This is a genomic window from Ralstonia sp. ASV6, assembly GCF_016429285.1.
Taxonomy (GTDB): Bacteria; Pseudomonadota; Gammaproteobacteria; order Burkholderiales; family Burkholderiaceae; genus Ralstonia; species Ralstonia flaminis.
Window position 1 is genome coordinate 1 of sequence record NZ_JAELUI010000012.1, and the last position, 56,217, is coordinate 56,217.

The following is a 56,217-nucleotide window of genomic DNA, read 5'->3' on the forward strand; positions in this document are numbered from 1 at the left end:
TACGCGCTCCTGGCATTGGCGCTCGTACTGGTGTTTTCGGTCACGCGCGTGATCTTCATCCCGCAGGGGGAGTTCGTCGCCTATGGCGCGCTCACGCTGGCGGCCATTCAGGCAAACAAGGCGCCGCTGTCTGCGTCGATGCTCGTTGTCCTCGGTGTGCTGACCTTTCTCGTCGAGATGGGCCGCACGCTGTTGCAACCCGAACTACGCCTGCATGCGTTGCGCACGGGTGCGATCTACGCGGGCAAGTACTTGGTCTTTCCGCTGGCGGTGTACGCCGCAGCCAGCATGCTTGCGCCAATGACGTTGCCGATGGCCGTGCAGGTGGCGCTCGCGCTGCTCATCGTCATTCCGATGGGGCCCATGATCTACCGCCTAGCCTACGAGCCGTTGGCCGAAGCGAGCACCCTGGTGCTGCTGATCGTCTCGGTGGGGGTGCACTTTGCGATGGTGGGGCTGGGTCTCGTGATGTTCGGCGCGGAAGGCTCGCGTACCGATGCCTTCTCGGATGCGCGCTTCGATCTGGGCGCGCTCTCGGTGTCAGGCCAGAGCCTGTGGGTGGTGGCGGTGTCGCTGCTGATGATTGTGGGGCTGTACTTCTACTTTGGACGTACGGTGTCGGGCAAGGCGTTGCGTGCCACGGCCGTGAACCGGTTGGGGGCGCGGCTGGTTGGCATCGGCACCACGCAAGCCGGCCGCTTGGCCTTTACGCTGGCCGCGGCACTGGGCGCGCTGTGCGGCGTTCTGATCGCGCCGCTCACCACGGTCTACTACGAGTCTGGTTTCCTGATCGGCCTGAAGGGGTTCGTGGGTGCCATCGTGGGCGGGCTGGTCAGCTATCCGGTGGCTGCTCTGGGCGCGCTGCTGGTGGGATTGCTGGAGTCGTACTCATCGTTCTGGGCATCGGCGTTCAAGGAGGTGATTGTGTTCACGCTGATCATCCCCGTGCTGCTGTGGCGGTCGCTCACCACCAAGCACGTCGAAGAAGAGGAATAAGCCGATGACCACGCTCACCAAATCTTCCGACCAGGCTGGCCAGCGCGGCTGGCTCTCGCGCAACCGCGTGCTGACCGCCGTGTTTGTGGTTGTGTTGGCGCTGATCCCCGTGGTGCCCACGCCCGAGTTCTGGATCACGCTGTTGAATTACATCGGGCTCTATAGCCTTGTCGCGCTGGGTCTTGTGCTGCTCACGGGGGTCGGCGGGCTGACCTCGTTTGGGCAGGCAGCGTTTGTTGGCCTGGGTGCGTACAGCACGGCATATCTGACGACGCAGTACGGGTTGTCTCCGTGGCTTGGCTTACTCGCGGGGCTGGTCATCACGATGGTTTGCGCCTATGTGATCGGGCTCATCACGATGCGCATGTCGGGTCACTACCTGCCGCTGGCGACGATTGCCTGGGGGTTGTCGTTGTTTTTCCTGTTCGGCAATCTGGAGTTTCTGGGCAAGTACGACGGGCTGAACGGCATTCCCGTGCTGAACTTGCTTGGCAAGCCATTGCAGACCGGGCGCGAGATGTTCTACCTGATCTGGGCGGTCGTGGTGGTGGCGGTGCTGGCGGTGCAGAACCTGCTGAACTCGCGCCCGGGCCGTGCCATTCGCGCGCTCAAGGGGGGCGGCACGATGGCCGAGGCGATGGGCGTGAACACGGCGTGGATGAAGGTGGTGATCTTCGTGTTTGCGGCAGTGCTGGCGTGCATCTCAGGCTTTCTTTATGCACACCTGCAGCGCGCGGTGAACCCGACGCCGTTTGGCCTGAACTATGGCATCGAATACCTGTTCATGGCGGTGGTCGGTGGTGTTGGCCACGTGTGGGGTGCGGTGCTCGGTGCGGGTTTGCTGACCATCCTCAAGGACAGCCTGCAGAGCATTCTGCCGCGTCTGCTGGGCTCCAACGGCAACTTCGAGATCATCGTGTTCGGCGTGCTGCTGGTGTTGCTGCTGCAGTACGCGCGTGACGGTGTGTGGCCGTTCATCCGCAAACTGTTTCCCTCTGCGCCGACAGCTCGCGCGCCGGACGAGGCACCGGAGCTGCCGCTGCGCGAGAAGCCGAAAGCGGGTGAGTTGATTCTCGACGTACGTGCCGCGCGCAAGGAGTTCGGTGGCCTCGTTGCCGTGAACGATGTCAGCTTCCAGGTCAGGGCCGGCGAGATCATCGGCCTGATCGGCCCGAACGGCGCCGGCAAGTCGACTACCTTCAACCTTGTTACCGGCGTCCTGCCCGTCACGCGCGGCGAGGTGCTTTACCGAGGCGAACAGATCAGTGGCAAGCCCTCGCGCGAGATCGTCAAGCGCGGCATCGGCCGTACCTTCCAGCATGTGCAGCTGCTGTCTGGCATGACGGTGCTCGAGAACGTGGCGCTCGGCGCCCACCTGCGTGGTGATTTCGCGGCGCAGGGTGGGGTGCTTGCTAGCGTGGTGCGCATGAACCAGGCTGAAGAGCAGAAGCTGCTGTTCGAAGCGCGCCGCCAGCTGGAGCGTGTGGGCTTGGCTGATTGCATGTATCAGGAAGCCGGCAGCCTGGCACTTGGCCAGCAACGGATTCTGGAGATCGCCCGCGCGCTGTGCTGCGACCCGGCACTGCTGCTGCTTGACGAACCCGCAGCCGGCCTGCGTTACAAGGAGAAGCAGGCCCTGGCCGCACTGCTCACCAAGTTGAAGGCGGAGGGCATGAGCGTGCTGCTGGTCGAGCACGACATGGACTTTGTCATGAACCTGACCGATCGGCTTGTCGTGATGGAGTTCGGCACCAAGATCGCCGAAGGGCTGCCGCAGGAAGTGCAGCAAAACCCGGCAGTACTTGAAGCCTATCTGGGCGGCGTGGAATAAGGAGAACGCGCATGTCGATCATTCTCGAAGTGAAGGACCTGCACGTCCGCTACGGCAAGGTGGAAGCGCTGCACGGCGCGAACCTGAAGGTGGAAGCGGGGCAGATCGTCACCGTCATTGGCCCGAACGGCGCGGGCAAATCGACCATGCTGGGCGCCATCATGGGCGCGCTGCCGACCACGGGGTCGGCCAACGGCGTGGTTTCGTATCTCGGTCATAACCTGACCGGGCTACCGGTGGAGAAGCGCGTGGCGCGCGGCATGTGCCTCGTGCCGGAAAAGCGCGAACTGTTTGCCACCATGAGCGTGGAAGACAACCTTGTGCTCGGCGCCTACCGTCGCAAGCGCGCGGGTGAACGTAACTATCTCGACCAGATGGACGTGGTCTACGACCTCTTCCCGCGCCTGAAGGAGCGCCGTGTGCAGGAAGCTGGCACGCTCTCCGGCGGCGAGCGCCAGATGCTGGCCGTGGGGCGTGCGCTGATGGCCAAGCCGCAGTTGCTGATGCTGGACGAGCCGAGCCTTGGCCTTGCGCCGCTCATCGTGAAAGAGATCTTCCACATCATCAGCGACCTGCGCAAAACCGGCGTGGCGACGCTGCTGATCGAACAGAACGCGCGCGCTGCCCTGCAGGTGGCCGACTACGGCTATGTGCTGGAAACCGGGGGCATGACGCTCGAAGGCCCAGCGCAGGAACTGGCCGTCAACCCGCGCGTGATCGAGACCTACCTGGGACTGGCAAAGAAGGCGGCTTGATCGCCGCCGAGAGCGAAATCAATCGTCGTCGTGATAGCGATGGTGCTTGCGCCATTCGCGCTCACGCCAGCGCTGCTCGCGCCACTGCTGTTCCTGCCATGCGCGGGCACGCGGGTCTTCGTAGTAGCCGGGCGGCGCAACCACCACCGGCTGCGGTGCCACATAGACAGGTGGTGCGTAGTAAGCGGGCGGCGGAACCGGTGCGTAGACGGGGGCAGGCGCATAGACCGGCGCGGGTGCGACGTACACCGGCCCCGGCACGCCAATGCCGATATCGACATTGACTCGGGCCAGGACGGCCTGGGACGACAGCGCCGCAATAGCGGCCAGCGCATACAGCGCCAAGTTCTTATGCATGTGGGAATTCCTCAAGACGGCCGCACTGTATTCGAACCGAGCGCGAGCAGTCTTACAGAAGATATACGAGCGTTACGAATTGTAACGGAGTGACGAGGCGGGCGCTCAGGACAATGGGCGCTCCATCAACTCGGCGTCGTCGCCGTAGATGGTGCGCAATGCCGCCAGCTGTGTGCTGTCAATGTCGGCGGATTGGTAGCCGAGACGGCGCCAGAAGGCATCGGCGCCTTGCACTGCTACCAGGCGTGATTGGCGCAGGCCCTGTGCCTGGGCGCTGGTGCACGCGGTTGCGTACAGTCGCTCGCCGAGGCACTGGCCGCGGCCTGCCGGTGCAATCGCCATGTCATGCACAAACCAGAGTACGTCCGCTGCATCTGCCGCCGGCAGTGGTACGTGCAGTTTGGGCGGCGCCCATGCGTGCCATGCATGTGAGAGCAGGTAGCCGACCACCGCTGCGCCATCCAGCGCGACCAGGCACATGGCCGGGCTGCGCGCCCAGCGGCTGGCGAGGGCATCGCCAGGCTCCAGGAACCCATCCCCGTAACACGCCCGCTGCACGGCCAGAATGCCAGGCAGATCGGTATCGGCTACAGGTCGGATGATGAGGTCGGACATGGCGGGCGAGGGGGCGGGAAGCATCCGGAAAACCCGCAAGTTTACCGGACGCTTCTGGCGCCTCATGCCGTTTGCGCATAACCCGGGCGCAAAACGTTATTCGCGGTGTGGCCCACGTATGCTTTAGATTCCTTGGCAGGGCAGTCCCGCCCGCCTTGAATCTCTTCCTCCCAGCATGTCCCGAATCGTCTTCCTGAACGGCCAATATGTGCCCGCCGCCGAGGCTACCGTCTCCATCATGGACCGTGGTTTCACCTTTGCCGATGGCATTTACGAAGTGACCGCCGTCGCGCGCGGCAAGCTTGTCGACAGCGATGCGCACCTCGCGCGCCTGACGCGCTCGCTATCCGCGATCGACATCGAGAACCCATACACCGAGGCTGAATGGACACGCGTGTGCGAAGAGCTGGTGGCACGCAATGGTCTGGACGAGGGTGTCGTCTACATGCAGGTTACGCGCGGCGTGGCCGAGCGCGACTTTGGCATTCCCGCCAAGATCACGCCGACAGCCGTGGCTTTTACGCAAGTCAAAACCATTGTCGACAGCCCGCTCGCGCGCAAGGGTGCGACCGTGGTGACGGTGCCGGACTTGCGCTGGAAGCGCTGTGATATCAAGAGCGTCGGCCTGCTGCCGCAGGTGATGGCCAAGCAGATGGCCGCCGCCGCTGGCGCCCACGAAGCCTGGATGACCGATGGCGACCGCGTGACCGAAGGCGCGTCGTCCACGGCGTTCATCATCACCGCAGACAAGCGCCTGATCACGCGCCCGCTGTCGAATGCCGTTCTGCCGGGCATCACCCGCGTGTCAATCATGGCGCTGGCGCGTGAGCATGGCCTGACGCTGGAGGAGCGCACCTTCACCGTGCAGGAAGCCCAACAGGCGGCCGAGGCGTTCTACACCAGCGCATCGACGTTCGTGATGCCGGTGGCTTCCATTGATGGCGTCAAGATCGGTAACGGCCAGCCGGGCCCGCTGACGCAGGCGCTGCGCACGCTGTATCTGCGGTTTGCCGGTATTGACGCAGCCGAACCCGTCGACCAGATGTGACGAGAACGGTTGGGCCGACGCGGTAGAATCGCCCGCTCAGTTTTTGCAGCAAGGCGAGACCACCCATGAAGACAGGAGGCTGGCGCCCGCAACGCGCCATTGCAGCAACCCTATTGGTTGTTGCACAGTGGGCAGCAATGCCCGTGTTTGCTCAAACTGACTCCACGTCGGCGGCTGCGCCGGCCGTGTCCGCAAGCCCTGCCGCATCCGCAGCGCCCGAGCGCGCCAGCGACGATGATCGCTGGCGCCGCTTCGTAGGCGCCACTGGCGTGGTGTCATACGTCGACAAGCAATCGGTCAAGCCGCAGGTCGAGGCGCAAGCCGGCACGCCCACCGTCCATTTCAAGCTGTTGCGCAACGTCCTACCCGATTTCACGATCAAGACGTCAGACGGCCAGCCGATCCGTTCTTCGGTCAAGCAGGTGGTGCTCGACTGCGCGCAGCGCACCTACACGGTGATTGCGCAGACGCTCTACCGCACGCGTAATGCCGGTGGCAACCCTCTGTACCAGATCCGCTACGGTGAAGACGCGCAAAGCCGCTCGCTTCGCGAGGGCAGCGTGTTCGACTGGATTGCGGGACGTTTCTGCTCAGTGCAGTCGCACTGATATACGAAAGCGCACAGGCAGCGTTGATGCGCTGCCTCAGACCTGCACTTCTTCCTCGCGGCCCCGCGCGTAGGGCTGTCGCTCCTGCTCAAGCTCCGGATATCGGTTTGAGGCGAAGCCCATGGCGGCTTCGTACGATCCGAACTGATTCGATTCTTCGGCCACGCCGTCGTTGACCAGAATCGCGTACCACTTCCCGTAGAGCGGTCCGTAGACCACCACTTTGCTTTTCATCGTCTTGTCCCTGTCTTTTGTATCGATGACCGGGCGTCGCGGTTTGCGCGAAGCCGGCGGCTCGGGCTGTCCGGGCGCCAGGTCGTGGCGGGCCGTCAGCGATGTTATTGATGGACGATGATTGCAGCGAGATGCAGGCACGTCAACGTTTGCGTTGGGCGCAATCTTCTAATGCAAAACACGAAATCTGTGCTGTGGCAGTTAAATTTTGTGAAATTGACATCACCGATGTGTAGCTTCTAAGGTCCACGAGCGTGTTGTGCGCCGCACGGTGTGGCGCACCATGTGATGTCTGTTTGTTTGGTCAATCAGACAAGTCCGTAAGACCTTCCGGAGAGTCGCTGCCAATGGATTGGATTCACACCGTGTTCAAAAGCGTGCCGGAGACGGCGCTCTTTCTGTCGCTTGCCGTTGGCTACGCGGTCGGCAAGATCAATTTCGGCAAGTTTCAGATCGGCGGCGTGGGCGGATCGCTGCTTGCCGCGGTGCTGATCAGCCAGTTTGGCGTGACGATCGATTCTGGCGTGAAGAGCATCATGTTCGCGCTCTTCATTTACGCGGTCGGCTACGAAAGCGGGCCGCAGTTCTTTAGCTCCCTCAATCGCAGCACGCTGCGCGAGATCGCCATGGCGGTGTTTCTTGCGGTGAGCGGCCTGGTCACCATACTTGTCTGCGGCAAGTTGTTCGGCTTCGACAAGGGGCTGACTGCAGGCATTGCGGCGGGCGGCATGACTCAGTCGGCCGTCATCGGCACGGCGGGCGATGCCCTGTCACGCATGGGCTTGCCGGCCGATGAGGTGGCACACCTGCAGTCGAACGTGGCCATTGGCTATGCGGTGACATACGTGTTCGGCAGCCTGGGCGCCATCATCATGTGCGTGAACATTCTGCCGCGCCTGATGGGGCGTGAGCTGCGCGACGATGCCAAGAAAGCCGAGCTTGAAATGGCCGGCGGCAAGCGCCCGCTGGAGCAGGGCGAGGTGGCCTCGTTGCCGGCGCTGGTCGGGCGCGTGTACGACGTGACCACGGGCGCGGGCAAGACTGTGGCGGAAGTCGAAACCACGCTGGACGACGGCATCACCATCGAGCGCATCTTGCGCGACGGCGAGGAAATCGCCATCGAGCCGAAGTTGAAGCTGCAACACGCTGATCGCGTCTTGCTGATCGGCCGTCGCGAAGCCGCCGCCAGGGCCTGGACGCTGCTGGGCGACGAGTCCGCCATGTCTTCCGACATGGACCAGCCGCTGCAGGTGCGCGACGTCGTGTTCACGCGCAAGGGTGCGAGCCACAAGACGCTGGGCGAGTTGAAGGCACAGGCCACCCGTGACATGAAGCACGGCGTGTACATCGCGCGCATCACGCGCATGGGCAAGGCTGTACCGCTGCTGGACGGCACCATCATGCTGCACGGTGATGTCGTCACGCTGCACGGGGCGCCGTCCGACATCAAGCGCGCGTCTGCCGAAGTCGGCTATCCCGTGCCGCCCGGCGACAAGACGGACTTCGTTTATCTCGGTCTGGGCGTGCTGGTCGGCTTGCTGATCGGTACGCTGGTGGCGAAGGTAGGCGGTATTCCGCTCACGCTGGGCAGCGGCGGCGGGGCGCTGCTCTCGGGGCTGGTGTTTGGCTGGCTGCGCGGCAAGCACCCGACCTTCGGCCAGTTGCCGAATGCGGCATCGCAAATCCTCAAGGACATGGGCTTGGCCGCCTTTGTGGCGTGCGTGGGCCTGGGCTCCGGCGCGCAGGCGTGGGCGACGCTGCAGAAGAGCGGCGTGTCGATCTTCATTGCCGGCGTGATCGTCACGATGGTGCCGTTGATCCTGACCTACCTGTTTGGCCGTTATGTGCTCCGTTACGACAACGTTGCCGTGCTGGCGGGGGCACTGTCGGGCGCGCGTTCGGCCAACCCCGCCTTTGGTGGCGTGCTTGAGAAGGCCGAGAGCAGCGTGCCGACCATTCCCTTTGCCATTACCTACGCACTGGCGAACGTGCTGCTGACCTTGCTTGGTCCGCTTGTGATCGCCTTTGCCTGAGCCTCTCGTCTCTCATCGGCCTGCCCATGCGTGGCGGGCTGCCGCTTCGCCAACGCCGCATCCACTGGAACCTGCGATGACTACCAATCCGACGCAAAAATCCAAGGAGCTGGAAGCCCTTGGGCAACTGAGCCCGTTTGAACTGAAGGACGTCCTGATCCAGCTCGCGCAGAGCGATTCGCAACGCATCATGCTCAATGCCGGGCGCGGCAATCCGAATTTTCTGGCATTGGAGCCGCGCCATGGGTTCTTCCAGCTTGGCCTGTTCGCGCTGGAGGAGTCCGAGCGCTCGTTCTCGTACCTGGCCGAGAAGATTGGTGGAATCCCGACCAAGCAAGGTTTTGAGGCCCGCTTTGAAAGCTTTGCACGCCGCAACGCAGAGGTGCCCGGCGTGAAGTTTCTGCATCACGCGGTGTCGTACGTACGCGATCAGCTTGGCCTTTCCGCCGAGGATTTTCTGGCGGAGATGGTAAACGGCATTCTCGGCTGCAACTATCCGGTGCCCGATCGCATGCTGAAGGTCAGTGAGCAGATTGCCGCGCGGTACCTGAAGCAGGAAATGATCGGCAGTGCGCCGTTCGTCGGCCAGTTTGATTTGTTTGCGGTGGAGGGCGGCACGGCCGCGATGACCTACCTCTTCAGTACGCTCAAGGAAAACTTCCTGCTCAATGCCGGCGACAAGATTGCGCTGGGCATGCCGATCTTTACGCCGTACATCGAGATTCCGGAGCTCAATAGCTTTCAGCTTGTCGAGGTCAAGCTCAATGCCGATCCCTTCAATGGCTGGCAATACACCGACGAAGAACTCGACAAGCTGCGTGATCCGAGCGTGAAGGCGTTCTTCCTCGTCAACCCGAGCAACCCGCCGTCAGTCAAGATCTCCAAGGATGGCCTGAAGAAGCTCAAGGCCATCGTGGACGAGCGGCACAAGGCCGGCAACGACCTCATCATCCTCACCGACGACGTGTACGGCACGTTTGCGGACGACTTTGTGTCGCTGTTTGCGGTGGCCCCGTACAACACGATCCTCGTGTATTCGTACTCCAAGTACTTCGGCGCCACGGGCTGGCGGCTGGGTACCATCGCCACGCACGAGAAGAATGTGCTGGACGACAAGCTGGCCGCGCTGCCTGAAGACAAGCGCAAGATCCTGCACCAGCGCTATGCGTCCATCACGACCGAACCCGATCAGCTCAAGTTCATTGATCGCCTGGTGGCGGACAGCCGTACCGTGGCGTTGAACCACACGGCAGGCCTGTCGACGCCGCAACAGGTGCAGATGGCACTGTTCTCGCTGTATGCACTCATGGATCAGCCGGATGCTTACAAGGCCGCGGTCAAGCGCCTCGTGCGCGGGCGCAAGGCTGCCCTGTACCAGGCCATCGGCATCGAGTGCGATGCAGACGAGAATGACGTCGCGTACTACAACATCCTGGATGCCGAAGTGGTGGGCCGAAAGACCTACGGCGAGGCGTTCGTGCAATGGTTCAAGACCAAGACCAAACCGGCGGATGTGCTGTTCCGCCTGGCCAAGGAGAGCGGCGTGGTGCTGCTGCCCGGCAATGGATTTGGTGCACTCAACCCGTCGGTGCGCGTGTCGCTGGCCAACTTGAACGAGCCTGACTACATCCGCATCGGTGCTACGTTGCAGCGCTTGCTGGAGGAATATCACCAGCGCTGGCTGGATGAGGGCGGCAAGTAACGCGTTTGCAGGATCAGGCCGGCACCAACGTGCCGGCCACGCGTGCGCGCTGCAGTGCGGTGGTTTCGTTGCCCGATTCCGCGAAGTCGGCAAAACGACGAACGCAGTCCGCCACCCAGTCGGGCCGGCGTAGCGGCAGCCAGTGGCCGGCGTCGATCTCGTGCCGCCAGTAGTGTGATACCCAGGCCTCCACGGCGCGCGTGACGGCGGGGCTCACGTAGCGATCCCGCGTCGGCACGATCAACTGCACGGGGGCATGCGGCGCACGTGCCTGCGGGCGAGCCAGTCGCTCGCGAAAATTGGCGCGGTACATCCGAACACCATTGCACGCATCGCGCACCAGCGATGGCCGTTGCTCCGCACCGCGTATGCCTTCCGTCTTGCGCAGCCACCACGGCCACGCGCGCGCCATCCACAGTCGCCACGACCATTCCGGCACCAGCGGCAGGTGGAAAACCCCCACGTACCACGACTGCACCCGCTGCTTCCACACCGCGCGCTTTGCCGCCCAGGTGCCGGTGTCGAGCTGAGCCCGCATCCAGTGGCCGACGTGGTCCAGGCACGGTCCTGAGATCGACGTGTATGACGCGATGCGCCCGCGCAGGCGGTCGGTCGTCACCGATTCCCAGCTGTGGATGGAGCCCCAGTCATGCCCGACCAGGTGGAAGCGCTCGCCGGGCAGCAGCGCATTGGCGACGGCTGCGAGGTCATCGACGAACTGCGGGATGCGGTAGCCGGTGGTGTCGGCCGGCGCATCGGATAAGCCAGCGCCGCGCACATCGAAGGTGATGACGCGACTATGGCGCGCCAGTGCATCGCGCACGCCATCCCAGACGGAGCTGTCGTCCGGATACCCATGCACGAGAACGATGGCGGGGCGCTGCCGCGCGGCGTCATCCCGAGGCTGCGTCAGGCGTGCATGCAAGCGCACGTCGCCTGAGTGCACGACGTGGGACGACCGCCGAATGGATGGAGGAAGACCACGTGTCTGGGGCGAATCCGGATGCGCATCTGAGCGCGAGGGGGCGGCTGGCGTGGGCATCGGCGGGTCTCCATGTCGATCAAAGGGTGACATTGATCAATGGCATGGTGGGGCCCATATCGCGGTTTGACAATGCGCAACTTCACTGACGTTGCGTGTGCGCACCGCCACAAACGCCATAGATTTCCACGAAAAAGTCCCATAGAATGCGAACGCGAATTGTTCCTATTACCATTAATTGAGCGGCCTGCGTGAGCCGACAAGCCGCCGAGATCAGGGAAATGCAAGAAAAAAAAGAACATGGAGGAGACGGCGCGCGCGCCCGTCTGTTGGCGTGCGTCTCGTGGCGTGCAATGTGGATGGCAACCTGCGCTGCATTGGTGACGGCCTGCGGCGGTGGAGATGGCGGGAGCAGCACCTCAACCGGCACACCGGCAGCCAATGGCCTGTCGCCGATGGCGCAGGTAGGCAAGCAGATCTTTTTTGATCAGGCGCTCTCTGCCTCTGGCAAGCAGTCGTGCGCGTCGTGCCACGATCCGGCTCGCGGGTTTACTGACCCGAACAACCTGGCTGTTTCGTTTGGCGGCCCGAACCATGATCTGCCGGGCCTGCGCAATGCGCCGTCGCTGAACTACGCGTCGTACACGCCCAACTTCAAGATTGATGCGTCCGGTAAGGCGTCCGGCGGCTTTTTCCGCGATGGCCGTTCGCCGTCATTGGCGGACCAGGCGCAGCAGCCGTTCACCAACGAGTTCGAGATGGCCAACGCGTCGAATGACGACGTGGTCAAAATCCTGCTGACGCGCCCGTACATCGACCAGTTGACCGCGGTCTTCACCAAGGCTGGCATCCAGGACACCGCAACGGCCATGCAGAGCGTCGGCCGGGCGCTTGCGGCGTATCAATCGGAAGACCCGAGCTTCCATACGTTTGATAGCAAGTACGACGCGTACCTCGCTGGCAAGGCCACCCTGACGGATGCCGAGACGCGCGGCCTGCTGCTGTTCAACAACCCGACCAAGGGCAACTGCAACGCGTGCCACATCTCGTCGAGAACGGGGACGACGCCCGCGCTGTTCACTGACTTCACTTACGACAACGTCGGCATCCCGCGCAACTGGAGCATTGCCGCCAACCTGGAAGGCACCACGCTGCCTTACGTGCCAAAGAACGGCGCAGCGCTGGGTGACCCGAACTACAGCTACTACGACCTCGGCATCTGTGGCCCACTGCGCACGGACTTCCGCGTGGGTGGCTCGACCTGCGGCAAGTTCAAGGTACCCACGCTGCGCAACATCGCGCTGACCGGGCCGTACTTCCACAACGGCGTGTTCCAGACGCTGGACCAGGTGGTCGCCTGGTATGTCACGCGCGATACCGATCCCGGCCGCTGGTACGTCAAGGCTGACGGCACGCCCGACGTGCCCTACAACGATCTGCCGGTCGCCTTCGATGCCAACGTGAACGTGGCGGAAGTGCCATACAACCCGACTGTGGCGCCGTCGATGACGAACCAGGAGATGAGCGATCTCGTGCATTTCCTGTGCACGCTCACGGATGGGTTTGATCCGGCCAACCCATCTGCCTACAACGTGCCGGCACAATGCGGCTCTACCGCGGCAAGCGTGGGCGCGGCCCGTATCCAGACCGTTTCTGCCAGCGGAGCCACGCTGGTCAAGACGGCAATCCACAAATAAATCGATTCAAAGACCAGGGAGCGTCACAGCATGAAACGAACCGCGTTGTCGGCCGCCGCCGCCATTGCGCTGATGGGGGCTGGCGCAGCCAATGCCGCCACCACGGCGCAACTCGAACAGAAACTCGATGCGATGGCCGCGCAAATTGAAGCGCTCAAGGCCGAGCTGAAGGAAGTGAAAGCGCAGAACACGACGCTGGCCACGCAGCAGCAAACGCAGGCCAAGGCCCAGGCGCAGCAAACGGCTGCCCTGCAAGACGTGCAGCAGACCGTGCAGACGGCGCAGCTGGCTTCGACCAAGCCGTCACCGCTGGACAACCTCACGCTGTGGGGCTACGGCGAGGTCTACTACAACCGTCCGACCCGCCGCTCCCAAGACACCACGATGGACTTGGCCCGTGCAGTGTTTGGCATCGGCTACAAGTTCAACGACAAGACGCGCTTCAACTCCGAGTTCGAGGTTGAACATGGCGTCACATCGTCGTCGGACGTAGGCGAGTTCGAAGTCGAACAGTTCTATATCGACCACAAGCTGACCGACAAGATTGGCCTGAACGCCGGTCTGTTCCTGATCCCGGCGGGCTTCATCAACCGCAATCACGAGCCGACCAACTTCTACGGCGTGAACCGCAATTTTGTGGAAACGCTGATCATCCCGAGCACCTGGCGTGAAGGCGGTCTGGCGTTGTATGGCGATACCGACTTCGGCCTGAACTGGAACGTGGGCCTGACCACGGGTCTGGATCTGGCCAAGTGGAACTTCAACCCGGAGAACCCGCTGTTCACCTCTGCGCTGCAGATGCAGAACAACGCCATCGCCCCGATGCAGCAATCGCACCAGGAGCTGGGGCTGGCCAACGCGAAGAACCTGTCGCAGTACGTGGCGCTCAACTACAGCGGTATTCCGGGCGTGACGCTGGGCGGCTCGGTCTTCACCGGCAAGAGCAGCCGTTCGAGCCTCGAAGCCGCGCTGCCTGAGCAACGCGCCACGCTGTATGAAGCACATGCCCGTTGGACGCCGGGCAAGTGGGATCTGTCTGCTCTGTATGCTCGTGGTACGTTCAGCAACACGGCTGCCGCCAACCAGTTGAACCCGGGCGCAGCCAACCCGATGCCGGCGGCGTTCTACGGCTGGTATGCACAGGCGGCCTACAACGTGTGGCAGAAGGGCGACTACCGCTTTGCGCCGTTCGTCCGCTACGAGCGTTACAACATGGCGGAGAAGTACGAAGGCCTGGTGCCGGGCTTCACGATGCCTTCTGGCTGGCCGTCGCTATCCGACACGGTCTACACCGTGGGCGCGAACTTCTACCTGAACCCGAACGTGGTGTTCAAGATCGACTACCAGCGCTTTGCCAAGAACCGCGATTTCTCGCGCGTGGATCTGGGCCTGGGCGTGTCGTTCTAAGCGTCGATAGATCTGAACATCTGCAGAACCGAAGGAGGCGCAAGCCATGCGTTATCAGCCAGTGCCCATCGTTCTCGTGTGTGCCGCCGCCATCGGCGCGCCGGGCGTGGTCGTCACGAACGCCTTTGCCGCGGACTACATGACCGCGGCCGAGGCCCAGAAATCGATCTTTCCCGATGCCACCAGCTTTGAGCCGGTGGTGCTTGCGCTGTCTGCCGACCAACTTAAACAGTTGGCCGATCGCGCCGGCGGCCCGGCCAAGCCCGGTGTCTGGCGTGTGTGGCAAGCCAGGCAAGGTGATAAGGCGATCGGCTATGTCGTGACCGATGCGGTCATCGGCAAGTTCGAGCTGATCAACTACGCCGTGGGTTTGAATGCGGCGGGCGAGATCACCGGCGTCGAGATTCTCTCGTACCGCGAAAGCCATGGCTACGAAGTCCGTAACAAGCCGTGGCGCGCACAGTTCCTGGGCAAGTCGGCCAAGTCGGCGCTGCGCGTTGGGGATGACATCAACAACATCAGCGGGGCGACGCTGTCGTGCACGCACCTGACCGACGGCATCCGCCGCATTGCGGTGATGGCGCAGCTGGCGCTGGTCAAGGGCTGACGCACGCCATGGCGGCGGTTGTCTGCCGGCGCGCACGGCCATTGCTTGGCACGTTGGTGGATGTGCAGGCTGAAGGACCAGGCGCGCAGGCAGCCGTGGCGGCGGCATTCGATGAGATTGCCGCCGTGCATGCGTTGTTGAGCTTTCACGCGCCACACAGCGAGTTGCAGGTGATCAACCGTGGCGTGCCCGGTGCACGGCTGCTGGTCGATCATCGAACCCTTGCTGTACTGCGCCTTGCCGCCACGCTGTATGACGCGTCCGCGCACGCCTTCGACTGCCGTGTCGGCACACCTGAACAGTTGGCCGACATGCGCTTTCCTATCGCGGTCGACGGCGACGTGCTGTTCAAGCAGACGAAGGCATCGATGGACCTGGGCGGCATCGCCAAGGGCTATGCCGTGGATCGCGCCATCGAAGTGATGCAGGCGCATGAGATCGAACGCGCTGTCGTCAATGCCGGTGGTGACTTGCGCCACGATGGTGTGCGGCCGATGGTGGTACAGGTGCGTGACCCACGCAACGCGGCGCATGTTGCCATGATGGTGACACTCGATAACGCGGCGCTCGCCAGTTCCACTGCGGGTGGTTTGGGTGCGCATGCAGGCAGCGTGTCACGCATTCACGATGCCCATCGCGCCCATCTGCCTGCGCTTGCCGGAGCGACCGTGCAGGCGCCGACCTGCATGCTGGCCGATGCGCTGACCAAGATCGTGCTTGCCATGGGTGATGCTGCGCAGCCACTGCTGGATCGGTACAGCGCAACGGTGGCCCTATACTCGCCCATTTAGCTCGCCGGATTACCCGGTTGCCCAGTCCGTCATGTCCGCTTCTCCCCGTTTTTCTCATCATCTGCGCGAAAGCGCCTTCCGCCTCAGCCGCCGTCGGCGCTGGATGGTGTATGGCGTGTTTGCCGTGCTGCTGGTGACAGGGCTGGTCTGGCTGGCGCTGCATTTTTGGGATGACGGCAGCGAGGGCGGCATGCTGGCGTTGGCGTGGAGCATGAAGCTGCACGGCGCAGCCGCCATGGCGGGGTTGTATCTGCTCGGCATGCTGTGGGGGCCGCATATCCGCAATGCATGGGTGCGACGGCGCAATCGCGCGGCGGGCGCGGTGTTTGGAGCGCTCACTGCCGTGCTGGTGGTGACGGGCTATGCGCTGTACTACGTCAACGGCGAACTGCCGCGCCAGAGTGCAGAGATCCTGCACTGGGTGGCCGGCGTGGTGGTGTGCATCGCCTTGTGGGTACACATCGTGATCGGGCGGCGCAAGCGCCGTGCGTTGGCGACCTTCCAGATGTGAGGGTCAGGCGGGCAACCCCGGCCCGTCTTGCAACAGCGGGTTGGCCGCTGCGAATTCAGCCAGATGCTCCAGCAGTGCGCGCACCTTGCGCGGCAATTGTTGCTGTGGCCACACCGCATAGATGGTGCGCTGTGGCGTGCGCCATTCAGGCAGCACGCGTACCAGCCGGCCTGCTTCCAACGCAGCATGGCACAGCGTGCGCGGGCAATACAGCAGACCCTGTCCTGCCTCTGCCAGCGACGCCGCCAACTCGATATCGTTCACATCGCATTGCCCTTGCGGCTGCATCTCGATGGTCTCCTTGCCATCGGGCGAGGTGAAGCGCCAAGTGGAAATGGGGGACGCCACCAGCAGCCGATGCGCCTCCAGTTGGTGCGGATGCGCTGGCGCACCGTGCTCGGCCAGATACGTGGGCGAGGCCACCAGCACAATGCCGATCACCCCCAGCCGGCGTTGCCGCAGCTTGGGGTCGTCCTGTTGGCCCACGCGGATGGCAAGGTCCGCGCCATGCCGCCAGACATCTTCATTGCGGTTGCTCAGCGACAGCTCCAGGCGGATCTCCGGCCATGCCGCCATGAAGCTCGCATAAGCCGGCCCCAGCAGCCCGCGTGACAGATTCAGCGGCGCCAGTACGCGCAGGGTGCCTTTGACCTGGTTGAGGTCGTCGTCGAGCGTTGCCGTGGCTTGTGTGAGTGCGGTCAGCAATGGGCGGCACTGCTCGTAGTAGAGCAGGCCCTCCGGTGTGGGCTTCAGGCTGCGGGCGCTGCGCAGCAGGAGCTGGCAGCCGAGGGTGGCCTCCAGCTTCTGAAGGCGCCGCGTGAGGGTGGCCGCAGGCAGGTTGGCGTGGCGCGCCGCGGCTTGCAGGCTGCCGTGGTCCACGATGGAAACGAAGAGGGCCAGATCGTCAAACATGATTCCATTTCCGGAATTTAAGTTTTAATAAACGTCTATGGTTTCTTGAAATGCTGTTGTCTAGCATACCGTCAATCACATTTGATGGCTTTGCAAAGGAGAACCGCCATGTCGATGCCTACTCGCCTTCGTGTCACGTTTGCCTGGCTGATGTCCGGCCTCATGTCGCTCTTGATGACGGGCTGGATTGGTTGGATCAACGCCGGCTTCAGCGCAGACTTTCTCGCTCGCTGGGCGCATGCTTTCGTGCTGGCTTGGCCGGCGGCGTTCACCATCGTGCTGATCGCTGCGCCGACAGTGCAACGTCTGACGCAACGTCTGCTGATGCCGGAAGCGGTTCAGCCCTGAAAAGAAAAAGGCCCGCCAGGAGGGCCAGCGGGCCGGAAGGTTGACAGCAGGAAAGACCGATCAAAATCGGTGTGATACCAAGCTGGCGGCACGCGAAGCCCCGATCGTAATGCCGCCAACCCTATACGCAAGACAGCGCAGACACGGCAACCTTCGGTTGGGCCAGCGGCGCGGATTCCCCAATCACGCCAAGCGCCCACCCTTGCCGCGCGTTGCTGCCAGGCGCGTCTACCTGACACCCGACCGACTCCGCCTTATGCAGCAGCGGAAAGCATCGCCAAGCAGTGGCCGGACTGTAGGGCCTGCGCGCTTTCGCGAAACTTTCGAGGGCCCTTAGGACTTACCCGCATGGGTGCTGTTGCCGCGTGTCCGGGCACGCGCGAACCCTCAGGATCCGCTGGCAAAATGGCCGTCTCACCACACCGACGGCCTACCATGCCTGCACCCGCCGAGCTGCTGATCCGCCCCATCCGCCAGGAAGACTTTGCCGCGTGGAAGCCGCTCTGGGATGGCTACAACGCCTTCTACGGCCGCGCGGGCGACACCGCCTTGCCTGAGTTCGTTACGCAGACGACGTGGCAGCGTTTCTTTGACGAGCATGAACCCGTGTACGCCATGGTTGCCGAGCGCGATGGCGTGCTGCTGGGCATTGTGCATTTCCTCTTCCACCGCAGCACGACGCAGGTGCAGATGACGTGCTATCTGCAGGATCTGTTCACGGTGGAGGCAGCGCGCGGGCAGGGCGTGGGTCGTGCGCTGATCGAGGCGGTCTACCGCCGTGCAGCGGAGGCGGGTTTGCCGCGTGTTTATTGGCAGACCCATGAGACCAATGTGACCGCCATGCGGCTGTACGACACGATGGCAGAAAAGTCGGGCTTTGTTGTGTATCGAAAATTCCTGTAGCCCGAACAGAGTGAGAGGCGGGCACGCCAATCGTGCGTTCCCGCAAAGCACCGTGCGATCTTGGTATCGGTACGCACAGCAGGTCGGCAGACTGTGTTCACGCCGCGGCAGTGCCATGCCAGCGGCGCAATCGATCGCACAGGAGTGTCCAATGTCTGCCAACGAAGTCCGCCCACCCGTTCCGCCGTTCACGCTGGAGTCGGCTACCCAAAAAGTCCGCCTCGCCGAGGACGGCTGGAACAGCCGCAACCCCGAGAAGGTCGCACTGGCCTATACGCCGGACAGCCAATGGCGCAACCGTGCCGAGTTCGTCACCGGCCGCGAGCAGATCGTCGCCTTCCTCACGCGCAAGTGGCAGAAGGAACTCGACTACCGCCTGATCAAAGAGCTTTGGGCATTCGGCGGCAATCGCATCGGTGTCCGCTTTGCTTACGAATGGCACGACGATTCCGGCAATTGGTATCGCTCGTACGGCAACGAGAATTGGGAGTTTGATGCGCATGGCGTGATGCAGCGCCGCTACGCGTGCATCAACGATGCGCCGATCAGGGAGGCTGACCGCAAGTTCTTCTGGCCACTGGGCCGTCGGCCCGATGATCACGCGGGCTTGTCCGACCTTGGGTTGTAACTCCGTGGTCGACTAGCCGTGCATCCCGTCGAGCGCGCGGCGCCGCCAGATCGACGGGCTGTCACCAGCGAGCCGCTTGAATACGGTTGAGAAATGCGCCTGGCTCTGGAAGCCGACAGACAGCGCAATCTCCACGACGGCCGTCTCGGCCCGCATGAGCAGGACTTGGGCACGCGCAATGCGCCGCTGGAGCAGGTAGTCGTGGGGGCGCACACCCATTGCCGCTCTGAATTGTGCGGCGAAGTGCATGCGCGTGAGGCCCGCGGCGCGCGCGACATCTTCCAGTCGTATCGGCTCACTCAGGTTGGCTTCGATGTAAGTTGTTGCCAGCCTCAAGCGCCACAGCGGCAATGGCGACGGCGCCGGCCGAACACGCAGTGGCGGCGCGGTGCAGCAATCGGCAAGCGTGGCGGTTGATGTGGCGGTCACGAAGTTGGCATGAGACAGATCTGTCTACATGATTGGGTAGACAGGTCTGTCTGTCAACACCATACTGCGATCATCCCACCTGAAGGCACCGAGATGATCAAGGCTACCGAAACCCTCTCCGCTCGCGAGCGCGTCATGGAAACGGCCGAGCGCCTGTTTCTGCAGGAGGGCTTTCGTGCCACTGGTATTGACCGGATCATTGCCGAGTCTGGCGTGGCCAAGATGTCGTTGTACCGGCATTTCCCCTCCAAGAACGACTTGATTGCCGCATTCCTGGATGCGCGGCACGCACGCTGGATGGCGTGGTTCAGAGAAGAAACGGAGGCGCGCCTGGTCAAGCGCCCCGAGTTGGATGTGTTGGCCGACGTGCTGGCAAGCTGGTTCTCAGCCGACACCTATCGCGGCTGCGCCTTCATCAACCTGGTGGCGGAATCTGGTGCAGAGACTGGCGATGCGCAACTGGTGGAGAAGGCCGTGGCGCACAAGGCAGAACTTGGCGCTTATCTGACTGAACTGGCGCGCCGCCTGGACTATCCACGCCCGAAGGCGATCGCCGAAGAGGCGTTGCTGTGCGTGGAGGGGATGATCGTGCGCTATCAGATGACCGGCGACCGTGCGGTCGTCGATGCCGGGCGTCGGTTGCTGGCCCGACTCCGCTAAGGACGGACTCGGCTAAGACCCGCGCCGAGCGCGCCATCCGGCTGATCAGCCGGCTTCAGGCGCACAACTTTTTCACAAAAGCATAGGGTAATCCCGCATCTTCGATTTTGAAGACGCGGTCTATAGTTGCACCTGTGTTCCAGATATTAACAGACGTTTCATAGGTAAAACAACCGAAACGTGATGGAGTCGACAAAAATGCAGCCGCAATTCAACCCAGACCTCGCTCCGTGGGAGCCGATTTCTCCGAACAACGTCGCAGGCAAGGGCCGTGTCGAGCGCCCGGGCCACGTCGCCAATCTGGTGTGGCAGACGCGTGCTGCTGCGCCGACCGCCTATGAAAACCAGCTGGCCGATTCGCTGGAGGCGGCGTTCCTGGGTGGTGCGCAAACGCCGGCCGACATCGTCGCCGTGCTGAACGAGCGCGGCCCACGCAACGCTGCCGGTGGCGAAGTCTGGACGGAAGACGCGTTCCTGGCCGAAATGCGCCGCCTGGGCGCCTGATCTCCACACACGATTCGACGCCGTATTGCCCGCAGAGGCAGCCGGCGCAACCCCATCAAGCGAGGCAAGCAATGGAAAGCAACAAGGAAGCGCAGAAGGAAGCGCGCATCAACACGGGTCTGCGCAACTACTGGTATCCGGTGGCGGCATCGTGGAACGTGAAGAACGCGCCAGTGGGCATCACCCGCCTGAGCCAGAACATCGTGCTGTGGCGTGATACCGCCGGTCAGGTGCATGCACTGGAAGACCGCTGCCCGCACCGCGGCGCGCGCCTGTCGATGGGCTGGAACCTGGGCGACCACGTGGCCTGCTGGTACCACGGTGTCGAGGTGAACGGCCAGGGCACGGTCGCGAGCGTGCCGGCAGTCGATAGCTGCCCCATGGAGGGCAAGACCTGCGTGCGTAGCTACCCGGTGCAGGAACGTGCCGGTGCCATCTTCCTGTGGTTTGGCGACAAGGCTCCGTCGGAATATGACGACGCCGTCGGCACGTTGCGCCTGCCCGAAGAGCTGACCAATGAAGAGCACAGCCACTTCCTCTGCTTCGCGCACTGGAACGTCAACTACCGCTACGCCATCGACAACGTCATGGACCCGATGCACGGTGCCTACCTGCACGCGGTGTCGCATTCGATGGCCAGCGGCGAGAAAAAGGCCGTGATGGAAGTGCTGGAAACGGAGCACGGCATCATGTTCCAGAAGACCGGCCAGCGCGGCGTGAACTTCGATTGGACCGAGTTTGGCGAGACCGGCACGATGTGGCTGCGCCTGTCGATTCCGTATCAGCCGAAGGTTGGCCCGGGTGGCCCGTTCACCATCATCGGCATCACCACACCGGTGGATGAAGAGCATTGCATCGTCTATTTCTGGCGCACGCGCCACGTGCAAGGCTGGGAGCGCGATGTGTGGCGCTTCCTGTACCGCAACCGTCTGGAAGGCCTGCACTGGGACGTGCTCGAGCAGGACCGCGTGGTGCTTGAATCGATGGCACCTGAGGCGCGCGACCACGAGACGCTGTACCAGCACGACATCGGCATCACGCGTATCCGCCGTTTGCTGGCACGCCGCGCTGCCGCCGAACTGGCCGACGCGCCGGTCGCCATGCTCAAGCCCATCGCTTCGGAAGCCCAACATGCCTGAGCGCAATCCAGCCACCGGACTGCTGGCCGGCCGCAAGGTGCTCGTGACGGGCGCGGCACGCGGACTGGGTCTGGCGTTTGCCAAGTCCATCGCCGAAGCCGGTGGCGCGGTCGCGCTGGCTGACATTCTGGGTGAGCGTGTGCAAGAAGAGGCCGCAGCACTGCGTGCGGCTGGCTTCGAAGCTCATGGTTTTGCGCTCGACTTGGGTGACCCCGCTTCGATCCAGGCCTGCGCCGCCGCGGCTGCGCAGGCACTGGGTGGTCTTGACGGCCTCGTCAACAACGCGGCCATCACCAACTCGGGCGGGCGCGATGCCTCGTCCATTGACATCGACACCTGGGACCGCGTGATGAACGTCAACGTGCGCGGCACCTGGTTGATGACGACGGCCTGCCTGCCGGCGCTCAAGGCGTCGGGCCGTGGCGCCATCGTCAACCTGTCGTCGGACACGCCACTGTGGGGCGCCCCGAACCTGCTGGCCTATGTGGCCAGCAAGAGCGCCGTCATCGGCATGACCAAGTCATTGGCGCGCGAATGCGGCGCAGATGGCATCACCGTCAACGCCATCGCCCCGGGCCTGACGCTGGTGGAAGCCACCGAATACGTGCCGGCGCACCGGCATGCGCTGTACCGCGATCAGCGTGCCATCTCGCGCGATCAGGTGCCCGACGATGTCTGCGGCGCCGTGCTGTTCGCGCTGTCCGATCTCTCCCGATTCGTGACGGGCCAGACACTGGCCGTCAACGGCGGTTTTGTCATGCAGTAACGCAGTCACGTAACCAAACACCATTGAGAAGAGGTATTCGATGAGCGATCTCTCCGAACAACAGCAAGTGCAGCGCACGTGGGACCGCCCGGAAGGCGCGTCGTTTGAAGACTGGATGAACAGCCGCGTGGCGCGCTTCGCCACCCGCCGCTACGACTGGGACGCCCTCAAGTTCCAGGCCGACTACGACCCGAAATACCGCCGTGCGCAAATGCGCTACCTCGGCACGGGCGGCACGGGCGTCGCGGCCGACACAAACACGGTGCCGTCTGAACACTTCACGTTTTCGACCATGGTCATCCCGGCTGGCCACGAAGGCCCGCCGCACCTGCACATCGATGTGGAAGAGGTGTTCTTCGTCATCCGCGGCAAGCTCAAGCTGGTCCTGGAGAAGGACGGCGAGCGCTTTGAGACGATCCTGACGGATCGTGATCTGGTCTCGGTGCCGCCGGGCGTGTACCGCGAAGAAATCAACATCGGCGATGAAGATGCGCTGATGTGCGTGATGCTCGGCGCCAAGAAGCCGATCACGCCCACGTATCCGCCCGAGCACCCGCTCGCCAAGATCAAGCGTTGATGCCATGAACGCGCAGGCTGTCATGTCTTCCCCCCCATTCCGCGTTGTCGACGCGCTTGCCGTGCTCGGCGCCGAGTTTGCCGAACACACCGTCGCGATCAACGAGCAAGGCGATCGCATCGGCTACCGGCAATGGGGCGAGCGCGGGCCGGTGGTGGTGCTGTTGCACGGCATCAGCTCCAGCGCCGCATCGTGGCTGCCTTGCGCGCAAGTTCTTTCGCAAACCATGCGTGTGTTCGCGTGGGATGCACCGGGTTACGGTAACTCCACGCCGCTGGAACAAGCCGAGCCGCGCGCTGCCGACTATGCGGTGCGCTTGCAGGCGTGGCTCTCGGTGTTGCAGGTGAAGCCTGGCGCGATCGTCGGGCATTCGCTGGGTGCGCTGATGGCCTCGGCGTATGTGGCCGAAGCGCCGGCAGCGATGCAGGCGAAGTGCCTGTTGCTCCTGAACCCTGCGCAAGGCTACGGCCAACCGGGCCAGGAAGAAAAATCCCGCACGGTGCAGGCACAGCGTCTAGCAACGCTCGGCCAGCTTGGCATTGATGGCATGGCGGAATCGCGCCACGCACATCTGCTGCGCCCGAATGCCTCCGACGAAGAGCGCGCATGGGTGCACTGGAACATGAAGCGCCTGAACGATGGCGGCTATCGCCAGGCCGTGGCGATGCTCAGCGGCGACGACATCGGCGCCTATCTGCGCAAGCGCCCGGCATCGACACCTGCCCGCGTGGCCTGTGGCGATGTTGACGGCATCACGCCGCCGCAAGGCTGTGCAGCCCTGGCTGAGACCTTCGGCCTGCCGTTTGCGCTCGTGCCGTCTGCCGGGCATGCCTCCTATATCGATGCGCCTGATGCCGTTGCTGGCTGGATCGAACAAGCCGTCCTCTCCCATTCCCGAAACGCGTAAGCGCCAACACGTATGAGCAACGACCTCATCTCAGAAGACGTGCAGGAAAAGTACATCGTGCCCGGGCTCGAACGCGGCCTGCGCCTGCTGTGCGAGTTCAGCCACAAAGACCGCGTGCTGTCTGCGCCGGAACTGGCGCGCCGACTTAAGGTGCCGCGCTCGACAGTGTTCCGCCTGCTCACCACGCTTGAAGTGATGGGCTTCGTGGAGCGCGTCGACGGTGGCCGTGATTTCCGCCTCGGCATGGCCGTGCTGCGCCTGGGCTTTGAATACCTCGCCTCGCTGGAGTTGACCGAGCTGGGCCGTCCGCTGCTCGACCGCCTGCGCGACGACATCCACTATCCGTGCAACCTCGTGGTGCGCGATGGCCGCTCTATCGTCTACGTGGCGAAATCGGTGGCGCCCACGCCGTTCACGAGCTCCGTCAATGTTGGCACGCGCTTGCCTGCGCATGCCACGGTGCTGGGCCGCGTGCTGTTGGCGGATCTGTCGCTGGCTGAGTTGCGCCAGCTCTATCCGGAGCCACAGCTGGAGGTGTTCTCCGCCAACACGCCACGCACGGTGGAAGAACTGTTTGAAATGGTCCAGCGTGATCGCGAACACGGTTACGTGCTGCAAGAGGGCTTCTTCGAGGCCAACATCTCCACGATTGCCGCCCCCGTGCTGGACCGCGGCGGCAAGGTGGTGGCCGCGCTCGGCACGACGATCCCGTCACCGCGCATCGAGCCTGCACAGCTGGATTCGATGATCGACAAGGTGCGCGCCGCCGCCGGTGAGCTGTCGTACCTGCTGGACTACCGCCCCGCTAGCGGCAAGGTCGTCAACCTGTTCCGGGAATGACCATGCCGATGATTGATCTGACAGGCAAGGCTGCCGTGGTGACCGGAGGCTCCTCCGGCATCGGCTTCGCCACCGTTGAACTGCTGCTGGAGGCCGGTGCAGCTGTGGCGCTGTGCGGCCGCAATGCGGAGCGCCTCGCGCAAGCCGAGCAGCGTCTGCGTAGTCGATTCCCGGGCGCCAAGCTGTTTGCCGCAACCTGCGACGTGCTTGATGCAGCGCAGATGGCTGCGTTTGCTGATGCGGTGGAGCAGGAGCTTGGCCCCATCGACATGCTGGTCAACAACGCCGGCCAGGGCCGCGTCTCGACCTTTGCCGATACCGACGATGCCGCGTGGACGCAAGAGCTGCATCTCAAGTTCTTTTCCGTCATCCACCCGACGCGCGCGCTCATGCCGCAACTGGAGCGCTCGGAGCACGGCGCCATCGTCTGTGTGAATTCGCTCCTGGCGCAGCAGCCCGAGCCCCACATGGTGGCCACGTCGGCCGCGCGTGCGGGGGTGCTCAACCTGGTGCGCTCGATGGCCACCGAGTTCGCGCCGAAGGGCGTGCGCGTCAACGGCATTCTGATCGGGCTGGTCGAGTCGGGCCAGTGGCGCCGCCGCTTCGAAGCACGCGCTGAAGAAGATCGTCATCTCGACTGGGCCGCGTGGACGCGCCGCCTGGCCGCGCAAAAACATATTCCCCTTGGCCGCCTGGGCCTGCCCGAAGAAGCAGCCCGCGCCATTCTGTTCCTTGCCTCGCCGTTGTCTTCGTACACCACGGGCAGCCATATCGATATCTCCGGAGGACACTCCCGTCATGCTTAAACGACAACAACAGGAACAACAACTGGTTACGGTGGGCTGCGCCATTGCAGCCTTCCTGGAAGCCTGCGAGGTCAAGGCCGCCTTTGGTGTGATCTCCATCCACAACATGCCCATCCTCGACGCGATGGGCGAGCGCGGCAAGATCCGCTTCATTCCGGCACGCGGTGAAGCCGGCGGCACCAACATGGCCGACGCGTATGCCCGCACTACGGGTGGCCTGGGCGTGTGCCTGACCAGCACTGGCACGGCTGCCGGCAATGCAGCAGGCGCGATGGTCGAAGCGCTGACCGCAGGTACGCCGCTGCTGCATATCACCGGCCAGATCGAAACGCCTTACTTGGACCAGAGCCTCGCCTACATCCACGAGGCACCGGATCAGCTCACGATGCTCAAGGCCGTCTCCAAGGCTGCCTTCCGCATCCGCAGCGCGGACACCGCCATCAGCACGATCAAGCTGGCCGTGCAGACCGCACTGACCGCTCCGACCGGCCCGGTGAGCGTGGAGATTCCCATCGACATCCAGGCCGCGCTGATCCCGATGCCGGACGACCTGCGCCCGCTGCTGGTGCCGCAGCATGTGCCGTCGGCCCACGCGCTGGATGAGCTGGCAGAGCGCCTGTCGCGCGCGCGCCGCCCGATGCTGTGGCTGGGCGGTGGTGCCCGTCATGCCGCCAAGCAGGTCAAGCGCCTGATGGACTTGGGCTTTGGTGTGGTCACCAGCACGCAAGGCCGCGGCATCGTGCCGGAAGACGATCCGCGCTCGTTGGGTGCCTTCAACCTGCACAAGCCGGTCGAAGCGTTCTACCAGACGTGCGATGCGATGGTCGTGGTCGGCTCGCGCCTGCGTGGCAATGAAACGCTCAAGTACGAACTGAAGCTGCCGCGTCCGCTGTACCGCATTGACGCGGATGCTTCGGCCGAAGGCCGTTGCTACGCCAGCGACTACTTCGTCTGCGGTGATTCGGCCCTCGCGCTGGACGGTCTGGCCGACCGGCTGGAGAAGAAGATGCAGATCGATGCGGCATTTGCCGGCGACCTGCGTGCTGCACATGAGACGGCTGTTGGTGCACTGGTCGATGGTCTCGGCCCGTACTCGAAGCTGGTGGAAGCCCTCCAAGCTGCCGTCGGTCGTGAGTTCAACTGGGTGCGCGATGTGACCGTCTCCAACAGCACCTGGGGCAACCGTCACCTGCGTATTTTCGATTCGCGTGCGGGCGTGCATGCCCTGGGCGGCGGCATCGGCCAGGGCCTGGCGATGGGCATCGGCGCGGCCATCGGTGCCGCGGCAACCGCTTCGGGCAAGACCACCTTCTGCCTGGCCGGCGACGGCGGTTTCATCCTGAACCTGGGTGAGCTGGCTACTGCTGTGCAGGAGCGCGCCAACCTCGTCATCGTGCTGATGAACGACAAGGGCTACGGCGTCATCAAGAACATCCAGGACGCGCAGTATGGCGGCCGCCGTCATTACGTGGATCTGCACACGCCGGACTACACGGCGCTCTCGCAATCCCTGCAGTTGCGCCATCGCCGCGTGTCGGATCTGGCCGACGTGGGCGACGCTCTGAAAGAGGCAGCTTCGGGCGAAGGCCCGTTCCTGCTGGAGATCGACATGCTCTCCATCGGCAGCTTCAAGACCATCTTTGCGGGCCCGCCGGTCAACCAGCAGGCCAAGGAAGGCCAGGGCGAACGCGCAGCCGAGCGCACCACGGTGGTGGCGTGAGCCAGCAACTGAGCCAACCCAAGGAGCCGGACATGCTGCATGTATCGATGGTCGGTTGCGGAGCGATCGGGCAGGGCGTTCTGGAGCTGCTCAAGAGCGATCCAGACGTCTGCTTTGATGCCGTGATCGTGCCCGAGCACGCGATGGATAAGGCGCGCGAGGCCATTGCCCCGCTCGCGCCGAACGCACGCGTAGTCACGCATCTGTCCGCCGATGCGCGCCCCGACCTGCTGGTCGAATGCGCCGGGCACGACGCACTGGAAGAGCACGTGGTGCCGGCGTTGGAGCAGGGCATCGATTGCCTGGTGGTGTCCGTCGGTGCGTTGTCCGAACCGGGCATGGCCGAACGCCTGGAAGCTGCAGCACGGCGTGGCAACGCGCAGATGCAGTTGCTGTCGGGCGCCATCGGTGCCATCGATGCGCTGGCCGCCGCACGCCTTGGCGGGCTGGATGCGGTGGTCTACACCGGCCGCAAGCCCCCGCGCGCCTGGAAGGACACGCCGGCCGATCAGCAGTTCGATCTGGATGCGCTGCGCGAGCCGACCGTGATTTTCGAAGGCAGTGCTCGCGAGGCCGCGCGCCTGTTTCCGAAGAACGCCAATGTGGCGGCCACGCTGTCGCTGGCGGGCCTGGGGCTCGAACACACGCACGTCAAGCTGCTGGCCGATCCGACGGTGGACGAGAACATTCACCACGTCGAGGCGCGCGGCGCTTTTGGCGGCTTCGAGCTGACCATGCGCGGCAAACCGCTGGCAGCCAATCCCAAGACTTCTGCGCTGACGGTGTTCAGCGTGGTGCGTGCGCTGGGCAACCGCGCGCACGCTGTTTCGATCTGAGTGAGGCCACTGCGCCATGACTGTCTCCACCTTGAATCCAACCGCAACTGCTTTGCTGCCGATCTGCATTGCAGGTGAATGGCGCCTCGGCACCGGCGAGCGCTATGTCACGCGGTACCCCGCCACGGGCGAAGTCGTGGCTGAACTCAACGCCGCCAGCGTGGCTGATGTGGAAGAGGCCGTGGCCGGTGCCTACCGAGCCTTCCTCTCCAGTGGCTGGGCGCAGCGCAAGCCGCATGAGCGTGCGGCTGTGCTGTACCGCGTGGCCGAGCTGATCCGCTCGCGCAGCGAAGCCCTGGCCCAGCGCCAGCGCCTGGATAACGGCAAGCCGATCAACGAAACGCGCGCCCTGGTGGCGAGTGCTGCTGCGACGTTCCAATTCTTCGGCGCCGCCTGCGAAACGCTAGAGGAATCGCTGACGCCCGCACGTGGTGACTGCCTGACGATGAGCGTGCACGAGCCCATGGGCGTGGTGGCCGCCATCACACCATGGAATTCACCCATCGCCAGCGAGGCGCAGAAGATGGCGCCCGCGCTGGCAGCCGGCAATGCCGTCGTCGTCAAGCCCGCTGAGGTCACACCGCTGATGGCGCTGGAACTGGCCGCTATCTGCGAAGAAGCTGGCGTGCCCAAGGGCATGATCAGCGTGCTGCCGGGCAAGGGGTCGATCATCGGTGATGCGATCACCAAGCACCCGCTGGTGCGTCGCGTGTCGTTCACGGGCGGCACGAACACCGGCCGCCACATCGCGCACATCGCGGCCGACAAGATGATGCCGGTGTCGCTGGAGCTGGGTGGCAAGTCGCCCACCATGGTGTTTGAAGACGCCGATCTCGACCACGCGGTCAACGGTGTGCTGTACGGCATCTTCAGCTCGTCGGGCGAGTCTTGCATCGCGGGTTCGCGCCTGTTTGTTGCACGCGCCCTGTATGAGCCGTTCATGGACCGCCTGGCGGCCGCCGCCGCACGCCTGCGTGTTGGCAACCCGGCTGATGAGTCCACGCAAATGGGCCCGCTGATCACCGATCGCCACCGCGACACCATCGAGTCGTACGTGGCAATGGGCGTGGAAGAGGGCGGTCACCTGCGCACCGGCGGCCTGCGCCCGGAAATCACCGGCTGCGAGTCGGGCTACTTCTACACGCCCACCATCATCGAAGGCCTGACCAATAGCGCGCGCATCTGCCAAGAAGAGATCTTCGGCCCGGTGCTAGTCGCCATGCCGTTTGACGATGAGGAGGAACTCATCGAGCAAGCCAACGACAGCGTCTACGCATTGGCCGCCGGCATCTGGACGCGCGACTACAAGCGCGCCTGGCGCATCGGCCGTGCGGTGCAGGCCGGCAACGTGTGGATTAACACGTACAAACAGTTCTCGATCTCGACGCCGTTCGGTGGCTGGCGCGACAGCGGCCTGGGCCGCGAGAAGGGCCGCCTGGGCATCCTGCAGTACATGGAGCAGAAGAGCCTCTACTGGGGCCTGAACGAACAACCGCTGGCCTGGGCCAATTGAAGCCTTGAAGCCTTGAAGCCTTGAAGCCAAGGCAGGTGTGAGGAGACAAAAGAATGAAATCGCATCAACGCAACGCGCAAAGGAGCTCGCAATGAACTCAAGTGCGCAACGCTGGTTTGGCGTGGTCGTGTTGTTCCTGGTCGTCGCCATTTCGTATATCGACCGCATCAATATTGCGGTGCTGATCACGCAGCATGATTTTCTGCAGCATGTGGGTCTTGCTGCGAGCGACCGCAGCGGCCAAGGGCTGCTGGCGACGGCGTTCATGGCAGGCTATGGCTTGTCGGCCATTGTGTTCACCCCGTTCTGCGCGGCGCTGTTTGGTGTGCGCCGTAGCCTGATCTATGGGCTGGTGCTGTGGGGTGTCATCACCATGGTTTCGCCCTGGTTCAACAGCTACATGGAGCTGTTGGCATCCCGCTTCGTGCTGGGTTTTGCCGAAGGGCCGCTCTTCTCGCTGGGCGCGTCTTACATCAAGGCCCATTTCGACAGCCGGGAAAGCGGCAAGCCCAATGCGATCTTCAACATGGGCACAGGTGTCGGCTTGGCCGTCGGCTATCCGCTGGTGGGCTACGCCATTGCCAGCGCCGACTGGGAAGCGTCGTTCCATCTGCTCGGCCTCCTTAATCTGCTCTTGGGCATTCCGCTGGTGCTGGCGTTCGTGCGCATGCCGGCTCGCTACGCGGCCATCCCCAAGCCGGAATCGCTGCCGGCCGCGCTGAACACGGTTGGCGAGATGTTTCGCGGCGCCTTCCACACGCGCCATATCCTGACCATGACGGTGCTGACCGCCGCCTTCCTTTCCTACCTGTGGGGCAGCAGTAACTGGTTGCCGACCTACCTGAAGGAAGCGCGTGGCTTTTCCCTGCGCGAGATGGGCTGGATGGCGTCCATGCCGCAGTACGCGGCCGTGCTCGGCGTGCTGTTGGGCGGCCTGCTGCTGGATATCATCCCGCGTCGCCGCATCCCGCTGATCTTTGTGTTTGGCAGCCTGGGCGTGGCGGTGGCAGTGCTGTTGGCCATCAATAGTACCGACCGCTATGCCGCCGCTTACTGGCTGACGGCCGCCAGCCTGTGCTGGGGCCTGCAGAGCCCGGCCATCCCCAGCACCGTGCAATTCAACGCCAAGCCACAGCACGTTGCGTGCGCGTTTGGCGTCACCAATGGCGTCGGTAGCCTGGTGGCGGGTTTCATGCCAGCCATCATGGGTGTCGTGATCGGGTTGGGGAGCGGCGGTGGCCTTGCCGCGGGCTTCGGCAGCCTGGTGGGTACCCAACTGATCGTGCTGCTGTGTGGCCTGGCCCTGCTGCGCAATGGTGAGGCGGCCACGCGTGCTGTCCCGGGCGCGGCGCACTGACAACCCACAACGAATCACAGCGCTCGCCGACCACCCAAGGCCACGCGGCGCAAAGCAGGAGATGAAGATGAATACCATTCGAGGCATCGACGAAATCGTCTACGGTGCCGACGACCTTGCCGCCTGTCAGCAGTTCTTCCAGGATTGGGGGCTCACGCTGAAGGCAGAAGACGCCAGCGGTTTGCTGTTCGAAACGCTCAACGGCTGCCGTGTACGCGTCAAGCGCAGCGACGATGCAACGCTGCCGCCCGCCATGGAAGCCGGCCCAACACTACGTGAGGTGATCTGGGGCGCGGATTCGCAAGCCGTACTGGATCGCCTGGCCGACAAGCTGGCGGACCAGCCCGGCTACGTCAACGCCGATGGCCGCGTTGGTTGCACCGACCCGAACGGTCTGGCCGTGCGCGTGCAGCTGACCGCCAAGCGCGATGTCGAGGTGCAATGCGCCGCCATGAACACCTGGACGGACAAGCCGCGCTTGAACCAGCCCAGCCCAATCTACGAACGCGCCACGCCCATCGAAGTGGGCCACGTGGTGTTCTTCGTGAAGGACGTGGCGACCACGGAGCGCTTCTATATCGACAAGCTCGGCTTCGTGCCGTCCGATCACTACCCAGGCCGCGGCGCCTTTCTGCGTTGCGAACCGGAAGGCGGTCACCACGATCTTTTCCTGTTGCAAACACCGCAAGCCAAGAGCGGGCTCAACCATGTGGCTTTCACGGTGCGCGACATCCACGAGGTGTTTGGCGGCGGCATGCACGTCTCGCGTTGTGGCTGGGATACGCAACTCGGCCCGGGTCGTCACCCGATTTCGTCGGCGTACTTCTGGTACTTCAAGAACCCCGCCGGCGGCCTGATCGAGTACTACGCCGATGAAGACCAACTCGACGGCGATTGGCAGCCGCGCGATTTCGAACCCGGCCCGACTGTGTTTGCTGAATGGGCCATCGACGGTGGCATTGACGGCAACACGCGCCGCCAGAAGAACGTCGTTGGCCCGGAAGGCAAGTTCCTCACGGAAAAGCGCTGAAACGTTGCAGAGAGAAGTGCCATGAGTACGAATCCCCCCCTCAACCTGCGCGTGCACGCCATGCGCTACGAAGCCCAGGGCATCGTGAGCGTGGAGCTGCGCGATGTGGACGGCAAGACGCTGCCCGAATATGCACCGGGCGCGCATATCGACCTGCACCTGGGCAATGGTCTGGTGCGCAGCTACTCGCTATGCGGTGCGCCGGAGGTGCGTGACCGCTACGTGGTTGGCGTGCTGCTCGATCGCAATAGCCGCGGCGGCTCGCGCTACGTGCATGAGCAACTGCGTGTGGGCTCGATGCTCAAGATCGGAGGCCCGCGCAACAACTTCGCATTGGATGAAGCCGCGCCGCGCACGGTGCTGGTGGCCGGTGGCATTGGCGTGACGCCCATCGTGTGCATGGCGCGTCGGCTGGCAGAGCGTGGCAAGACATTCTCGATGCTCTACTGCGCGCGCTCACGCACAGAAGCGGCCTTCGCCGATGAACTGGCGGCCCATGGCGATGCCGTGCGCTTTCACTTCGACGCAGATGCAGGCGGCCCGCCTGATTTGAAGGCGCTGCTCGCAGGGCATCCGGCGGATACGCATTTCTACTGCTGCGGACCCGGCCCGATGCTGCGCGCTTTCGAGGCCGCATGCGAAGCGCTGGGCTACACCAATGTCCACATCGAACGCTTTGCCGCGGATGCGGAAGTGTCGTCGGTGCAGGAGGGTGAGTACACGGTCAAGCTCGCGCGCACCGGCTCGGAGCTGTGCGTGCCCGCCGGCAAGTCGCTGCTCGACGCGCTGCTGGAAGTGGGCGTAGAGGTCGAGTACAGCTGCAAGGAAGGCGTGTGCGGCTCCTGCGAGACCCGCGTGCTGGAGGGCGAACCCGAGCATCGCGACAGCGTGCTCTCCAAGAGCGAGCGTGCCTCCAACCAGACCATGATGGTTTGCGTATCCGGCTGCAAGGGCAAGCGGCTGGTGGTTGATCTTTAAGCCGTTGAGCGCCGGCCTGACCAGCCGCGCGCTCTCTTTTTTTTGCGTTGTCAATTTCTTAAACGTCGTTTCATAGGTGGAACGATTAATAACAGCCTGCCACCAGGCAGGCGATAACAACCGGCAGGGCCCGACACCCTGGCCAACGGAGGAAGCAAGAATGAGGAAGACACTGTGCACGATGGTGGGCGTTGGGGCGGCGATGGGCCTGGCAGGTACCGCAGCCGCGCAGAGCAACGTAACGCTGTATGGCAGCCTTGACCAAGGCGTGGCGTACATCAACAACCTGAAGAGCGGCGCGACCAGCGGCTCGGCCCTGCGTATGGACCCGGGTACGATGCAGCCGGATCGCTTCGGCCTGCGTGGCTCGGAAGATCTTGGCGGCGGCACGCAGGCCATCTTCCAGTTGGAATCGGGTTTTCTCGGTGACACCGGCAACAGCGTAGTGGCTGGCAAGCTGTTCAATCGCGCCGCATGGGTTGGTCTGTCGAACGAGCGCCTGGGCAACATCCAGCTCGGCCATCAGGCGGATTTCATGTTTGACTACCTCGGCCGCCTGAGCAACGGCTTCCAGCTCACCAACTTCTACCTGTTCCACCCGGGCAACTTCGACAACCTGGCCAACCAGTTCCAGATCGACAACGCCGTGCGCTATGTCTCGCCCATCTTCGGCGGGCTGCAACTGGGCGGCATGTACGGTTTTGGGGAGGTGCCGGGTTCGCCGTCGAAGAGCCGCAGCTACAGCCTGGGCGCGTACTACAGCAATGGTGGCTTCCGTGCGGCAGCGGCCTACACCGCGTCGAACGACCGCACGCTGGACATTGCCGGTCGCCTGGGGATTACCAACACGCTGGGTACAACGCTGGTGCCGGGCGTGATGACGCCGATGAGCTCGGTCAAGTCGTTCGGTGCGGGCACGCTGTACCAGTTCAGCAACCTGCCGGTGCAGATCAATGCGGTTTACACGCAGACGCGCATTACGCTGGGTGGCGCTAATGCCCGCTCGCAGAACTTCGATCTGGGCACCGCGTGGCACTACAGCGCCGCCAACACGCTCAACGTGGGTTACACCTTCAGCAAGTACGAAAGCGCGCGCTGGAACCAGTTCAGCGTGGGCAATGTGTATGCGTTTTCCAAGCGCACGCAGGTGTACCTGCAGGGCACGTATCAGCGCGCCTCAGGTGACGCCCAATCGGCGGCGATCAACGGCGTGGGCGTGTCGGCCAACCGCAGCCAGATCGTTGTCAGCACCGGGGTGCATCACTCGTTCTGATGTTCTGATGTTGTGACCGAACGTGGCGCTGCGGGCAGACTCGCAGCGCCGTGTTGCTTTGCGTGCGGTCAGGCGACGGTGTGGTCTGCCATCAGCTCAAGCGCCTTTACCATTGCCGAGTGATCCCACGCCTTGCCGCCATTGGCCGCGCATACGCTGAAGAGCTGCTGCGTGCTGGCCGTGTTTGGCAAGGCAATGCCGAGCTTGCGCGCACCTTCAAGCGCCAGGTTCAAGTCTTTCTGGTGCAGCTCGATACGGAAGCCCGGGTCGAATGTGCGCTTGATCATGCGCTCGCCATGCACCTCCAGAATGCGTGATGAGGCAAAACCGCCCATCAGCGCCTCGCGCACGCGCGCCGGATCTGCTCCAGCCTTGGAGGCAAACAGCAGCGCTTCGCCTACCGCCTCGATGGTCAACGCAACGATGATCTGGTTGGCAACCTTGCACGTTTGCCCGGCACCCGACGCACCCACGTGCGTGATGTTCTTGCCCATCAACGCAAACAGCGGCTTGGCGCGTTCGAACGTGGCTTCCTTGCCGCCGACCATGATGGTGAGCGTGGCATCGCGTGCACCAACTTCACCGCCCGAGACTGGCGCGTCCAGGTAGTCGGCCCCCAGTGCTTCGACGCGCTTGGCAAACGCCTGCGTTTCGAGGGGCGAGATCGAACTCATGTCGATGAACAGCTTGCCGTCGGCAAGACCTTGGGCGATGCCGTCTTCACCGAACAGCACGTTCGCCACGTCTGACGTGTCCGGCACCATGGTGATGACGATATCCGCCGCGTGTGCCACAGCGGCGGAATTGGCGACGACCTTCGCCTGCGCACGCAGGTCGTCAGGCACGGAGTGCTTGCCGCTGACTACGAGGGTGTGGCCACCCTTGAGCAGGTTGCGGGCCATGTGCGCGCCCATGATGCCCAGACCGATGAAGCCGACGGTTGCCATGATGTTCTTCTCCCAAGAGGCAATGGATGGAGGCAGACCGCCAGCGTAGATCAGTTTGGGTGCCGCGGTGCATGAACCCTGCGCTTATTGGTCAGGATTGCGTCTCAGTAGTCGTAGATGTGTTCGACCTGCCACGCAGGCTGCCGGGCTACCAGCACGGTGTCCGTCCGTTTCCCCACAGGCTGTAACGGGGCATGCCGGACTTCATGGAAAGCCGCTTCGACGGCGCGGAAGAGACTCTGGATTTCAGCCATGGCATGCTGACCAAGGCGGGGTATGCGCAGTTGCCGGCCGAGCTGCGCAGGTTGCGCGCCAAGCCCGCCACCTTGCATGACGAGGCTGCCGATGCACCGCTTGCCGAAAAGCGCGGTACGGCGTTGTTGCTGGCAATGCGCCTGTGGGAGCCCGATGTGTTCCGCGCCCTGAGGCGAGTGGCGTAGGGCTCGTCAATCGTGCATCACATAGCGGCGACGTGACGCGAAAGATCCCCCTGAGAATAGGCGGCAAGAACCATCATTGCTCGCACAATGGCTTTGCGCTGCCCTCTCATAAGCTGAATCCGTGCCGATAAGACAGCTATCGGAGCACGGCAGAGATGGGAGGGGATATGTCCACCGCAGCCACCACAGCCGCCAACTGGATCGTCGTCCTGACATGCGCGTACATGGAGTACAGCACCTGGCGCGGCATGAGCGTTTACCGTCGCACGGTTGGCTATGAGAGTGTGGTGTGGTGCTGACTAGCGCACCGCAGGCTTGGGTAGCAGCCTTCGGATTAGATCTCCATGTGCCGAATGACTTGCCAGCAGCACACCGCCCTCGGCCAATTCGAATTCACTGAACTCGAAACCCGGCGCGACCGTGCAGCCAACCAGCGCGTAACCGTGCGCACCGGCCACCCGCTCGGCAGCAAACCACCGGCCCGCCGGCACCACCGCCTGGTACACCGCCATCTCGTCCTCGGCCACTTGGCCCAGGCGATGCGTGCGCACCGTACCGTCGTCTTCCAACACATGCACGTCTAATGCATCGCCCGTATGGAAATGCCAGAGCTCGTCCGACTGGATCCGATGCCAGGCCGAATAGGCATCATCTGCCAGCAGGTAGTAGATCGCGGTGGCAGCCGCACGTTCGACGGTCTGACCATCAATGCGGCCGCGTTGGATGCGTTCCTCGCTGCGATAGGTCTCGCGGTAGAAGCCGCCTTCCGGGTGCGGTTCGAGGCCGAGCCGACGGATGAGGTGCAACGCAGCGGGGTGGATTGGCATGATGATGAGGCGTCTTCGGCTCAACCCTTCTGACGCTGGAACGGAAAACGCTGCTGGTTGATGAAGCCGTCAGGCATGTAGTCACCCACCACGCCGTATTTTTCCGGAAATGCCTTCTTCGATTTCACCGCCGTGCCGAACAGGTAGTCGATGAACGCGAAGTGCGCAGCGTAGTTCTTGTCGATGGCTTCGTCTTCCGACGAGTGGTGCCAGTGGTGAAAATCTGGCGTCACGAAGATGTATTTCAACGGCCCCCACGGCAGGTGCACGTTGGCGTGGTTGAACACCGCCTGGAAGCCCACGATGATGATGTAGACATCGACCACCGCCTTGTCAAAGCCCAGCACGAACAGCGGCCCGAGCACGGCCACACGCGTAACGATCAACTCAAGAATGTGCTGGCGCGAGCCGGCCAGCCAATCCATCGTCTTCACGCTGTGATGCACGGCATGGAAGCGCCACAGGAACGGCACCTCGTGATACGCGCGGTGCGTGACGTACTCCATCAGGTCGGCCACCAGCATGCACAGCAGCAACTGCGGAATGAACCAGATGTGCTGCACCATCTGCTGGAATTCTGCGTGAACCATCCACCCGAACACGCGGTGGATCAGGAAGTTCACCACCAGCAGCACCAGGCCCACAATGAAGTGGTTGACCGCGAAGTGCGCCATGTCGGTCTGCCACTCGGCGCGGAACACCGGCTGCTTCTTATAGAGTGGGAACAGCTTTTCGAGCAGCACGAAGATGGCCGTGGAGCCAAGCAGGTCGAGAATGAACCAGTCCATGCCGATATACGGCGTGTGGTCCGGAAAATCGCCCACCGGCACGCGTGAGCCGCCCAATGCCACCGCGATCACCACGAACACAAACGCCAGGCAGTTCAGGCGGCGGCGGTTATCCAGCACGATATTCGCCAGCGACAAGCCGCCGGAAATCAGCAGCGAGAAAAACAGGATCTGCCGGATCACATCCACGGAGTACGAGCGTCGCAGCTCTGGCGTTGTCAGGTACTGCGGAAAGTGAAATGCCAGCACGCCCAGCAGGCAGAGGAAGCCCAGCACCAATGCCAGCACGGTGCCGACCATGCCGCGGCCAAAGACCATGCCGCCGCTGGAGTGCAGCAGCGTGTTGGCATCGCGAATCGTGGCGTCAGCCACGCGGACGATGGCGGGATGGTGTTCCTCTTCGGGCAACGGTGCCGAAGGTTTATGGTTGGTATTCATGGACCTGACTCGCGCGTATTGTTTTATTTTGTTTTGATAACAAATGACGTGCCCTATACCGGAAACCCTTTTTAGCTTGGATGCCGCTTGTTGCAGCAGATTTTCCGTAGAAGCAACGCCCCGGATGATATACCGGTACGCGATGTAAATCGCACCGGTTCTCTTGCGTCTGGCTGCCGGAATCAGGGCATGGGTTGGACGCGTCAGATGACCTAAATCAAACTGCCGAAGCGGTTGTTAATGCTGCGCGGTTGCCGGAGTTCAATGTTGAACTGCGGGATGGGTACATCCCCGCGTTCATGAGCAAGGCGATGCCCAAGAGCAACAAGGTGGCCATGCTCGCCATTGCTCGCAGTTGCGCTCTCCGGTGCAGAGCAGGCTGGCTGACCTGCCACCAAGCAACAGGGCCAGATTGCTCCCGATCAACCCGCGCTGAACAGTGCCGAGTCACCCCGGCCCTGCCAATGCGTTGCGTGCATCTGGATGGTTGGCCCACGAACACATCACTTCTTGCCGTTGCGCGAGTCGCCGTTCTCGTTGGCGTTTTCTTCCATTGGCGTCTTTCACCATGTGGGCTAGCTGCGCTTTGTTGACGGCGGACGACGTGTGCCAAGACACGTTACCGATGTCCTAAGGATTTCAGCATCGCACTTCAGCAATCTACCGATGGCTCGTCGCCGGGTGCCCCATCAATATCGGGCGAACGATTCCCGAAGCGCTGCGGCTGACGGCGGTCCGCGACGGACGCCGGTGCCCGGCAACATAGCCGCGACAACTCGCCAACCAACCGTGATTGACAGTGCCCTTGGCCATCTCGCGATGCAGTTGAACCAGCATTTGCGACGGCGTCTCGTGCTGGCCGAAGACCTGGTCGTGGTCTCGAACCTGCAAGAACCCGGCGGTGGCGTGGTGACATCGGCGAGCAACAAGCTGGTGTTGTTCATCAGCGGTGTTGAGCGCGACACCGCGGCGCATCGCACGGGCGGGGGCGGCAGCGAGCAACGCACGCAACTGCGCGGCGCAGAGCCGCTGTTCCTGAACTTGCTGGTGATCTGCGCGGCGACCTTCAGCGGGCAGAGCTATCCCGAAGCACTGCGTTTTCTGTCCGATGCCATCGCGTACTTCCAGGCGCGGCCGGTATTCGACCATCAGAACTCGCCGGGCCTGGACCCGCGCATCGATCGGCTGGTCCTGAACATCGAGAACCTGAGCAATAGCGAGATGCACAGTTTGTGGAGCATTCATGGCGGCCGTTACTTGCCATCGGTGTTGTACCGGGTGCGGCTGGTCTGCCTGGGTGACGACGCGCCGAGCCGCCGGGAAACGCTGGTCAGCCAGCCCAATATCGATGCCCAGAGGGCGGTGCGATGACAGCGGCCAGCCAACCCGGTACCACCCGCGAGACGATGCCTGGATACCGCACGCTTGCAAGCCTGACCGTGCGTCATCCGTACTTCGCGCCGGGCTGGCCCGATGCGCTGCATCTGCGGGCGGAGCCGGCCGCAGCGGCGCTGATGGCCCGCTTTGACTTGCATCTGCGTGGCGATGCGCGTCATGCCGTCATGCTCGCGCCGGAGCGCCAGTTGGCGGGCCTGTGGAGCGAACGCGATGCTTGGCTGACTGATGGCCTGGCGCTGGCGCTGCATTCGTCCGATCCGCAGTGGGCTTGCTACACGGATGTGCGCATGCTCGCCGCCGGTGGCACGTTCCGGCCGTCGCCCGAGCAGGTGGGCCAGTTGCGCCAAGACGCGGCGAGCGAGGCGGGCGGCAGGGCCGGCGTGCTGGCGCGGTTGCAACTGCCGCTCGCGCCGTCGGGCTGCGACAGTCTTGCGGCGTGGATAGGGGCGACCGCCGAATCCTGGACGCTGGAGTTGCCGGTACGTGCCACGACTTGGAAATACCTTCTGCTCGGCGACTGGGCGGACGACGTACGCCTTGTCGATCTGGGCGACGCCGTCGCGTTTGGCGAGCCGGCGCGCGAGACGCTGCCGGACGGACGCGAAGCGATCACGATCCGCTCGCTCGCGCCGATTGCGCTGCAGGAGCGTCCGCCACACCGGTTCCAGTTGCGCCGCGGAACGGGCAACGCCGAGCGCGTGCTGATGACACGCATGCCAATGGCAGCGCCTGACGGACTACGACGTGAAGTCGTTGACGGTGCGCCGTGCGATGTATCGGAGATCTTTGTCAGTCGGTAACCATTTCATCGGGAGCTTGCAATGGGTGCAATGAAGACGCCAGGCGTCTATATCGTGGAGAAGAATGCCTTCCCCAACTCCGTGGTGGAGGTGGCGACGGCAGTGCCTGCTTTTATCGGCCATACGGAGATCGCGGACAACCGCAACAAGCCGCTCGCCATGAAGCCATGGCGCATCAGTTCGATGGCCGAATACCACCAGTACTTCGGCTATGCGCCGTTTCCGCGTTTCAATATCGCGGAGAAGACCGATCCGTCGGCGATTGCCGCGTTTCGTGTGGCAGGCAAGGACTACGTGCTGCAAATGCCGGACGGCAAGGACGGCGGGGGCTACCTGCTGTACTCGGCGTTGCGCCACTTCTTCCAGAACGGCGGCGGGCCGTGCTACATCGTCTCGGTCGGCAGCTACACCGATGACCTGGATGTCCAGAAGTTCAAGGACGGCATCGGAGAGCTGCTCAAGGAGCAGGAGCCGACGATGCTGGTGGTACCGGAGGCGGTGAAGTTCAAGGCCGAGGTTTGTAACGACCTGCAGCAGGAAATGCTCGCGCACTGTGGTGACAAGATGCGCAACCGCGTTTCGATTCTCGACATCTGGGGCGGCGACAAGCCGCGCAACGACCCGGGCGGCGATCCCATAGTCAACTTCCGCAACGCGCTCGGCATCAACTATCTCGACTTCGCGTCGGCCTATTACCCGTGGCTTAACACCACCGTGGTTGGCGACAAGGACATCAGCTACGAGAACATCGCCAACACCGATGTGCTGATGCCGCTGCTGCGCGCAGACCTCGATCTGCCCGATACGCTGCCGGACGATGCACCGCAGAAGACGAAGGACACCTTTGGTGCTGTCGCCGATATTGCGAAGGACTGGACCACAGTCAAGGACAAGGACGGTCAGCCGCTGTCAAAGGACGCCATCCTCAGCAACAAGGCGCTGCTGAACAAGACGCTGGTGTCGATCAGCCCGCTGTTCAATACGGTGCTGGGCGAGATCAAGTACCAACTGAACCTGCTGCCGCCCAGCGCGGCGATGGCCGGCATCTACACGATGGTCGACAACTCGCGCGGCGTCTGGAAGGCGCCGGCCAACGTGAGCCTCGCTGGCGTGGTCTCGCCGTCCGTCAGCATCTCAGCGGCGGATCAGGAAGACCTGAACGTGACGACGCAGGGCAAGTCGATCAACGCGATCCGCAGCTTTATCGGTGAAGGCGTTCTGGTCTGGGGTGCGCGCACGCTGGACGGCAACAGCCTTGACTGGCGCTATATCAACGTACGCCGCACGATGATCATGATCGAAGAATCGTGCCGCCTTGCCGCCAAGGCGCTGGTGTTCGAGCCCAACGTTGCCAATACGTGGGTCACGATCAAAAGCATGATCCAGAACTTCCTCACCAGCATCTGGAAGCGCGGCGGCCTGGCCGGTGCGGTGCCGGACGACGCATTTAGCGTGCACGTCGGGCTTGGCGAGACGATGACGCCCGATGACATCCTCGAGGGCATCTTGCGCGTGACCGTGCTGGTGGCGATGGTTCGGCCGGCCGAGTTCATCGAGATCACGTTCCAGCAACAGATGCAGAAGTCCTGATGGGGCAGCGTTCCCGGCCCGATAACCTGATTGCGTAAACAAGGAGATCGTCATGGCAGACGATGGTTCGGCACAGTCGAAGAATGTATGGCCCATTCCCAAGTTCCACTTCCAGGTGAAGTGGGACTCCACGGTGATGTCGTTCGAGGAGGTTTCGGGACTGGACGTGGAGGCGCAGCAAATCGAGTACCGCAGCGGCGACAACCCGGTGTTTTCCACCGTCAAGATGCCCGGGCTCAAGAAGTACGGCAACGTGACCATGAAGAAGGGCGTGTTCAAGGCCGACAACAAGTTCTGGGACTGGTTCAACCAGATCAAGATGAACACGATCAAGCGCGTGCCGATCACCATCAGCCTGCTTGATGAGTCGGGTAGCCCAACGATGGTCTGGACGCTCGCCAATGCGTGGCCGGCCAAGATCACCGGTACGGACCTGAAGGCGCAGGGCAACGAAGTGGCGGTCGAGACCATCGAGATCGCCCACGAAGGCCTGACGATCGCCAACAGCTGAGGCCCCGCCGCGGGTTCGCACGCATGCGGAAATCGACGCACTATGGCACCGGCAGCAGTACCGACTTCATGCCGGTGTCGTTCTCGTTCGTGGTCGGGTTCAGCAACATCGCCACCGGTGTGGATGCCTCGTTTCAGGAGGTCTCCGGCATGGACCAGGTCATGGAGACCGAAGACGTGCAGTGCGGTGGCGAGAATCGCTTCATCTACAAGCTGCCCAAGGGCGTCCGCCAGGAGAAGCTGGTGCTCAAACGCGGCGTGGCCGACATCCGATCGCCACTGATGCGCTGGTGCAAGGCCGTGATGAGCGGCGGGCTGGCCCAGCCGGTCACGCCGATGGACGTGAGCGTCTATCTGCTGGATGAGGAGGGCGACAAGATCCGTGGCTGGACGTTCCAGTCGGCGTATCCGGTGCGCTGGGGCGTCGACGAGTTCAACGCGACGAAGAACAACGTGGTAATCGAGACGATCGAGATGGCCTATCTCAACTGCGTCCGGGAGCTGTGAGCGATGACGATCGAAGTCCGCCAGATGGTGATCCGCTCGGAGTTGGACGGGGCCCAGAGCAAGGACCAGCAAACGCCGAAACAGGAGTCTTGCTGCGTTGACGACGAGAAGGCGGCCGCCGGCCACCGTGCGCAGCGCGCGCAGCTGCGGCAACTGCACGCGCAGCTCGATCGGCTTCGGGAGCGCTAGATGCCGCTGTCTGGCGCCGACCTCACGCCCCTGAAGATATCTGCCTGCCAGGACGAGAAAGGGCGCATTTCGCCCGTTCCTGGTAAGTCGATCTCGTTGCAGATCAACCCGTCGCAGTTCAAGCATGAGCGCAGCACGTGCTTCACGCAGGAGAAGCCACTGGGTGACACCGGCTCGGGCCGCCAGTACAGCCACATGCAGCCGGGCAAGCTGTCCTTCTCGGCCATATTCGACGGCACGGGTGTGATCCCGCGCCCGACCGGTGTGCCACAGCAGGAGGTGGAGGAGCAGTTGGCGTCGTTGGCCAAGGTCATCTACGAGTACAAGGGCGTATCGCACCAACCGAGCATCGTGCAGATCCTCTGGGGTCAGCTCATCTTCACTGGACGCCTGACGAGCTTCACAACCGACTACACGCTGTTCCGCCCGAGCGGCATTCCGTTGCGCGCCACCGCTGCGCTCGCCTTTGATTCGTACCGGAGCAGCAAGGAGGCCCAGCTGGAGGCGGACGCCAGCTCGCCCGACCTGAGCCACGTCGTGACGGTGCGCGCCGGCGACACGCTGCCGCTGCTCTGCGAGCAGATCTACGGTGACGGCCGCTATTACGCCGAGGTCGCGCGCTTCAACGGCTTGCGCCACTTCCGCGCGTTGCCGCCGGGCATGGTGTTGCACTTTCCGCCGCTGGAGTAGCCCATGGCAACGTCACCAACGGTCGACACCGATGGCGTACTGAACGTCACCGTCAACAGCAACGGCAAAGTCCTGAAGAACCTGCCGCTGATGACGGTGACCGTGCGCCGGGCCTTCAACCGCATTCCGTGGGCCGAACTGGTGATCCAGGACGGCGACATGACCACCGGCAAGTTTGAGTATGCGGACACGTCGGCCTTTGAGCCAGGCGCTGTTGTCACCATCTCGGCCGGCTTTGGCAGCGATTCGGCGCAGCTCTTCAGCGGCATCGTCGTGCGCTACGGCATCAGGATCGAGGGGCAGAATGAATCGCGCCTCGTCGTTGAGTGCCGCGACAAGACCACCCGGATGACCATCGGCCGCAACAACGCCAACTACGTCCAGCAGAAGGACAGCGACATCCTGTCGGCGCTGATTGGCACGCATGGGCTGACGGCAAACGTGGCGAGCACGACGCAGCAGCACGACGAGCTTGTGCAGTACTACTGCAGCGATTGGGATTTCCTGCTCGCGCGCGCCGAGGTCAACGGCATGCTCGTCAATGTGGATGCGGGCACCGTGAACGTGCAATCGCCAACGGCGGATGGCGATGCCGTGGTGACGGTCACCTGGGGCAGCAATCTGTACGAATTCGACGCAGAGATCGACGCGCGCCAGCAGTTCAAGTCGGCGCAGGCCGTGGCGTGGGATCCCGCACAGCAGCAGGTTGTGGTGGGTGAGGCTGCGGCGCCGGGCACGCTCAATGCGCAAGGCAACCTGAAGCCGGCGGCGCTGGCGGCTGTGGCAGGCCCAGATGTAATGCGGTTGCAGACGGCCACCACGCAGGAACAGTCCACGTTGACCACCTGGGCAAAGGCCTTGCAGTTGAAAGCGACGCTGGCACGCATTCGCGGCCGGTTGCGCTGCCAGGGCAACGCCCTTGTGGTGCCGGGCGCGCTGGTTGCGGCCAGCGGGGTGGGCTTACGTTTTCAGGGCAACGTGTTCGTCAGCGCCGTTGAGCATACGATGGCCGGCGGCCAGTGGTTTGCCGATGTCGAATTCGGGCTGGACCCGCGCTGGCACATGATGCGCGACGACGTGGCGGCACCGCTGGCGTCTGGTCTTCTGCCCGGCGTGGGCGGGCTGCAGATCGGCGTTGTGAAGAAGCTCGACGGCGATCCACAGAACGCGCAGCGTATCCAGGTGGCACTGCCGGTGATGCAGGCGCAGACCGAGGGCCTCTGGGCACGGCTCGTGCAGGGCTACGCGTCCAATACCTTCGGCATGTTCTTCCTTCCCGAAGTGGGCGATGAGGTCATCGTTGGCTACCTGAACGACGATCCCAGCCACCCGGTCGTGCTTGGCTCGCTCTATAGCGCCGGGCACACACCGCCTTACGCGATTGCGGCGGAGAACGACACCAAGGCGATTGTCACGCGGGCACAACACAAGATCGAGTTCAACGAGAAAGACAAGATCGTGACCATCACCACACCCGGCAACAACAAGGTGGTGCTCGACGACAAAGACAAGTCGATCCTCGTCCAGGACCAGAACGGCAACAGCATGAAGTTGTCGGGCAGCGGCATCGCACTCGACAGCCCCTACGACATCACGGCCAACGCGAAGGGAAACATCCAGCTCAAGGCCGCGGCGTCGATCGAAATCTCTGCGCAGGTCGACATCAAGGCCAGCGCCATCAACATTGGCTGCGAGGCCCAGGCCGGCTTTACCGGCAAGGGTGCCGCCACTGCCGAGCTGTCTGCGTCCGGGCAGACGACGGTCCGGGGCGGTGTGGTCATGATCAACTAGATCAACTAGGAGTGCCATTCGATGCCCCCCGCTGCGCGCTTGACTGACATGCACACGTGCCCGATGCAGACACCAGGGTTGCCGCCTGTGCCGCACGTTGGTGGTCCGGTGGTGGGCCCCGGCGTGCCTACCGTGCTGATTGGCAGCCTGCCCGCAGCCGTGGTCGGTGATAACGCGGTCTGCGTCGGGCCGCCCGACGTGATCGTGCAGGGCTCCAGCACGGTGCTGATCGGTGGTCGACCAGCCGCACGCGTGGGCGATGCCACCGCGCACGGCGGTAGCGTGGTCATGGGCCTGCCCACGGTATTGATCGGGGGATGACGATGCGTTCCAGCCCGTTCCTTGGCCGCGGCTGGCAGTTTCCGCTGCGCTTCGACCCGCGCAGTGGGCAGACCGGCATGGTGGCCGGCGTGGAAGACATCGAAGAGAGCCTACGCATCCTGTTTGGCACCAACCCCGGCGAGCGCGTGATGTTGCCGGCCTACGGATGTCCCCTGCGCCGTGTCGTGTTCGATACGCTCTCCGAGAGCACGGTGACTGAACTCAAGGAGATGATCCGCAAGGCGATCTTGTTTTTCGAGCCGCGCATCCTGGTCGAGCGTATCGACACGGCGTTGATTGATCCCCTTGAGGGCCGTCTCGACATCCGGATCGACTACATCGTGCGGACCACCAATACGCGCCACAACCTCGTCTATCCCCTCTACCTCGACCAGGCCACCCAGCCGGTTGACGGCTACTGAGCAAACGGGGCGGCATGGGATACGGTACGCGACAAGACCAGCGGTTGGCCGATGCACTGCGGCCCGGCTATGTGCTGCCGGACGAACTGAGTCTTGCGCAGCGGTTGGCGCTGACACTGGCGCAGGCGGGCGACCTGCGCTTCAGCGAAGGCGGTGAGCAGGGCACAGGCGGCCACTGGGACAACGTGCTGCGTCGCGACGAGGCCATCGTGCTGGCCGAGCTTGCCGCGTTTCCGCTGGAACGGCTGCAGCAGGAGTTTCTCGCCGCGCTCGAGCGCGAAGGTGAGGCCGCGCTGTGGCAACGGGTCTGGCGGCTCGTGCGCAGTTTTGACGGGTGGTGCCAGCAACTGAGCGACGCGGGGCCGGAGGCTGCGCGCGCGTTGGGCCAGGCGTTGCTCACGCAACTGGAGCAAGGGCTGGCAGGGATGCTTGCACCCGGTGTACGCGCGTTCGGCCATGGCGGCGGTACGCTGCATCCAGCCTGGGCCCGGTACACACCGCAAGCGGCCGGCACGCAGGATTTGCCGCTCGGCAACGCGCCAGTGCGCCGCCAATGGTTGCGGCGCAGCTGGCTTGCGCTGACGTTGGCGATCGAGAAGCTGCAGCCGCTGGCGAGGGCGGCGCTCGACGAGAGTCTGAAAAGCGGTCGTCATGATCCGGCGATGGGTCTGTTGCTGGCGGCGCATGCGCTGGTCCAGTACAGTCGTGCGCCGCTCAACCGCTTTCCCGAGCGGCTGATCGACTTCTACTATCGTGATGTGCTGCGGCTGCAGCCGCGCGCCGCATCGCCCGATCGCGTGTTCCTTCTGCTGGAGCGTGAGCCGCGCTTTGACGGGGCGGTGCAGATCGAGACGGGCACGCAGTTTGTCGGCGGTAAGGATGTCGCAGGCCGTCCGATCGCGTTTGCGGCGGACGGCCCGCTGGAAGTGACCGACACGCGCGTGGCGGCGCTCTATACGCTGCGCGTGGAGCGCAATCCGCTGATCTCGCCCGAGCGCGAGTTTGAGTACGCGACAAGCGTGAAGGTCGAGAAGCTGCCGCTGCAAGCGCCGGAAGCCGCCTATGCGGCGCGCCCCGCATGGTGGCCGCTGCTTGGTGGCCGCGCGCGCGGATCGGCCTCGCATGCGCAGGATGCCCAACTTGGCATCGCGCTGGCCTCACCGCTGCTGCGGCTGAAGGAGGGGCGGCGCGAGGTGCGCATCCGCATGCAGTTCGCGCACCCATCCGACGACGATGGCTGGCTGCAGAACGCGCTGCGTGCGCCAGCCAGTGCGCGCACGCCGGAGTGGCTGGCGCAGGTCTATGCGCGCTACGCGGCATTCGAAGCGCAGCACTTCCCGCCGCGCCCGCGCTCAGGGTCGGTTGCGTCGGCGCCCGATGCCGCTGCGCTGGCGCAGGCCGCATGGCAGCGTTCCCCCGAGTTCGAGGCCGATGTGCAGTTGAGCTTCCTGCTGGCGGCCTGCCTTGCCTGCGACAACGCCGCTGTGTTTGCTGAACGCCTGGGTCGCCTGTTCGCGGTTTGGTTGGTGGCGGGCGAGGAAGCACTGCGCGCGGTGGATATTGCTGCGCTGCGCGCGCATGCGGCCACATTGCCCGGACAAGGCGCCGGCCGCCGGGTCGAGATCGACGACCCGCTGGTACTGATCTATCCGCCACGCAATCATGACGAGGCGGCGGCGCTGCCGGATCGTGCGTTGATCTTCGGGCGTGTCTTCGCGGGTGTGTGGGAGGCGCGGCTTAGCACGCAGGAGGGTTGGCTGACGGTCGACAAGGTGTTCATATGCCGGCGGTCGCCAGCCGGCGGCACATCACCGCGCGGCGGCGGCATCGAGTTGGTCGTGAGGCTGGGGCCGGAAGAGCCCGCCGTGGTGCCGTGCGACGCCGCGGTGCACGGCGCGCAATGGCCCGCGCAGGCCGTGCTGCAGTTGGGGCTGCGGACGCAGACGCGCATGTATGCCTACAGCATGCTGCAGCAGTACCCACTGCTGGAGATCAATCTCTCGGTTTTCGTGCATGACCTGCGCGACGTGGTGCTCTACAACCAGCTTGGCCGTCTTGATCCGTCCCGGCCGTTCCAACCGTTCGGCCCGATGCCGTCAACGGGAAGCTACCTGATCCTCGGCAGCCCGGAGTTGGCCTGCAAGCCGCTGACAGCGCTGCAGGCGCGCCTGCGTTGGGCTGGCCTGCCGACGCGGCCCGGCGGTTTCACGACGCACTACGCGGGCTACCCGGGTGACTGGCACACAGGCGCATTCCGGTTGCGCGCCCAGGTGCTGGTGGATGGTCAATGGCAGGCGGGCGAGGGCGAGCCTTTGCCGCTGTTCGCGGGCACGGACAACGACATGCATATTGCGGCCGGCCAGCGCCTGCGGTTTCCGGCGACGGAACTGCGCCGCCTGCATCGCGCAACGCCGCCGCGCCCGTCCGGTCGGCCTTTCGTGTTTGGACTGAGCACGCGCAACGGATTCTTCCGTTTCGACCTGGCCGAGCCGGAAGGCGCCTTTGGCCACGCAGCGTATCCGACGCTGCTTGCCGCCGCGCTGACCCGCAACGCGCGGCTCAAGCGTGCCGGTGCTTTGCCGCGCGAGCCCTATACCCCGACGCTGGAAAGCCTGACGGTGAACTACCAGGCCACTCAGGATCTGTTGCTGACGGGCGACGGCGCGTCCGGCGCCGACGGCCTGCGCCAGGGTGTGTATCACCTGAATGCGTTCGGTGTGTTGCCGGTGCAGCGCAATCGTGTCGGCCAGCACCCGACGCTGCTGCCGCGCCATCCGAACGATGGCTGTCTGTATATCGGCCTGTCCGGCGGCGATCCACAGGGCGCGCTGAACCTGTTCTTCCACCTGCGAAAGGAAGAGGCTGCTGAGCGCTGGATCGACGCGCCGCCGGTGCTGCATTGGTCCGTCTGGCGTGAAGACGGCTGGCGGCAATTGGAGCCGCACCAGCAACTGGCCGACAGCACGCAGGGGCTGCTGCGCTCGGGCATCGTGCAACTGAATCTGCCGGCCGGCATGCGCACCGAACGCGGCGCGCTTCCGGAGCCTGCGTACTGGCTGCGCCTGTCTGCCGACTGGGGCTTTGCGCAGTTAGCCGGGCTCTACGGCGTGCACGCAAATGCGATCAGTGCCACGCGCTGCCTGCAGGCAGCGGCTGGTGGCAACGAAGCCGGCAACGAAGCGATGAGCGAGCCGCTGCCGCCCGGCGTGATTCAGGCGCCGGCGCGGAGCGTGCCGGGGCTGCGCCGCGTGCTGCAGGTGGGGCCGTCCGAAGGTGGCCGCCCCGCCGACCCGCCCGAGGCGCTGCGCCTGCGCGGCGCCGAACGGCTGCGCCACAAAGCGCGTGCCATCACCACGTGGGACTACGAACGCCTGCTGCTTGATGCCTTCCCGGCCGTCTACAAAGTCAAGTGCTTTGCACACCATCAGGCCACACTCGGTGACGGCAACGGCCTGCAGCACCGGAGGCTTGCCAGCTTGCCGGGCCACGTGCTGCTGGTGGTCGTGCCGTATCCGCACGCGGGGGAACTGTTCAGCAGTACCGAGGGGCCACGCCTGGATGCCGCTTCGCTTGACGCCATGCGGCGTTACATCCAGGCCTGCGCGCCGCCGGGCGCAAGCGTGCTGGTGCGCAACGCGGCGTATGAGCGCGTGCAGGTGCGCTGTTCGCTGCAGCTTGCTACAGGCAGCCACCCGGGGGCGACGCTGCGACGGCTCAATCAGGCGCTCGTCGAGTACCTGTCGCCGTGGCACACCACGGGTCTGGGCGCGGATTTCAACTGGAGGGTACGCGGCGACGCGCTGGAGGCCTTTCTACGTGCCCAGCCCAGCGTGACGGCTGTCGGGCGGCTATCGCTGCTGCACATCATTCGCAACGACCAGCAGTTCTATGCACTGCACGACACGGCGATGCGTGCCAATGGTGCGGGATCGGAAATGGTGCTGCCGGCACAGCCGTGGAGCCTGGTGCTACCGACGCGCCAGCACCTGCTTGAGTTGCAGGACGATTCGCGCATCCTCGCCCCTGTGACGACTGGCATCGACCGGCTCGAGGTGGGCGGGACTTTCATTGTGGGCCGGCCGCAGCCGGACAAACCTGCTGCAGGAACGAGATGACGAGCCGGAGCCGAGAATCCCTCAAGCGCTACTTCCGCGATGGCGCGCTGCCCAATGAGGACCATTTCGCCGACCTGATCGACTCGATGCTCAACATGAGCGACGAGGGCTTTCGCAAGACGGTCGAGCATGGCTTCGAGGTGTACTCGCCGCAGGGGCACGATGCGCTGGTCAGCTTTTTCCGCGAGCAGGAGCCTGAGACACCGGCTTGGCATTTCGAGCTCGGCGGCGCCCGCGATGCGCTGCTGGTGCACGGCCGCACACCACCCAGTGATGCAGCGCAGCCTGGCGCGCCATCGGGTGCGAACACCGGGAGCGCTGCGCCTGCGTTGCTATGCCTGGACCAGGAGCGCCGCGTTGGCATCGGCACCGAGTCGCCGCGGGTGGCGTTGGATGTGGCCGGCGTAGTGCGCAGCAGCGGGCGGCAGGGGGCCCATGCACGTGCAGTGGAAGTGCCGCTACTCGCCAACGGCAAGTGGCAGGACCTGACGGACGCGCTGGAAGGTTGTCAGGCCTTCGAGGTCGTGGCGGGCGCTGGCCACCGTGGGGAAGGACGTTTTGGGCTGATGCATGCCATCGCAGTCAACACCTACAACCCGACACTCGGGCTCCTGAACCTGTTCAACCGCAAACGCGGCATCCGGGCCACGCACGGCTACTACAGCCGGCGCTGCGACCGCCTGCTGCTGCGCTGGGATGGCACCAGCGGGCGCAATGCCAGCTATCGCCTGCAAATCCGCACCGGCTGTGACTTTGGTACCGGCGTGCGCATCCAGGCGCAGTTGACGCAGTTGTGGTTCGATCCCCACATGAGTGAGGGGCAGCCATGAACCGGCGGTTGTCCCTCGCGGATGCGTTTGCTGAGCACACCGCCCCGGCTGGCGAGGCCGAGTCGGCATCTATCCCGCGGCTGCTCGATGACCCAGCGCATGGCTTCGTCGACCTGCGCCGACGCGGCATTGCGCTGGCGCAGGCGCTTTCCGGCGAGTTGTGGACCGACTACAACCACCACGACCCCGGCGTTACGCTGCTCGAAGCGCTTTGCTATGCGCTGACCGAATCTGTGTTCGGCGCCGAAGCCGATGTGGCTGACCTGCTGACCGAGGCGGACGGGCGTATCCACTACCGGCGCCACGCACTGCACGGCGCAGAGGAAGCGCTGCCGTGTCGGCCCGGTACGGAGGCAGACTTGTTGCGCTATCTGCTCGATTGCGTGCCCACAGTGCGCCATCTGCGCATGCGGATGCCCGGCGCAGACGGCCGGTGGCACATGGCCCTGCGAGCGCACGCGGGCCAGGAGGCCGCTGCCGCCGACGCGGCGGCACGGGCCTATCGCGCGCAGCGCAACCTCTGTGAAGACCTGGCTGGGGCGCCGCTGGTGCTGCAGCCACGGTGGTGTGCGCTGCGGGTTCATCTGTCCGTGGATGGCACGCGTGACGCAGGCGATATTCTGGTCGAACTCGTCCAGCGCTGTGCTGCACTAATCAGTGGCGCGCCGCCGCGCCAGCCGTTGCGTGCGCGGCTGGACCAGCGTGATGCGCAGGGTCGTGCGCTCGACCCCGCCGGGCAATTCGAGGGGCCGGCTGTGCGCTACGGCTGGATCGATGCCGCCGATCTGCAGCGCGATCCGGCCAGCCAGCTCTACTTCAGCGACCTGGCTCGCGAGCTGAGCGAGATTGCCGGCATCGCCGAGATCAGCACACTGCGGCTCGACCTGCTCGCCACGGAGGATGCTGCTGGTGGTACCGCCGACAGCCTCGCCTGGCATGGCCCGGATTGGGCGCTGCAGTTGCGCTGGCCGGACAGCCACGATGCGCTGGCCGACTGGCAGGTAACGCGGCGCGGCAGCCTGCTGCCGATCGACGAAGCAGCTCTGCTGGCGCGGCTTGCCGACGAACGCATGGCAATGCAATCGGCTGATGTGCCGCGGGCTGCCACCCAGGTGCACCGGGCCGCAGAAGTCCTGCTGGCCCGGCCAATGGGACATTACTTGCCGGATGCGCCGTACTACTCCATCTGGCATCACCTGCCGCCGCTCTATCGGGACATGCATGCCGTGCCGCGGGCGCCGGCTGACGATGCTGCGCGCTTCAGCGCATACCTTGCGCTGCTTGAGCAGTGGATCGCACATGGCGATGCGCAGTCGCTGCACCTGCGGCAACTGTTCAGCCTCGAAGCGAAACCCGTGCAGAGCTACTGGTGGGCACCGCTCGATGCCGCGCAGGCGCCAGCGGGCGCAGTGACGAACAGCGACAACGTACTGGAGCGCCGCTCGCGCGTGCTCGACCTGCTGCTGGCACTGCACGGCGAGAGCTGGGGCCAGCACAGCATCCAGGGCTTTGGCTGCTATTACGACGCGGACCAATGGCAGGCGCACCTGTACGACTGCAAGCGGCGCCTTGCGCAACGCGTTGTGCGCCACACGCGCGATCGTGCCGGCGGCTTCGATTACGGCAAGCCCTCGCTCGGCCGCAAGGGAAACACGGCGCCGTTGCAGGAGCGCGTGAGCCTGCTGCTTGGCTTTGCGCAGGCACACAGTCGTCTGCTCGGTGGTGGTCTCGCTGCGTACGGTATGGCGCTGGACGAACAGGCTGGGCCGGGATTGCGCGCGCGGTTGCCCGACGATGCCGAGGCGCTGACGATGTGGGACGCGTCGCGCGCACGCATCCAGGCGCACTACGACGACGATCGAAGCGTAGGGCGCGTGGCGGCACGCCTTGGGCACTACTACACAGGGCTTGACCTGAAGGCGTTTCCTGCCGCGTTACTGCGATGCGCGGCGTATGCCGAGCGTTACCGCCGCGTGGCTTCTGACGCAGAGCACCCGCTCTGGCTGGGGCCGGACGAGCAAGGCCGCTGGTGGCCGCTGGCGGTGCGCGGCGGGGCGGACGGCGTGCTTGCCCCCGCCATGTACCTGCATGCGTTTGCCTGCCATGTGCAGCGCGAGGCCGAGGGGCTGCATCTCGTCGAGCACATCCTCCTGCGGCCGCAGGGCGAGACCGCTGGAGAGGGCAATAAGGTCAACAAGACCGACACACTGCCGGAGTTCTACCCGAACAGGATCAGCGTGATCCTGCCTGGCTGGACCGCACGCGGCGCTGACCGCAGCTTTCGCGATCTGGCCGAGGAGACCATCGCACGCAGCTGTCCGGCGCATATCGCGCCGAGGGTGCTGTGGCTCGATACGGCCAGCCTCGCGCGCTTCGAGCAAGCGTTCGAAGCTTGGCTCCACGCCCGCGTGGCACTCGCGCGAGCACCGGCCGGCGCCGATGCGACGGAGCGCGGCAGGCTGGCCGGACATCTCGACGCGTGTGCCGCGACGTTGCGCGGACAACTCCACGACCCAGATGCGCACCATGATGGGGAACGTACATGACGACGCCTCTCCAGCAAGGTGCCGCCGGCATGCGGCACGCCATCGAAACCCTGCAGTGGAACAGTCGCGGTATGTCGGACCGTGAACACGCGCACGCGCACCAGGCGAGGCTCAGCGCATTCCTGAACGGGCCGGGGCTGCGGACGATCGAGCGGGTGTTCTCGCGACTCTCGCCGCCCGGCGAGGTATGGCAGTTGGACAGCCTAGAGATCGACACCGGACCGATGCAGGCGGATGGCAGCTTCGCACAGTGGTCTGAGGTGCTGGAGCACCAACTGTGGAACACGCTCTGGCGTGCCAGGCATGAACAGGGGCGCACGCGGCCGGCTGGCGTGCTGTCTGCAGACGACCACGCGCTCGAGCATTTTCTGTACTACCTCCAGCACGGCCACCTGCCGTGGGCACGAAGCACGCTGGCGGGGCGCGAGCTGTCAGCGTGGCTCGCACGGCTGGCGCGGCGCACCGGAGCCGCACTATGGACCCGGCTGCGGCAGCTGCAGCCGGCCGACTACGTGGAGGCCCGGCTCAGCCAGATCGCGCCCTGCGAGGGGCTGCAGGCGTTGCTCGCGGTCAGGCACCGTGAACTGGCCGACAGTCTCGACAGTCTCGATGCGCAATTGCTGGCGCCGCTGCAGGCAAGGGGACGCCTCTCGGCCTATCAGGTCCGGCAACTGCGGCAGCGGTGGCGTGTGGCCGGATTCCGTGTGCTGTGGGCGGAGCATGCCGGCAGCCTGGGCGCGGACGCGTTGCGCCGGCTGCAGCGCGAGTTGGGGCCTGCGCTGGCGATGCAGTTGGGGCGCGGTGGTTTTGGCACTTGGCGGCCGCAGGTGGGCGAGGGCAAGGAGTTCGGGCAGCGCTTGCTGCTGGGCGTGCTTGATGTCGTGGCATCGACTTCCGGGCAGCACAGCGATGCGACCGAAGGCGCGGATGCCATGACGACGATGCCGCGTGAGACGGATGGCAACGGCACGTTGTTGTCATCTGCAGAGCCTTCGCTGTTCTCCTCGGATGCCGCGGGCACTGATCCCTCAACACGATTGGATACGGATTGGCAGCGCATCTGCACGGCACTGGACGGACGCCATCCGCTGGACGCACCGGCGCTCCGCGCACTGCTGCGAGGCATGCGCTTGCATGATGCAGAGCGCGTGCGGGCGCGACTGCGCGTGGAAGGACTGCGCCATCAGTCGCGGCAGGCCTGGTTTGAAAGGCTGGGTGCCGAGACGGTGTGGGAGGTCATGCAGGCGACTGCCGCCAATGTGCGCGTAGTTGGTGAATCACCGGCTGCTGCCGGCGCGAGCTGGGCGGAATCGCTACGGCAGTTCGCGTTGGCGGCGCTGGCCGGTGGAGAGCAGCCGGGCGGTGGGCGGAAGGCGGGCTTGTCGGCGCTGCAGGCGTGGCTTGCCGACTACTGCCTGCGCGAATGGCTGCTCGGCGGTCAGATGCCGCGCGATCCTCGTGGCTGGCGGTTGCTCTGGAGCCGGGCGTTGGCTGAGTGGCGCGGGCAGACGCCAGCCACAGTCATATCGCAAGGCGGGCAAGTGCGCGAACGGCGTGCGGCCAAGACCGGAGCGAGCCGCTTGTCGCAAGGTGAACACAACGGTATTGGCGCGTACACGATGGAGATTGACGAGGCGGACGATGCTGCCGAAAGGCTACGGCAAACGGTAGGCGGTCAGCAGCGAACCGGCGCCGTGCGGCAGGCGGATCGCACGCCGCCGTCGTCGTTGTCTGCACACGAGATGACGCGGTCCACAAACGAGGTCAGCGTCGCTTCGCTAGGTCCCACGCTATCTGAGCGCTATGTGCGGGCCATGCGGGAACTGGCGGCCCAAAGTCGTGCGGTGCCGCCATCGGCACTGTTTGCACGCTGGCGCGCACGCTTGCGCCGCTTTGTCGAGGCGCAGCCGGATGGACTTGGCGTCGCGCACTTCGCGGCCAGCCGTGACATGTGGCGCAGTGAGCTGGCGGGAGACGGCACGCCAGCGGAGGCGGCACATATGGTGGGAGCGACAAGCGCGTCTCTGCCTCCACAGTCACGTCTGCTTGCGCGTTGGCTGGACGGCGCTGCCAGTCCTGGCTCCGCTGCGGCATGGGCCACCCTGCTGAGGACGCCGGACCGCCTGCACGCCGCGCTGCTTCCCCGCGTTCGCCGCCGCGCTTGGCGCGTGCACGTTGCGCGGCACTGGACCATAACGCGAAAGCTGGAACTGCTCGTATTGATTGATGCGGCAAAGGGCCATGAGTGCCTGACGCACTGGCAAGCGGCACTGGAACGCTGGCAATGGCTGCCACGGGCAATCGCAGCGTGCACGATACGCCCAGCACCATCCGACCGCGCGACGATCAACCGGCTGCAGAAGGCATGGCTGTGGGAGACCACTCTGCAATGGGCCGCAGAGCCGGGGTTGCGCTCCGTTGACACCACCGCTGAGGGTGACCTGTTTGCCTACTGGCTGTGCAGGCTTGGGGAGCCGACCAACATTGCGGATGCCGGCAATTGGGCGATGTCGTTGCCTGCGACAACCGATGCTGTTCGTGATGCGCTGCAGAGGTTGTCGATCCGGCCGGGTCTTCGGTTCGGGGTGGCCACTCTCCCGCGATTGAGAGTGGAGGGCGTTGGCGGTGTGGGTGCGGCACCCGCCCGAACGATGCGGACGCTGGAACCACGGCCGGATTCACCTACGGCAGTTTCACGTCGCTCGCAAGCGGGCGAGGGGAGAGCGGGTGGCATCCGCCACAGAACGCGCGCCGTTACACCGTCCCCG

Annotated in this window: 55 protein-coding genes; 46 read left to right on the forward strand and 9 right to left on the reverse strand. The window is 64.2% G+C overall.

All coding sequences use genetic code 11. The features are described from left to right. The 3 genes from JHD73_RS03495 to JHD73_RS03505 form a co-directional block, all read left to right on the forward strand. Nucleotides 1-996 (forward strand): branched-chain amino acid ABC transporter permease (locus JHD73_RS03495; protein WP_199027801.1); only part of this gene is annotated, 996 nt, incomplete at its 5' end. 4 nt (nt 997-1,000) lie between these two features. Next, nucleotides 1,001-2,827, forward strand: coding sequence for an ATP-binding cassette domain-containing protein (locus tag JHD73_RS03500; protein ID WP_199027803.1), 1,827 nt, complete (start codon nt 1,001-1,003; stop codon nt 2,825-2,827). Between the two features lie 11 nt (nt 2,828-2,838). Continuing rightward, nucleotides 2,839-3,582, forward strand: coding sequence for an ABC transporter ATP-binding protein (locus JHD73_RS03505; protein WP_199027805.1), 744 nt, complete (start codon nt 2,839-2,841; stop codon nt 3,580-3,582). Nucleotides 3,583-3,600: 18 nt separating this feature from the next. On the opposite strand, the gene JHD73_RS03510 is transcribed toward JHD73_RS03505, so the two are convergent. Together JHD73_RS03510 and JHD73_RS03515 are read right to left on the reverse strand one after the other, a co-directional pair. Continuing rightward, nucleotides 3,601-3,939: a hypothetical protein gene (locus JHD73_RS03510; protein ID WP_199027807.1), complete on the reverse strand. Its 339-nt coding sequence runs from the start codon at nt 3,937-3,939 to the stop codon at nt 3,601-3,603. Between the two features lie 105 nt (nt 3,940-4,044). Then, nucleotides 4,045-4,554 carry a GNAT family N-acetyltransferase gene (locus JHD73_RS03515; protein WP_199027809.1) on the reverse strand — a complete coding sequence of 170 codons (510 nt, stop codon included), beginning with the start codon at nt 4,552-4,554 and terminating at the stop codon, nt 4,045-4,047. A 175-nt stretch (nt 4,555-4,729) separates the two neighbouring features. Here JHD73_RS03515 and JHD73_RS03520 point away from each other — a divergent pair, with 175 nt between their 5' ends. Together JHD73_RS03520 and JHD73_RS03525 are read left to right on the forward strand one after the other, a co-directional pair. Beyond that, nucleotides 4,730-5,602, forward strand: a complete 873-nt coding sequence (locus JHD73_RS03520) for a D-amino-acid transaminase (RefSeq protein ID WP_199027811.1) — start codon at nt 4,730-4,732, stop codon at nt 5,600-5,602. Between the two features lie 65 nt (nt 5,603-5,667). Beyond that, a complete protein-coding gene (locus JHD73_RS03525) occupies nt 5,668-6,210 on the forward strand; it encodes a surface-adhesin E family protein (RefSeq protein ID WP_199027813.1) in 543 nt (180 codons plus the stop codon). A gap of 36 nt (nt 6,211-6,246) precedes the next feature. Here JHD73_RS03525 and JHD73_RS03530 read toward each other — a convergent pair whose 3' ends face one another. Then, nucleotides 6,247-6,444 carry a hypothetical protein gene (locus JHD73_RS03530; RefSeq protein ID WP_199027815.1) on the reverse strand — a complete coding sequence of 66 codons (198 nt, stop codon included), beginning with the start codon at nt 6,442-6,444 and terminating at the stop codon, nt 6,247-6,249. Nucleotides 6,445-6,791: 347 nt separating this feature from the next. Between JHD73_RS03530 and aspT the strand changes: the two genes are divergently transcribed. Together aspT and JHD73_RS03540 are read left to right on the forward strand one after the other, a co-directional pair. Further along, a complete protein-coding gene (gene aspT, locus JHD73_RS03535) occupies nt 6,792-8,477 on the forward strand; it encodes an aspartate-alanine antiporter (protein WP_199027817.1) in 1,686 nt (561 codons plus the stop codon). A gap of 76 nt (nt 8,478-8,553) precedes the next feature. Further along, nucleotides 8,554-10,179: a bifunctional aspartate transaminase/aspartate 4-decarboxylase gene (locus tag JHD73_RS03540; protein ID WP_199027819.1), complete on the forward strand. Its 1,626-nt coding sequence runs from the start codon at nt 8,554-8,556 to the stop codon at nt 10,177-10,179. 13 nt (nt 10,180-10,192) lie between these two features. Here the strand turns inward: JHD73_RS03540 and JHD73_RS03545 are convergent, their stop codons facing one another. Further along, nucleotides 10,193-11,110 carry an alpha/beta fold hydrolase gene (locus JHD73_RS03545; protein ID WP_368735493.1) on the reverse strand — a complete coding sequence of 306 codons (918 nt, stop codon included), beginning with the start codon at nt 11,108-11,110 and terminating at the stop codon, nt 10,193-10,195. A gap of 506 nt (nt 11,111-11,616) precedes the next feature. Here JHD73_RS03545 and JHD73_RS03550 point away from each other — a divergent pair. The 5 genes from JHD73_RS03550 to JHD73_RS03570 are packed head-to-tail and all read left to right on the forward strand — an operon-like array spanning nt 11,617 to nt 16,174. Continuing rightward, nucleotides 11,617-12,858: a cytochrome-c peroxidase gene (locus JHD73_RS03550; protein WP_199027900.1), complete on the forward strand. Its 1,242-nt coding sequence runs from the start codon at nt 11,617-11,619 to the stop codon at nt 12,856-12,858. A 30-nt stretch (nt 12,859-12,888) separates the two neighbouring features. Further along, complete coding sequence (locus JHD73_RS03555; RefSeq protein ID WP_199027823.1) at nt 12,889-14,265, forward strand: porin; 1,377 nt, start codon at nt 12,889-12,891, stop codon at nt 14,263-14,265. A 46-nt stretch (nt 14,266-14,311) separates the two neighbouring features. Continuing rightward, nucleotides 14,312-14,872 carry an FMN-binding protein gene (locus JHD73_RS03560; RefSeq protein ID WP_199027825.1) on the forward strand — a complete coding sequence of 187 codons (561 nt, stop codon included), beginning with the start codon at nt 14,312-14,314 and terminating at the stop codon, nt 14,870-14,872. After that, nucleotides 14,803-15,663 (forward strand): FAD:protein FMN transferase, encoded by an 861-nt coding sequence (locus tag JHD73_RS03565; RefSeq protein ID WP_368735492.1) that lies wholly within the window; start codon nt 14,803-14,805, stop codon nt 15,661-15,663. The genes JHD73_RS03560 and JHD73_RS03565 overlap by 70 nt, the downstream gene beginning before the upstream one ends. Before the next feature lie 31 nt (nt 15,664-15,694). Continuing rightward, complete coding sequence (locus JHD73_RS03570; protein ID WP_199027827.1) at nt 15,695-16,174, forward strand: hypothetical protein; 480 nt, start codon at nt 15,695-15,697, stop codon at nt 16,172-16,174. Between the two features lie 3 nt (nt 16,175-16,177). Here the strand turns inward: JHD73_RS03570 and JHD73_RS03575 are convergent, their stop codons facing one another. Beyond that, nucleotides 16,178-17,086, reverse strand: coding sequence for a LysR family transcriptional regulator (locus JHD73_RS03575; RefSeq protein WP_199027829.1), 909 nt, complete (start codon nt 17,084-17,086; stop codon nt 16,178-16,180). Nucleotides 17,087-17,194: 108 nt separating this feature from the next. Here JHD73_RS03575 and JHD73_RS03580 point away from each other — a divergent pair, with 108 nt between their 5' ends. The 3 genes from JHD73_RS03580 (at nt 17,195) to JHD73_RS03590 (ending at nt 18,965) form a co-directional block, all read left to right on the forward strand. Next, the gene (locus tag JHD73_RS03580; protein ID WP_199027831.1) at nt 17,195-17,434 is read left to right on the forward strand and encodes a DUF2798 domain-containing protein; all 240 of its coding nucleotides are present in this window, start codon (nt 17,195-17,197) and stop codon (nt 17,432-17,434) included. A 435-nt stretch (nt 17,435-17,869) separates the two neighbouring features. Beyond that, entirely contained in the window at nt 17,870-18,337 is a 468-nt protein-coding gene (locus JHD73_RS03585; protein WP_199027833.1) for a GNAT family N-acetyltransferase, read from the forward strand. 151 nt (nt 18,338-18,488) lie between these two features. Continuing rightward, on the forward strand, nt 18,489-18,965 hold the full coding sequence (locus JHD73_RS03590; protein WP_199027835.1) for a nuclear transport factor 2 family protein: 477 nt from the start codon (nt 18,489-18,491) through the stop codon (nt 18,963-18,965). A gap of 12 nt (nt 18,966-18,977) precedes the next feature. Here the strand turns inward: JHD73_RS03590 and JHD73_RS03595 are convergent, their stop codons facing one another. Next, nucleotides 18,978-19,394, reverse strand: a complete 417-nt coding sequence (locus JHD73_RS03595; RefSeq protein ID WP_316681986.1) for an AraC family transcriptional regulator — start codon at nt 19,392-19,394, stop codon at nt 18,978-18,980. Between the two features lie 93 nt (nt 19,395-19,487). Between JHD73_RS03595 and JHD73_RS03600 the strand changes: the two genes are divergently transcribed. The 15 genes from JHD73_RS03600 to JHD73_RS03670 all read left to right on the forward strand — a co-directional run bounded on the left by JHD73_RS03600 (nt 19,488) and on the right by JHD73_RS03670 (nt 34,300). Then, complete coding sequence (locus JHD73_RS03600; RefSeq protein ID WP_199027837.1) at nt 19,488-20,054, forward strand: TetR/AcrR family transcriptional regulator; 567 nt, start codon at nt 19,488-19,490, stop codon at nt 20,052-20,054. 198 nt (nt 20,055-20,252) lie between these two features. Then, nucleotides 20,253-20,558 (forward strand): recombinase-like helix-turn-helix domain-containing protein, encoded by a 306-nt coding sequence (locus JHD73_RS03605; RefSeq protein ID WP_199027839.1) that lies wholly within the window; start codon nt 20,253-20,255, stop codon nt 20,556-20,558. A gap of 71 nt (nt 20,559-20,629) precedes the next feature. Next, nucleotides 20,630-21,697, forward strand: coding sequence for an aromatic ring-hydroxylating dioxygenase subunit alpha (locus tag JHD73_RS03610; protein WP_199027841.1), 1,068 nt, complete (start codon nt 20,630-20,632; stop codon nt 21,695-21,697). Continuing rightward, nucleotides 21,690-22,463, forward strand: coding sequence for an SDR family oxidoreductase (locus tag JHD73_RS03615; protein ID WP_199027843.1), 774 nt, complete (start codon nt 21,690-21,692; stop codon nt 22,461-22,463). The genes JHD73_RS03610 and JHD73_RS03615 overlap by 8 nt, the downstream gene beginning before the upstream one ends. A gap of 40 nt (nt 22,464-22,503) precedes the next feature. After that, the gene (locus JHD73_RS03620; protein ID WP_199027845.1) at nt 22,504-23,040 is read left to right on the forward strand and encodes a cupin domain-containing protein; all 537 of its coding nucleotides are present in this window, start codon (nt 22,504-22,506) and stop codon (nt 23,038-23,040) included. A 4-nt stretch (nt 23,041-23,044) separates the two neighbouring features. Beyond that, nucleotides 23,045-23,947: an alpha/beta fold hydrolase gene (locus tag JHD73_RS03625; RefSeq protein ID WP_199027847.1), complete on the forward strand. Its 903-nt coding sequence runs from the start codon at nt 23,045-23,047 to the stop codon at nt 23,945-23,947. A gap of 12 nt (nt 23,948-23,959) precedes the next feature. Then, nucleotides 23,960-24,787 carry an IclR family transcriptional regulator gene (locus JHD73_RS03630; RefSeq protein ID WP_199027849.1) on the forward strand — a complete coding sequence of 276 codons (828 nt, stop codon included), beginning with the start codon at nt 23,960-23,962 and terminating at the stop codon, nt 24,785-24,787. 2 nt (nt 24,788-24,789) lie between these two features. After that, nucleotides 24,790-25,593: an SDR family oxidoreductase gene (locus JHD73_RS03635; protein WP_199027851.1), complete on the forward strand. Its 804-nt coding sequence runs from the start codon at nt 24,790-24,792 to the stop codon at nt 25,591-25,593. Next, complete coding sequence (locus tag JHD73_RS03640) at nt 25,586-27,313, forward strand: thiamine pyrophosphate-binding protein (protein WP_199027853.1); 1,728 nt, start codon at nt 25,586-25,588, stop codon at nt 27,311-27,313. Before JHD73_RS03635 ends, JHD73_RS03640 begins: the two co-directional genes overlap by 8 nt. 32 nt (nt 27,314-27,345) lie before the next feature. Continuing rightward, nucleotides 27,346-28,149, forward strand: a complete 804-nt coding sequence (locus JHD73_RS03645) for an aspartate dehydrogenase (protein ID WP_199027906.1) — start codon at nt 27,346-27,348, stop codon at nt 28,147-28,149. 16 nt (nt 28,150-28,165) lie between these two features. After that, nucleotides 28,166-29,662 carry an aldehyde dehydrogenase gene (locus JHD73_RS03650; protein ID WP_199027855.1) on the forward strand — a complete coding sequence of 499 codons (1,497 nt, stop codon included), beginning with the start codon at nt 28,166-28,168 and terminating at the stop codon, nt 29,660-29,662. A 91-nt stretch (nt 29,663-29,753) separates the two neighbouring features. Next, nucleotides 29,754-31,019 (forward strand): MFS transporter, encoded by a 1,266-nt coding sequence (locus tag JHD73_RS03655; protein WP_199027857.1) that lies wholly within the window; start codon nt 29,754-29,756, stop codon nt 31,017-31,019. A 67-nt stretch (nt 31,020-31,086) separates the two neighbouring features. Then, nucleotides 31,087-32,049 carry a VOC family protein gene (locus tag JHD73_RS03660; RefSeq protein ID WP_199027859.1) on the forward strand — a complete coding sequence of 321 codons (963 nt, stop codon included), beginning with the start codon at nt 31,087-31,089 and terminating at the stop codon, nt 32,047-32,049. Between the two features lie 21 nt (nt 32,050-32,070). Then, a complete protein-coding gene (locus JHD73_RS03665; RefSeq protein ID WP_199027861.1) occupies nt 32,071-33,027 on the forward strand; it encodes a PDR/VanB family oxidoreductase in 957 nt (318 codons plus the stop codon). Between the two features lie 160 nt (nt 33,028-33,187). Next, nucleotides 33,188-34,300 carry a porin gene (locus JHD73_RS03670; RefSeq protein ID WP_233176768.1) on the forward strand — a complete coding sequence of 371 codons (1,113 nt, stop codon included), beginning with the start codon at nt 33,188-33,190 and terminating at the stop codon, nt 34,298-34,300. A 68-nt stretch (nt 34,301-34,368) separates the two neighbouring features. On the opposite strand, the gene JHD73_RS03675 is transcribed toward JHD73_RS03670, so the two are convergent. After that, nucleotides 34,369-35,247 (reverse strand): 2-hydroxy-3-oxopropionate reductase, encoded by an 879-nt coding sequence (locus tag JHD73_RS03675; protein WP_199027863.1) that lies wholly within the window; start codon nt 35,245-35,247, stop codon nt 34,369-34,371. A gap of 206 nt (nt 35,248-35,453) precedes the next feature. On the opposite strand from JHD73_RS03675, the gene JHD73_RS03680 reads away from it, so the two are divergent. Next, nucleotides 35,454-35,687, forward strand: coding sequence for a hypothetical protein (locus JHD73_RS03680; protein WP_233176769.1), 234 nt, complete (start codon nt 35,454-35,456; stop codon nt 35,685-35,687). 167 nt (nt 35,688-35,854) lie between these two features. Beyond that, the gene (locus JHD73_RS29485; protein WP_269848262.1) at nt 35,855-35,986 is read left to right on the forward strand and encodes a hypothetical protein; all 132 of its coding nucleotides are present in this window, start codon (nt 35,855-35,857) and stop codon (nt 35,984-35,986) included. On the opposite strand, the gene JHD73_RS03685 is transcribed toward JHD73_RS29485, so the two are convergent. Both JHD73_RS03685 and JHD73_RS03690 read right to left on the reverse strand, forming a co-directional pair. Beyond that, entirely contained in the window at nt 35,987-36,514 is a 528-nt protein-coding gene (locus JHD73_RS03685) for a cupin domain-containing protein (RefSeq protein ID WP_199027867.1), read from the reverse strand. A 20-nt stretch (nt 36,515-36,534) separates the two neighbouring features. After that, nucleotides 36,535-37,740, reverse strand: coding sequence for a sterol desaturase family protein (locus JHD73_RS03690; RefSeq protein WP_199027869.1), 1,206 nt, complete (start codon nt 37,738-37,740; stop codon nt 36,535-36,537). An 819-nt stretch (nt 37,741-38,559) separates the two neighbouring features. Between JHD73_RS03690 and JHD73_RS03695 the strand changes: the two genes are divergently transcribed. The 14 genes from JHD73_RS03695 to JHD73_RS03760 form a co-directional block, all read left to right on the forward strand. Next, nucleotides 38,560-39,111 (forward strand): DUF4255 domain-containing protein, encoded by a 552-nt coding sequence (locus JHD73_RS03695; protein WP_199027871.1) that lies wholly within the window; start codon nt 38,560-38,562, stop codon nt 39,109-39,111. After that, the gene (locus JHD73_RS03700) at nt 39,108-39,938 is read left to right on the forward strand and encodes a hypothetical protein (protein ID WP_199027873.1); all 831 of its coding nucleotides are present in this window, start codon (nt 39,108-39,110) and stop codon (nt 39,936-39,938) included. Before JHD73_RS03695 ends, JHD73_RS03700 begins: the two co-directional genes overlap by 4 nt. Nucleotides 39,939-39,959: 21 nt before the next feature. Continuing rightward, nucleotides 39,960-41,528, forward strand: a complete 1,569-nt coding sequence (locus JHD73_RS03705; RefSeq protein WP_199027875.1) for a phage tail sheath C-terminal domain-containing protein — start codon at nt 39,960-39,962, stop codon at nt 41,526-41,528. Nucleotides 41,529-41,580: 52 nt separating this feature from the next. Further along, a complete protein-coding gene (locus JHD73_RS03710; RefSeq protein WP_199027877.1) occupies nt 41,581-42,039 on the forward strand; it encodes a phage tail protein in 459 nt (152 codons plus the stop codon). Nucleotides 42,040-42,062: 23 nt separating this feature from the next. Beyond that, a complete protein-coding gene (locus JHD73_RS03715; RefSeq protein WP_199027880.1) occupies nt 42,063-42,545 on the forward strand; it encodes a phage tail protein in 483 nt (160 codons plus the stop codon). 3 nt (nt 42,546-42,548) lie between these two features. After that, the gene (locus JHD73_RS03720) at nt 42,549-42,734 is read left to right on the forward strand and encodes a hypothetical protein (protein ID WP_199027882.1); all 186 of its coding nucleotides are present in this window, start codon (nt 42,549-42,551) and stop codon (nt 42,732-42,734) included. Then, nucleotides 42,735-43,424: a peptidoglycan-binding protein gene (locus tag JHD73_RS03725; protein WP_199027884.1), complete on the forward strand. Its 690-nt coding sequence runs from the start codon at nt 42,735-42,737 to the stop codon at nt 43,422-43,424. A 3-nt stretch (nt 43,425-43,427) separates the two neighbouring features. Further along, nucleotides 43,428-45,215 carry a type VI secretion system tip protein VgrG gene (vgrG, locus tag JHD73_RS03730; protein ID WP_199027886.1) on the forward strand — a complete coding sequence of 596 codons (1,788 nt, stop codon included), beginning with the start codon at nt 43,428-43,430 and terminating at the stop codon, nt 45,213-45,215. 21 nt (nt 45,216-45,236) lie between these two features. After that, entirely contained in the window at nt 45,237-45,536 is a 300-nt protein-coding gene (locus tag JHD73_RS03735; protein WP_199027888.1) for a PAAR domain-containing protein, read from the forward strand. Next, nucleotides 45,533-45,958 (forward strand): GPW/gp25 family protein, encoded by a 426-nt coding sequence (locus tag JHD73_RS03740; RefSeq protein ID WP_199027890.1) that lies wholly within the window; start codon nt 45,533-45,535, stop codon nt 45,956-45,958. Before JHD73_RS03735 ends, JHD73_RS03740 begins: the two co-directional genes overlap by 4 nt. Nucleotides 45,959-45,972: 14 nt before the next feature. Further along, nucleotides 45,973-50,073 (forward strand): baseplate J/gp47 family protein, encoded by a 4,101-nt coding sequence (locus tag JHD73_RS03745; protein ID WP_199027892.1) that lies wholly within the window; start codon nt 45,973-45,975, stop codon nt 50,071-50,073. Continuing rightward, nucleotides 50,070-50,903 carry a hypothetical protein gene (locus JHD73_RS03750; protein WP_199027894.1) on the forward strand — a complete coding sequence of 278 codons (834 nt, stop codon included), beginning with the start codon at nt 50,070-50,072 and terminating at the stop codon, nt 50,901-50,903. The genes JHD73_RS03745 and JHD73_RS03750 overlap by 4 nt, the downstream gene beginning before the upstream one ends. After that, a complete protein-coding gene (locus JHD73_RS03755) occupies nt 50,900-53,449 on the forward strand; it encodes a hypothetical protein (protein WP_199027896.1) in 2,550 nt (849 codons plus the stop codon). Before JHD73_RS03750 ends, JHD73_RS03755 begins: the two co-directional genes overlap by 4 nt. Continuing rightward, a partial coding sequence (locus JHD73_RS03760) for a contractile injection system tape measure protein (protein ID WP_199027898.1) occupies nt 53,446-56,217 on the forward strand: 2,772 nt, incomplete at its 3' end. The genes JHD73_RS03755 and JHD73_RS03760, both read left to right, overlap by 4 nt.

Coding starts and splice junctions, on each gene's coding strand:
- JHD73_RS03500 (WP_199027803.1), top strand. CDS start 1,001: ATGACCACGCTCACCAAATCTTCCGACCAGGCTGGCCAGCGCGGCTGG.
- JHD73_RS03505 (WP_199027805.1), top strand. CDS start 2,839: ATGTCGATCATTCTCGAAGTGAAGGACCTGCACGTCCGCTACGGCAAG.
- JHD73_RS03510 (WP_199027807.1), bottom strand. CDS start 3,939: ATGCATAAGAACTTGGCGCTGTATGCGCTGGCCGCTATTGCGGCGCTG.
- JHD73_RS03515 (WP_199027809.1), bottom strand. CDS start 4,554: ATGTCCGACCTCATCATCCGACCTGTAGCCGATACCGATCTGCCTGGC.
- JHD73_RS03520 (WP_199027811.1), top strand. CDS start 4,730: ATGTCCCGAATCGTCTTCCTGAACGGCCAATATGTGCCCGCCGCCGAG.
- JHD73_RS03525 (WP_199027813.1), top strand. CDS start 5,668: ATGAAGACAGGAGGCTGGCGCCCGCAACGCGCCATTGCAGCAACCCTA.
- JHD73_RS03530 (WP_199027815.1), bottom strand. CDS start 6,444: ATGAAAAGCAAAGTGGTGGTCTACGGACCGCTCTACGGGAAGTGGTAC.
- aspT (WP_199027817.1), top strand. CDS start 6,792: ATGGATTGGATTCACACCGTGTTCAAAAGCGTGCCGGAGACGGCGCTC.
- JHD73_RS03540 (WP_199027819.1), top strand. CDS start 8,554: ATGACTACCAATCCGACGCAAAAATCCAAGGAGCTGGAAGCCCTTGGG.
- JHD73_RS03550 (WP_199027900.1), top strand. CDS start 11,617: ATGGCGCAGGTAGGCAAGCAGATCTTTTTTGATCAGGCGCTCTCTGCC.
- JHD73_RS03555 (WP_199027823.1), top strand. CDS start 12,889: ATGAAACGAACCGCGTTGTCGGCCGCCGCCGCCATTGCGCTGATGGGG.
- JHD73_RS03560 (WP_199027825.1), top strand. CDS start 14,312: ATGCGTTATCAGCCAGTGCCCATCGTTCTCGTGTGTGCCGCCGCCATC.
- JHD73_RS03570 (WP_199027827.1), top strand. CDS start 15,695: ATGTCCGCTTCTCCCCGTTTTTCTCATCATCTGCGCGAAAGCGCCTTC.
- JHD73_RS03575 (WP_199027829.1), bottom strand. CDS start 17,086: ATGTTTGACGATCTGGCCCTCTTCGTTTCCATCGTGGACCACGGCAGC.
- JHD73_RS03580 (WP_199027831.1), top strand. CDS start 17,195: ATGTCGATGCCTACTCGCCTTCGTGTCACGTTTGCCTGGCTGATGTCC.
- JHD73_RS03585 (WP_199027833.1), top strand. CDS start 17,870: ATGCCTGCACCCGCCGAGCTGCTGATCCGCCCCATCCGCCAGGAAGAC.
- JHD73_RS03590 (WP_199027835.1), top strand. CDS start 18,489: ATGTCTGCCAACGAAGTCCGCCCACCCGTTCCGCCGTTCACGCTGGAG.
- JHD73_RS03600 (WP_199027837.1), top strand. CDS start 19,488: ATGATCAAGGCTACCGAAACCCTCTCCGCTCGCGAGCGCGTCATGGAA.
- JHD73_RS03605 (WP_199027839.1), top strand. CDS start 20,253: ATGCAGCCGCAATTCAACCCAGACCTCGCTCCGTGGGAGCCGATTTCT.
- JHD73_RS03610 (WP_199027841.1), top strand. CDS start 20,630: ATGGAAAGCAACAAGGAAGCGCAGAAGGAAGCGCGCATCAACACGGGT.
- JHD73_RS03615 (WP_199027843.1), top strand. CDS start 21,690: ATGCCTGAGCGCAATCCAGCCACCGGACTGCTGGCCGGCCGCAAGGTG.
- JHD73_RS03620 (WP_199027845.1), top strand. CDS start 22,504: ATGAGCGATCTCTCCGAACAACAGCAAGTGCAGCGCACGTGGGACCGC.
- JHD73_RS03625 (WP_199027847.1), top strand. CDS start 23,045: ATGAACGCGCAGGCTGTCATGTCTTCCCCCCCATTCCGCGTTGTCGAC.
- JHD73_RS03630 (WP_199027849.1), top strand. CDS start 23,960: ATGAGCAACGACCTCATCTCAGAAGACGTGCAGGAAAAGTACATCGTG.
- JHD73_RS03635 (WP_199027851.1), top strand. CDS start 24,790: ATGCCGATGATTGATCTGACAGGCAAGGCTGCCGTGGTGACCGGAGGC.
- JHD73_RS03640 (WP_199027853.1), top strand. CDS start 25,586: ATGCTTAAACGACAACAACAGGAACAACAACTGGTTACGGTGGGCTGC.
- JHD73_RS03645 (WP_199027906.1), top strand. CDS start 27,346: ATGCTGCATGTATCGATGGTCGGTTGCGGAGCGATCGGGCAGGGCGTT.
- JHD73_RS03650 (WP_199027855.1), top strand. CDS start 28,166: ATGACTGTCTCCACCTTGAATCCAACCGCAACTGCTTTGCTGCCGATC.
- JHD73_RS03655 (WP_199027857.1), top strand. CDS start 29,754: ATGAACTCAAGTGCGCAACGCTGGTTTGGCGTGGTCGTGTTGTTCCTG.
- JHD73_RS03660 (WP_199027859.1), top strand. CDS start 31,087: ATGAATACCATTCGAGGCATCGACGAAATCGTCTACGGTGCCGACGAC.
- JHD73_RS03665 (WP_199027861.1), top strand. CDS start 32,071: ATGAGTACGAATCCCCCCCTCAACCTGCGCGTGCACGCCATGCGCTAC.
- JHD73_RS03670 (WP_233176768.1), top strand. CDS start 33,188: ATGAGGAAGACACTGTGCACGATGGTGGGCGTTGGGGCGGCGATGGGC.
- JHD73_RS03675 (WP_199027863.1), bottom strand. CDS start 35,247: ATGGCAACCGTCGGCTTCATCGGTCTGGGCATCATGGGCGCGCACATG.
- JHD73_RS03680 (WP_233176769.1), top strand. CDS start 35,454: ATGGAAAGCCGCTTCGACGGCGCGGAAGAGACTCTGGATTTCAGCCAT.
- JHD73_RS29485 (WP_269848262.1), top strand. CDS start 35,855: ATGTCCACCGCAGCCACCACAGCCGCCAACTGGATCGTCGTCCTGACA.
- JHD73_RS03685 (WP_199027867.1), bottom strand. CDS start 36,514: ATGCCAATCCACCCCGCTGCGTTGCACCTCATCCGTCGGCTCGGCCTC.
- JHD73_RS03690 (WP_199027869.1), bottom strand. CDS start 37,740: ATGAATACCAACCATAAACCTTCGGCACCGTTGCCCGAAGAGGAACAC.
- JHD73_RS03695 (WP_199027871.1), top strand. CDS start 38,560: ATGCAGTTGAACCAGCATTTGCGACGGCGTCTCGTGCTGGCCGAAGAC.
- JHD73_RS03700 (WP_199027873.1), top strand. CDS start 39,108: ATGACAGCGGCCAGCCAACCCGGTACCACCCGCGAGACGATGCCTGGA.
- JHD73_RS03705 (WP_199027875.1), top strand. CDS start 39,960: ATGGGTGCAATGAAGACGCCAGGCGTCTATATCGTGGAGAAGAATGCC.
- JHD73_RS03710 (WP_199027877.1), top strand. CDS start 41,581: ATGGCAGACGATGGTTCGGCACAGTCGAAGAATGTATGGCCCATTCCC.
- JHD73_RS03715 (WP_199027880.1), top strand. CDS start 42,063: ATGCGGAAATCGACGCACTATGGCACCGGCAGCAGTACCGACTTCATG.
- JHD73_RS03720 (WP_199027882.1), top strand. CDS start 42,549: ATGACGATCGAAGTCCGCCAGATGGTGATCCGCTCGGAGTTGGACGGG.
- JHD73_RS03725 (WP_199027884.1), top strand. CDS start 42,735: ATGCCGCTGTCTGGCGCCGACCTCACGCCCCTGAAGATATCTGCCTGC.
- vgrG (WP_199027886.1), top strand. CDS start 43,428: ATGGCAACGTCACCAACGGTCGACACCGATGGCGTACTGAACGTCACC.
- JHD73_RS03735 (WP_199027888.1), top strand. CDS start 45,237: ATGCCCCCCGCTGCGCGCTTGACTGACATGCACACGTGCCCGATGCAG.
- JHD73_RS03740 (WP_199027890.1), top strand. CDS start 45,533: ATGACGATGCGTTCCAGCCCGTTCCTTGGCCGCGGCTGGCAGTTTCCG.
- JHD73_RS03745 (WP_199027892.1), top strand. CDS start 45,973: ATGGGATACGGTACGCGACAAGACCAGCGGTTGGCCGATGCACTGCGG.
- JHD73_RS03750 (WP_199027894.1), top strand. CDS start 50,070: ATGACGAGCCGGAGCCGAGAATCCCTCAAGCGCTACTTCCGCGATGGC.
- JHD73_RS03755 (WP_199027896.1), top strand. CDS start 50,900: ATGAACCGGCGGTTGTCCCTCGCGGATGCGTTTGCTGAGCACACCGCC.